Origin of the sequence: Pseudobutyrivibrio sp. C4 (assembly GCF_900111635.1) — a bacterium.
GTDB classification, from domain to species: domain Bacteria; phylum Bacillota; class Clostridia; order Lachnospirales; family Lachnospiraceae; genus Pseudobutyrivibrio; species Pseudobutyrivibrio ruminis.
In genome coordinates this window covers 1-57,671 of the sequence record NZ_FOHF01000011.1, presented here as the reverse complement: position 1 = coordinate 57,671, position 57,671 = coordinate 1, and the positions used below count along the sequence as shown (strand labels likewise).

Annotated in this window: 52 protein-coding genes (1 of these 52 running past the window's edge); 10 read left to right on the top strand and 42 right to left on the bottom strand. The window is 39.0% G+C overall.

Translation table 11 applies throughout. The features are described 5' to 3' along the window. Positions 1-404 carry the 3' portion of a CPBP family intramembrane glutamic endopeptidase gene (locus BMY66_RS13265; RefSeq protein ID WP_044936254.1) on the top strand. The gene continues 325 nt to the left of window position 1, outside the view, so the window shows 404 of its 729 coding nt (coding positions 326-729); the start codon falls outside the window, past its left edge; its stop codon occupies positions 402-404. A gap of 67 nt (positions 405-471) precedes the next feature. After that, positions 472-864 carry a pyridoxamine 5'-phosphate oxidase family protein gene (locus BMY66_RS13260; protein WP_074792252.1) on the top strand — a complete coding sequence of 131 codons (393 nt, stop codon included), beginning with the start codon at positions 472-474 and terminating at the stop codon, positions 862-864. A 31-nt stretch (positions 865-895) separates the two neighbouring features. Here the strand turns inward: BMY66_RS13260 and BMY66_RS13955 are convergent, their stop codons facing one another. The 3 genes from BMY66_RS13955 to BMY66_RS13250 form a co-directional block, all read right to left on the bottom strand. Then, the gene (locus BMY66_RS13955) at positions 896-1,021 is read right to left on the bottom strand and encodes a hypothetical protein (protein WP_256377526.1); all 126 of its coding nucleotides are present in this window, start codon (positions 1,019-1,021) and stop codon (positions 896-898) included. 107 nt (positions 1,022-1,128) lie between these two features. Next, positions 1,129-2,514 carry a 23S rRNA (uracil(1939)-C(5))-methyltransferase RlmD gene (gene rlmD / locus BMY66_RS13255; RefSeq protein ID WP_090395467.1) on the bottom strand — a complete coding sequence of 462 codons (1,386 nt, stop codon included), beginning with the start codon at positions 2,512-2,514 and terminating at the stop codon, positions 1,129-1,131. Then, a complete protein-coding gene (locus BMY66_RS13250) occupies positions 2,514-3,464 on the bottom strand; it encodes a 3'-5' exoribonuclease YhaM family protein (RefSeq protein ID WP_044936258.1) in 951 nt (316 codons plus the stop codon). Before BMY66_RS13250 ends, rlmD begins: the two co-directional genes overlap by 1 nt. 177 nt (positions 3,465-3,641) lie before the next feature. Here BMY66_RS13250 and BMY66_RS13245 point away from each other — a divergent pair, with 177 nt between their 5' ends. Next, positions 3,642-5,684: a beta-galactosidase gene (locus tag BMY66_RS13245; protein ID WP_090395466.1), complete on the top strand. Its 2,043-nt coding sequence runs from the start codon at positions 3,642-3,644 to the stop codon at positions 5,682-5,684. 34 nt (positions 5,685-5,718) lie between these two features. Here the strand turns inward: BMY66_RS13245 and BMY66_RS13240 are convergent, their stop codons facing one another. The 14 genes from BMY66_RS13240 to BMY66_RS13175 form a co-directional block, all read right to left on the bottom strand. After that, positions 5,719-6,132 carry a hypothetical protein gene (locus BMY66_RS13240; protein ID WP_090395465.1) on the bottom strand — a complete coding sequence of 138 codons (414 nt, stop codon included), beginning with the start codon at positions 6,130-6,132 and terminating at the stop codon, positions 5,719-5,721. 92 nt (positions 6,133-6,224) lie between these two features. Next, positions 6,225-8,699: an endonuclease MutS2 gene (locus BMY66_RS13235; RefSeq protein ID WP_090395464.1), complete on the bottom strand. Its 2,475-nt coding sequence runs from the start codon at positions 8,697-8,699 to the stop codon at positions 6,225-6,227. 19 nt (positions 8,700-8,718) lie between these two features. After that, positions 8,719-9,375, bottom strand: coding sequence for an HAD family hydrolase (locus BMY66_RS13230; RefSeq protein ID WP_090395463.1), 657 nt, complete (start codon positions 9,373-9,375; stop codon positions 8,719-8,721). Positions 9,376-9,512: 137 nt separating this feature from the next. Continuing rightward, a complete protein-coding gene (locus BMY66_RS13225) occupies positions 9,513-10,133 on the bottom strand; it encodes a cytidylate kinase-like family protein (protein ID WP_033152996.1) in 621 nt (206 codons plus the stop codon). Between the two features lie 12 nt (positions 10,134-10,145). Continuing rightward, a complete protein-coding gene (locus tag BMY66_RS13220) occupies positions 10,146-10,850 on the bottom strand; it encodes an ABC transporter ATP-binding protein (protein WP_033152994.1) in 705 nt (234 codons plus the stop codon). Between the two features lie 27 nt (positions 10,851-10,877). Then, positions 10,878-11,636 carry an ABC transporter ATP-binding protein gene (locus BMY66_RS13215; RefSeq protein WP_044936266.1) on the bottom strand — a complete coding sequence of 253 codons (759 nt, stop codon included), beginning with the start codon at positions 11,634-11,636 and terminating at the stop codon, positions 10,878-10,880. Beyond that, positions 11,636-12,709 carry a branched-chain amino acid ABC transporter permease gene (locus BMY66_RS13210; protein WP_074792268.1) on the bottom strand — a complete coding sequence of 358 codons (1,074 nt, stop codon included), beginning with the start codon at positions 12,707-12,709 and terminating at the stop codon, positions 11,636-11,638. Before BMY66_RS13210 ends, BMY66_RS13215 begins: the two co-directional genes overlap by 1 nt. Before the next feature lie 9 nt (positions 12,710-12,718). Next, positions 12,719-13,600: a branched-chain amino acid ABC transporter permease gene (locus BMY66_RS13205; protein ID WP_074792222.1), complete on the bottom strand. Its 882-nt coding sequence runs from the start codon at positions 13,598-13,600 to the stop codon at positions 12,719-12,721. A gap of 229 nt (positions 13,601-13,829) precedes the next feature. Then, entirely contained in the window at positions 13,830-15,017 is a 1,188-nt protein-coding gene (locus tag BMY66_RS13200; protein ID WP_044936271.1) for an ABC transporter substrate-binding protein, read from the bottom strand. 121 nt (positions 15,018-15,138) lie between these two features. Continuing rightward, entirely contained in the window at positions 15,139-15,834 is a 696-nt protein-coding gene (locus tag BMY66_RS13195; RefSeq protein WP_090395461.1) for a pseudouridine synthase, read from the bottom strand. Further along, positions 15,834-16,706, bottom strand: a complete 873-nt coding sequence (locus tag BMY66_RS13190) for a methionyl aminopeptidase (protein WP_090395460.1) — start codon at positions 16,704-16,706, stop codon at positions 15,834-15,836. Before BMY66_RS13190 ends, BMY66_RS13195 begins: the two co-directional genes overlap by 1 nt. A 19-nt stretch (positions 16,707-16,725) precedes the next feature. Further along, positions 16,726-17,361, bottom strand: a complete 636-nt coding sequence (locus BMY66_RS13185; RefSeq protein WP_177175674.1) for a hypothetical protein — start codon at positions 17,359-17,361, stop codon at positions 16,726-16,728. Between the two features lie 71 nt (positions 17,362-17,432). After that, on the bottom strand, positions 17,433-18,536 hold the full coding sequence (locus BMY66_RS13180) for a coiled-coil domain-containing protein (RefSeq protein WP_049960316.1): 1,104 nt from the start codon (positions 18,534-18,536) through the stop codon (positions 17,433-17,435). Between the two features lie 209 nt (positions 18,537-18,745). Continuing rightward, a complete protein-coding gene (locus tag BMY66_RS13175) occupies positions 18,746-18,985 on the bottom strand; it encodes a Veg family protein (RefSeq protein WP_033152984.1) in 240 nt (79 codons plus the stop codon). Between the two features lie 321 nt (positions 18,986-19,306). On the opposite strand from BMY66_RS13175, the gene BMY66_RS13170 reads away from it, so the two are divergent. Further along, a complete protein-coding gene (locus BMY66_RS13170; RefSeq protein ID WP_177175673.1) occupies positions 19,307-20,038 on the top strand; it encodes a lysophospholipid acyltransferase family protein in 732 nt (243 codons plus the stop codon). Between the two features lie 35 nt (positions 20,039-20,073). Here the strand turns inward: BMY66_RS13170 and BMY66_RS13165 are convergent, their stop codons facing one another. The 4 genes from BMY66_RS13165 to hpf all read right to left on the bottom strand — a co-directional run bounded on the left by BMY66_RS13165 (position 20,074) and on the right by hpf (position 24,112). Further along, positions 20,074-21,453, bottom strand: a complete 1,380-nt coding sequence (locus BMY66_RS13165) for a UDP-N-acetylmuramoyl-tripeptide--D-alanyl-D-alanine ligase (RefSeq protein ID WP_090395457.1) — start codon at positions 21,451-21,453, stop codon at positions 20,074-20,076. Positions 21,454-21,477: 24 nt separating this feature from the next. Further along, positions 21,478-22,518, bottom strand: a complete 1,041-nt coding sequence (locus tag BMY66_RS13160; RefSeq protein ID WP_090395456.1) for a D-alanine--D-alanine ligase family protein — start codon at positions 22,516-22,518, stop codon at positions 21,478-21,480. Positions 22,519-22,605: 87 nt separating this feature from the next. Further along, the gene (locus tag BMY66_RS13155; protein ID WP_090395455.1) at positions 22,606-23,484 is read right to left on the bottom strand and encodes a helix-turn-helix domain-containing protein; all 879 of its coding nucleotides are present in this window, start codon (positions 23,482-23,484) and stop codon (positions 22,606-22,608) included. 94 nt (positions 23,485-23,578) lie between these two features. Continuing rightward, positions 23,579-24,112: a ribosome hibernation-promoting factor, HPF/YfiA family gene (hpf, locus tag BMY66_RS13150; protein WP_044936281.1), complete on the bottom strand. Its 534-nt coding sequence runs from the start codon at positions 24,110-24,112 to the stop codon at positions 23,579-23,581. Positions 24,113-24,344: 232 nt separating this feature from the next. Between hpf and ymfI the strand changes: the two genes are divergently transcribed. Beyond that, positions 24,345-25,076, top strand: a complete 732-nt coding sequence (gene ymfI, locus BMY66_RS13145) for an elongation factor P 5-aminopentanone reductase (RefSeq protein WP_090395454.1) — start codon at positions 24,345-24,347, stop codon at positions 25,074-25,076. Here ymfI and BMY66_RS13140 read toward each other — a convergent pair whose 3' ends face one another. Continuing rightward, entirely contained in the window at positions 25,077-25,694 is a 618-nt protein-coding gene (locus BMY66_RS13140; RefSeq protein ID WP_090395453.1) for an Hpt domain-containing protein, read from the bottom strand. Positions 25,695-25,704: 10 nt separating this feature from the next. Then, complete coding sequence (locus tag BMY66_RS13135; RefSeq protein WP_044936285.1) at positions 25,705-26,670, bottom strand: helix-turn-helix transcriptional regulator; 966 nt, start codon at positions 26,668-26,670, stop codon at positions 25,705-25,707. An 89-nt stretch (positions 26,671-26,759) separates the two neighbouring features. Between BMY66_RS13135 and BMY66_RS13130 the strand changes: the two genes are divergently transcribed. From BMY66_RS13130 to BMY66_RS13120, 3 genes are read left to right on the top strand one after another with little or no spacing between them, the layout of a single operon-like run. Next, positions 26,760-28,154 (top strand): MurL-like N-terminal domain-containing, encoded by a 1,395-nt coding sequence (locus BMY66_RS13130; RefSeq protein ID WP_090395452.1) that lies wholly within the window; start codon positions 26,760-26,762, stop codon positions 28,152-28,154. Beyond that, the gene (gene murD / locus BMY66_RS13125) at positions 28,138-29,427 is read left to right on the top strand and encodes a UDP-N-acetylmuramoyl-L-alanine--D-glutamate ligase (protein WP_090395451.1); all 1,290 of its coding nucleotides are present in this window, start codon (positions 28,138-28,140) and stop codon (positions 29,425-29,427) included. The genes BMY66_RS13130 and murD overlap by 17 nt, the downstream gene beginning before the upstream one ends. A 9-nt stretch (positions 29,428-29,436) precedes the next feature. Next, on the top strand, positions 29,437-29,709 hold the full coding sequence (locus tag BMY66_RS13120; RefSeq protein WP_049960317.1) for a hypothetical protein: 273 nt from the start codon (positions 29,437-29,439) through the stop codon (positions 29,707-29,709). Between the two features lie 3 nt (positions 29,710-29,712). Here the strand turns inward: BMY66_RS13120 and BMY66_RS13115 are convergent, their stop codons facing one another. The 9 genes from BMY66_RS13115 to BMY66_RS13070 all read right to left on the bottom strand — a co-directional run bounded on the left by BMY66_RS13115 (position 29,713) and on the right by BMY66_RS13070 (position 41,115). After that, entirely contained in the window at positions 29,713-32,385 is a 2,673-nt protein-coding gene (locus BMY66_RS13115; protein ID WP_090395450.1) for an AAA family ATPase, read from the bottom strand. Beyond that, a complete protein-coding gene (locus BMY66_RS13110; RefSeq protein ID WP_090395449.1) occupies positions 32,382-33,467 on the bottom strand; it encodes a metallophosphoesterase family protein in 1,086 nt (361 codons plus the stop codon). The genes BMY66_RS13115 and BMY66_RS13110 overlap by 4 nt, the downstream gene beginning before the upstream one ends. A gap of 701 nt (positions 33,468-34,168) precedes the next feature. After that, the gene (locus BMY66_RS13100; RefSeq protein WP_090395447.1) at positions 34,169-35,635 is read right to left on the bottom strand and encodes a glycoside hydrolase family 1 protein; all 1,467 of its coding nucleotides are present in this window, start codon (positions 35,633-35,635) and stop codon (positions 34,169-34,171) included. An 18-nt stretch (positions 35,636-35,653) separates the two neighbouring features. Beyond that, the gene (gene ptsP / locus BMY66_RS13095) at positions 35,654-37,267 is read right to left on the bottom strand and encodes a phosphoenolpyruvate--protein phosphotransferase (RefSeq protein WP_090395446.1); all 1,614 of its coding nucleotides are present in this window, start codon (positions 37,265-37,267) and stop codon (positions 35,654-35,656) included. Positions 37,268-37,279: 12 nt separating this feature from the next. Then, positions 37,280-37,537, bottom strand: coding sequence for an HPr family phosphocarrier protein (locus tag BMY66_RS13090; protein ID WP_090395445.1), 258 nt, complete (start codon positions 37,535-37,537; stop codon positions 37,280-37,282). Between the two features lie 14 nt (positions 37,538-37,551). Continuing rightward, positions 37,552-39,036: a family 1 glycosylhydrolase gene (locus BMY66_RS13085; RefSeq protein WP_090395444.1), complete on the bottom strand. Its 1,485-nt coding sequence runs from the start codon at positions 39,034-39,036 to the stop codon at positions 37,552-37,554. Positions 39,037-39,093: 57 nt separating this feature from the next. Continuing rightward, the gene (locus tag BMY66_RS13080; RefSeq protein WP_090395443.1) at positions 39,094-40,413 is read right to left on the bottom strand and encodes a PTS sugar transporter subunit IIC; all 1,320 of its coding nucleotides are present in this window, start codon (positions 40,411-40,413) and stop codon (positions 39,094-39,096) included. Positions 40,414-40,451: 38 nt separating this feature from the next. Further along, the gene (locus BMY66_RS13075) at positions 40,452-40,748 is read right to left on the bottom strand and encodes a PTS sugar transporter subunit IIB (protein ID WP_090395442.1); all 297 of its coding nucleotides are present in this window, start codon (positions 40,746-40,748) and stop codon (positions 40,452-40,454) included. 34 nt (positions 40,749-40,782) lie between these two features. Further along, complete coding sequence (locus tag BMY66_RS13070; protein WP_090395441.1) at positions 40,783-41,115, bottom strand: PTS lactose/cellobiose transporter subunit IIA; 333 nt, start codon at positions 41,113-41,115, stop codon at positions 40,783-40,785. Positions 41,116-41,432: 317 nt separating this feature from the next. On the opposite strand from BMY66_RS13070, the gene BMY66_RS13065 reads away from it, so the two are divergent. Further along, positions 41,433-41,870, top strand: a complete 438-nt coding sequence (locus BMY66_RS13065) for a DUF3284 domain-containing protein (protein WP_090395440.1) — start codon at positions 41,433-41,435, stop codon at positions 41,868-41,870. 55 nt (positions 41,871-41,925) lie between these two features. Here BMY66_RS13065 and BMY66_RS13060 read toward each other — a convergent pair whose 3' ends face one another. From BMY66_RS13060 to ung, 6 genes are all read right to left on the bottom strand, one after another. Beyond that, the gene (locus BMY66_RS13060) at positions 41,926-44,541 is read right to left on the bottom strand and encodes a PRD domain-containing protein (protein WP_090395439.1); all 2,616 of its coding nucleotides are present in this window, start codon (positions 44,539-44,541) and stop codon (positions 41,926-41,928) included. 7 nt (positions 44,542-44,548) lie between these two features. Further along, a complete protein-coding gene (locus tag BMY66_RS13055; protein ID WP_090395438.1) occupies positions 44,549-45,385 on the bottom strand; it encodes an HAD family hydrolase in 837 nt (278 codons plus the stop codon). A gap of 151 nt (positions 45,386-45,536) precedes the next feature. Continuing rightward, positions 45,537-47,606 (bottom strand): methyl-accepting chemotaxis protein, encoded by a 2,070-nt coding sequence (locus BMY66_RS13050; protein WP_090395437.1) that lies wholly within the window; start codon positions 47,604-47,606, stop codon positions 45,537-45,539. Positions 47,607-47,732: 126 nt separating this feature from the next. After that, a complete protein-coding gene (locus tag BMY66_RS13045) occupies positions 47,733-48,503 on the bottom strand; it encodes a response regulator (RefSeq protein WP_074792295.1) in 771 nt (256 codons plus the stop codon). A 16-nt stretch (positions 48,504-48,519) separates the two neighbouring features. Continuing rightward, positions 48,520-50,964, bottom strand: coding sequence for an ATP-binding protein (locus BMY66_RS13040; RefSeq protein ID WP_090395436.1), 2,445 nt, complete (start codon positions 50,962-50,964; stop codon positions 48,520-48,522). Positions 50,965-51,106: 142 nt separating this feature from the next. Next, positions 51,107-51,781 (bottom strand): uracil-DNA glycosylase, encoded by a 675-nt coding sequence (gene ung / locus BMY66_RS13035; protein WP_044936293.1) that lies wholly within the window; start codon positions 51,779-51,781, stop codon positions 51,107-51,109. 169 nt (positions 51,782-51,950) lie between these two features. Here ung and BMY66_RS13030 point away from each other — a divergent pair, with 169 nt between their 5' ends. Further along, positions 51,951-53,720, top strand: a complete 1,770-nt coding sequence (locus BMY66_RS13030; protein ID WP_090395435.1) for a sensor domain-containing diguanylate cyclase — start codon at positions 51,951-51,953, stop codon at positions 53,718-53,720. 2 nt (positions 53,721-53,722) lie between these two features. Here the strand turns inward: BMY66_RS13030 and BMY66_RS13025 are convergent, their stop codons facing one another. From BMY66_RS13025 to nadA, 4 genes are read right to left on the bottom strand one after another with little or no spacing between them, the layout of a single operon-like run. Then, complete coding sequence (locus BMY66_RS13025) at positions 53,723-54,250, bottom strand: transcription repressor NadR (RefSeq protein WP_090395434.1); 528 nt, start codon at positions 54,248-54,250, stop codon at positions 53,723-53,725. 20 nt (positions 54,251-54,270) lie between these two features. Beyond that, positions 54,271-55,122: a carboxylating nicotinate-nucleotide diphosphorylase gene (gene nadC / locus BMY66_RS13020; RefSeq protein WP_074792302.1), complete on the bottom strand. Its 852-nt coding sequence runs from the start codon at positions 55,120-55,122 to the stop codon at positions 54,271-54,273. After that, positions 55,123-56,430, bottom strand: coding sequence for an L-aspartate oxidase (locus tag BMY66_RS13015; RefSeq protein WP_090395433.1), 1,308 nt, complete (start codon positions 56,428-56,430; stop codon positions 55,123-55,125). Positions 56,431-56,452: 22 nt separating this feature from the next. Beyond that, positions 56,453-57,361, bottom strand: coding sequence for a quinolinate synthase NadA (nadA, locus tag BMY66_RS13010; RefSeq protein WP_090395432.1), 909 nt, complete (start codon positions 57,359-57,361; stop codon positions 56,453-56,455). Between the last annotated feature and the right edge of the window lie 310 nt (positions 57,362-57,671).

The window sequence follows — 57,671 nt, the reverse complement described above, 5'->3', positions numbered from 1 at the left end:
AATTTGCAATACTGCAGCTGAATCCAATTATGCTTAAGCGCTGCCAGCCATTCTTTTATCTTGATAGATTGACTCCAGGAAAAATCACAACCAACACAATGTTATATCCATTCACTGCATTTTGGCAGGAATATTGTATGAATGTCATGGGTTATGACGGAATGCGTACACTGTTAGTCGGTAACCATCGAAAGCATAAATCTGTTTCCGTTGTCGCTCTATTCTTTGGAGCCATGCATTACACCTATGGTTTCCCGATGATAGCGCTCACAATTCTATTCGTTTTATTTATGAATTATATTTATCGTCGTACTAAAAACTTATGGGTTTGCATGCTGGTTCATATTATTCTTGGTCAGTTGTTATTTACTTTACAGCTGCAAAAAATAACCTTTTCTTTTTAATTGAAAATATACAAGCATTTATCTATAATAGATTGTGTACAATTCATTTCATAAGGAGGATATTTTCATGAAAGAAGTTTGTCAGTTTTTAAAAGATGCTGGTATTTACTACCTTGCAACAGTAGAAGGTGACCAGCCAAGAGTTCGCCCATTCGGCACAATTGAAATTTTCGAAGATAAGCTTTACATCCAGACAGGAAAGTCTAAGGATGTTTCAAAGCAGATTCAGGCTAATCCAAAGGTTGAAATCTGTGCATTCAAAGATGGACAGTGGATTCGTATTTGCGGAGAGCTTGTAAGAGATGATCGTGTAGAAGCAAAGGCTCACATGCTTGATAACTATCCTGACTTAAAGGCTCAGTACTCTGCTGAAGATGACAATACTGAGGTTCTTTACTTCAAGAACGCAGTAGCTACTATCTCATCATTCACAGCAGCTCCAAAGACAATCAATTTCTAATATACTAAAAGGGAGGTACAAACCTCCCTTTTTACATGCTTTTCTTACATTCTGGACAGATATGCTTTCTGCCATCAGCAATATATAATTTCACATCATTAAAATTCAAGTAAACCTTCTTTTTGCATTTCGAGCAAACATACATATATAAAGCCATTACGCTTCTCCCTTTAATATGGTAACTTCTAGCATTCACCATAAAATAAACATTACGAGAAGTATAATCCCTTTTGCGTTATGTATCAAGATGTTTTTGTGAAATATTTATCGTTTTATAACTAATTTTGCAACCGTCTCTGTGTGCATGGTGTGACCGAATTGATCAACCACTGTATATTTCTCTAAATGATAGCCATGCTCCTCTAGGTGCTTGAGGTCGCGTGCTAGGGTGGCGCTGTCACAGCTCACATAAACGATGCGAGATGGCTGCATTTTTATCATGGTATCAAGAGCCACTACGTCGCAGCCTTTGCGAGGTGGGTCTACCATGATGACATCTGGATGGGACATCTTTTCATAAATCTCTGGAAGGACCACTTCTGCCTCACCGCAGTAGAACTCTGCATTATCGAGGCCATTTAGCTTTGCATTGGCCTTGGCATTTTCGATGGCCTGAGGTACTACCTCGATACCGATTACACGGCCTGCTCGCTTTGCCATAGAAAGCGAAATGGTCCCGATACCACAGTAAAGGTCCCACACATCCTCAACACCAGTAAGTGAAGCGTATTCTAAGGCCTTACTATAAAGTCTTTCCATCTGGTCATGATTTACCTGATAGAAAGAATTGGCACTGATATCAAAGGCAATAGTATCGCCATTTGTAAGCGTAATGGTATCCCTGATGGCTTCCTTGCCATAAAGCACCTTGGTTTCGTAACCCATGATAACGTTATCGCGACGGGTATTAACATTTAGAACAAGCGATGCAAGCCCAGGCTCAACTGCCTTCACATGAGCGACCAAGGAATCCACTTTAGGAAGTGACTCTCCGTTTACTACTACACATACCATAGTCTCACCTGTGGCCTTACCCTCGCGGACCAGGACGTGACGAATAAGGCCCTTACCAGTGACCTCGTCATATGGCTTGATGCTACATTCATTCATATAATTGATTACCGCATATACGATATTCATGCTCTTCTTAGAGCAGATTTTACAATCATCTGATGGAACAATTCTATGGCTTCTGGCTCCGTAAAAGCCTGCAATAATATTGCCATCTTTATCAAGGCCGATTGGAACCTGGGCCTTATTGCGATAGCGAAGTGGCTCGGTCATGCCGATAATAGGCTCACGTATAGAGTCCACAAATTCTCTATCATATCCGCCGATTTTGACAAGGTTGTTTGCTACAATATTATCCTTAATCTCAAGCTGCTTATCATAGGATACCTGCATAATCTGGCACCCACCGCACTGCTTTGCATTTGGGCAGGCAGGCTGCACTCGATACGGGCTGGCCTCCACAACTTCCTTAAGAGCAGCAAAACAATAGGTCTTTTTAACCTTTGTGATGATGACGTCACATACATCCCCAACCACGGCGTCCTTCACAAAAATGGTCACACCATCAGTGTGACCAATTCCTGCTCCCTCCAAGGACATATCTTCAATTGTAAGTCTTACAATATCATTCTTATTCATTAATTCTTTCCTGTTCTACGGATGTTGGAATCCAATAAACGATTGAATCCCTGCCATGTAAGGTTGTTTTCCTCAACATTTTCGAGAGCTTCAAAGATTGTTTCCATCTTGGCATCGATATTGTCAGCAAATGAAAGGGCGATAGCCTCTGCAATAGCTGGCTTCTTTGGTGAGCCAAACTCCAGCTCGCCATGATGAGAAAGAATACAGTGAATAAGCTCTTTACGCTTTACCTCTGGGAAATTTGGGATATCGTCGATAGCTCTGTCTACCATGCTGGCACCAACAAAGATGTGGCCAAGGAGCTGGCCTTCGTCAGTGTAGTCATTTCTAGGGAATTCTGAAAGCTCACGGACCTTTCCGATATCATGGAAAATAGCTGCTGTGATGAGCAAATCTCTATCTAAAAATGGATACTGATTGCTGAAGTAATCACAGTTTGTAGCAACTGAAAGAGTGTGCTCTAAAAGGCCCCCTGTGAAACCGTGATGAACAGATTTAGCAGCTGAGTGCCCCTTGAATGTCTCGATGAATTCTTTATCTTCAACAAAGTATTTGTTAAGTAATGCTTTCATATATGGTGACTTTACTGAGTTGATAAGCTTTATTAAAGCGCTCCACATTTCACCAATATCCTTCTTGCTAGAAGGGATATAATCAGATATTTCGAACTCGCCAGGATTAGCTTTGCGAAGTCTTTTAATATTAAACTGTAAAGCACCATTCCAGCTAGTGATATCGCCGGTAACTGTAATGAAATCAAGCTCATCATAATCGCTGATGCCCTCAGAATCTACATCCCAAATCTTGGCATCGATAGTGCCTGTCTTATCACACAGAGTAAGTGATTCGAATGCCTTTCCAGTCTTAGATACACCAAGTGTTTTCTTCTTACATAAGTATGTCTCTGTACCTCTGTCTCCCTCTTTGAGGGTGTTAATATATTTCATTTATTACTCCATTCTAAGGCAAATAATTGCCACAAAAGATGTATTTAATTATAAGTGATAGCCCATCGATAATCAATGCGAATGGGATGGTCGAAAATATAAATTATTTCTCTTTTTTTTATTCATTTTTGCACTTTTCGTATGATATTATTCTTTTAAGTATAAGGAGAAGAAAATATGGAACGAAACAGGCTTTTTACAAAGATTTCTGGGATTTTACACGGGGGTGATTACAATCCAGAACAATGGCTTGATAGACCAGATATTTTGGATAAAGATATTGCCTACATGCGAGATGCCCATATTAATACTGTCACTTTAGGTGTTTTCTCTTGGGCTGTACACGAACCCACTGAAGGAAACATCAATTTAGACTGGCTTGCAGCTATCATTGAGAAGCTATACAACAACAATATCTATACAGTACTTGCCACTCCATCGGGGGCGCGTCCAGCATGGCTTGATGAAAAATATCCATCTGCTATGCGATGTGATGAAATGGGTGTAAGAAATCATCATGGGCTTCGTCATAATCATTGTATGCAGTCCCCAGAATATAGGGAGAAGGTTCGCATCATTGATACTGCTCTTGCAAAGCGTTTTGCTGGAAATCCTGCCATTCTAATGTGGCATATTTCAAATGAGTTGGGTGGATATTGCTACTGTGATACTTGCCGCAAGAAATTTCAGGAATGGTTGGCAGATAGATACGATAATGACATTGAAAAATTAAATAAGGCTTGGTGGACCACATTCTGGTCTCATAAATTCAATAGCTTTGATCAAATTGATCCACCATATGCAAATGGTGAGAACTGCGTGCTTGGCCTCAATCTAGACTGGAAAAGATTTAACACCTGGTCGGCTACAGATTTCATGAAGTTTGAAATAGACACTTTAAGAGAAAACGGTGCGACAGAACCTACTACCACAAACTTTATGGAAATGTTTATGGATTATGACTACCACTATATGAGTCAGTTCATAGATGTAATCAGTTGGGACAACTATCCTGAACTTCACAACAACTGGCAATCCGACGCAGATACTATGCTTGAGCGAAGCTTCAATCATGCTTTGTTTAGAAGCATGAAACCAGGTCAGCCTTTTATGATGATGGAGTCCGCTCCTGGTGTAGTTAACTGGAGACCATATAACAAATATCGTCGTCCCGGGGTACATAAGCTTATTTCAATGCAGGCTGTTGCTACTGGTTCGGATACAGTTCAATACTTCCAGATTCGAAAGGGCAGAGGTTCTTCCGAACAATATCACGGTGCTGTTATAGATCATATTGGTACCAATGACACAAGAATTTTTAAGGAAGTAGCTTCACTTGGTGATGATTTAAATCACATATCAGAGATAACAGGATCTGTTTCAGACAATAAAGTAGCTATTCTTTTTGATTGGGACAACAGATGGGCCATAGATGATGCTTGGGCTCTTGCAAAGGATACAAAGAACTACGACAAGACCTGTATGGAAATCTACAATGAATTTATGAGCTTTGGAATTGAGCCAGACATTATATCTTCTGATATGGATTGGTCAAATTATAAAATTATTTGTGCACCAATGCTTTATCTTCTTCACGATGGAATTGGGGATAAGATAGCTGATTTCATCGGTGAAGGTGGACAATTCATGGCAACCTACTTTACCGGCTATGTGGATAAAAGTTGTTTGAACTGGCTTGGAGGATTTCCAGGTGATGGGCTTCACAATATTTTTGGCCTTCGCTCTGAGGAAATCGATACACTTTATCCAGAAGATGTTGTAAATATTAGAATAAGACATAAAACAGGATTTACATATCACTCTGCTGCAGTTCGTGATTACCAGGAATTACTTAGAGATGTAACTGCAGATGTTTTGGCAAGATATGACAACGACTATATGGCTGGAACTCCTGCCATTACAAGAAATCAATTTGAAAAGGGATATGCTTACTATGTAGCATGCCGTACTAATCAAGATGACATCGAATTCCTATATCGTGAAATGCTTGATAGAGCTGAAATTCCTTATAGCAAGCTTCCAGCAGGAATCGAAAAACACACTAGATTCGCTAATGATATTAGATATGACTTCTATCTTAACTGCACTGATAAACCAGTATGTATATCAAAGATAAATGGATTTGAACTGATTTCTTGTACATCAATTGATGGAAAACTACACCTAGACAAATATGGCGTAGCTGTAATAAAGAATTAAAAAATGGACTGGCCCATGTAGCCAGTCCTAATTTTTACATATTTCGATTAAATGACACTACTAACACATCATCAGTTTCTTTATCCTCTACAAAGAAATCTGTAATTTCAACTCTACGAAGCTGTCCATCGTCGCCTTCCTGAATAACTCTGATTTCTACCTTATCGGCGCCCTTTTCATGCTCCTTCAAAAGATTCTCTCTAGAAAATGTTTTCTTAAATAAATCTTTATCCATATCATGAATAGTAGAACAACCTGATTCGATTAGTTCATCGAAGGTGCCAGCAACGCTGCACTTAGTGGATGTGAAATTCTCACTAGTAAGCATGTAGTATGTGTTTTGTGTCAGATTACCCAATATTAAAAGTGGGTATTTCTTAAATACAGCCTGATTTAAAAGGCTATTTAAATGATCATCTGTTAATAATTCTTTTCTATTAGTCTCCATAATGCTCCCCTTTATTTCTCGACAACTTTATATAATATACTTCTATTGTTGAAAAATTGCAAGGATTAACATTATATAGTAAATCTTTTGAACTACTTAAACGTTACAATTGTGACACCTGCATCACCTTCGCCAAACTCTCCAAGATGGAATTCTGCTACGTTTTTACACTTGCGAAGATACTGCTGCACACCTGCTCTAAGCGCGCCTGTTCCTTTACCGTGAACAACACGTACGGATGTAAGATGACTGATATATGCATCATCAAGATATTTTTCAAGCTTCGCTATACCTTCATCTACTGTACAACCAAGAAGATTGATTTCCGGTGAAATAGATGCTGCTTTGTTGAAACCACCGTAAGTCATATTCTTGACTCTGGTTCCCTTCTTTGGAACGAATTTATCTTCCTCTTCGATAAGTACCAAATCTTTGATATTTACTGTAGATTTCATAATACCCATCTGAACAGTAACATCTCCCTTGGCATTAGGTGCGGTGCATACGTTACCTGTTAGATTCATAGACAATACCTTTACCTTATCTCCCACATGAAGATTTGTTGGTACATTATGATTCTCCTGAACCTCAACCTTTTCTTTTGCTTTGCTCTTTGATTTATTAATACCTTTACCAAGGGCTGCACGTTTTGCTTCCATTGCGGAAATGTTGCCGCCGCCCTTACCAAATTTATTAAAGTCACGAATAGTTTCGTCCGCAATATCCTTTGCTTCCTGAAGGATTGCTGCTGCATCCTCGTGAGCCTGACGAATAAGCTCTTCGCGCTGTGATTTAATTTTTTCTTCTTTTGCTGTGGCATTAGCAAGCTTTGCTTCTGCTTCCTTTAAGTCTGCAGCTGCCTTTGCCGCATCTTCCTCCACCTGGTGACGCTTCTGCTCTAAGTCAACCATCAAATCTTCGAATGATCTATCATCCTCTGAAAGACGGCCCTGGGCGTCATCTATTAAATCCTGAGGAATTCCAAGCTTTGATGAAATTGCAAAAGCGTTGGATTTTCCCGGCACACCAATTATCAAATGATATGTAGGGCTAAGTGTTTCAAGTGAGAATTCGCATGAAGCGTTCTCTACTCCTTCTGTCGAAAGAGCATAAACCTTAAGCTCACTGTAGTGAGTAGTTGCCATTGTGCGTACATCCAAGGTGTGTAATCTATCAAGAATAGACTGAGCTAATGCTGCACCTTCCTTTGGATCTGTACCAGCGCAAAGCTCATCAATAAGAATCAAGAACTGTGGAACCTTAGCTTCCTGATTAGTTCCATATATTACCTTTGAGTGATGCAAATCCTTTTGAGTCTTTGCAAGCATTTCCTCTGTCTCATGGGAATAGCTTCCACTGTTTATTGCCTCAAGAATGTGGACAATGTTTACCATATGAGATGAGAATGTTGATAAGGACTGTTCAATTGACTGCTCATCTCCAATGTCTGCGTATACATCATCAAAAACAGCAATCTGGCTTCTATCCTTTGCTGGAATGTGAAGACCAGCCTGTGCCATCAAAGTAAGAAGACCACATGTCTTTAGCAAAACTGTCTTACCACCTGTGTTTGGACCTGTAACAAGCAAGAGATTGTAATCTTCACCAAGCTTGATATCTGTAGCTACAACCTTTTTAGGGTCCAATAGTGGATGTCTTGCACCTCTAAGATTAATGATTCCATCCTCGTTAAATTCTGGATTGCTGGCGTTAAGCTCGATTGCATAACGACCCTTAGCAAGAATAAAATCGATTTCTGTAAGAAGCTCAAAGTTTCTGATAATACCTTCTGATGATTCCGCAATTCTGTTTGAGATATTTGCAAGAATGCGGGCAATTTCATCCTGTTCACGAACCTGCAACTCTCTCAACTCATTATTTAAATCAACAGCCTGCATTGGCTCAATAAAGAATGTAGAGCCTGTAGATGACTGGTCGTGTACCATTCCAGGAACTCTTGATTTAAAATCTGAGCGCACTGGTAAGCAGAATCTGCCGCCACGTACTGTAACAACTGGCTCCTGTAAATAGCCACGAGTAGTTGTATTGTTGAGAAGTGAATTCATAACTGACTTAATCTTGTCGTTTGTTCTTTTCATTCCCATACGAATGTCATACAAAGCTGTGCTGGCATCGTCGGCAATTGTCTCTTCATCAATAATACATCTTCTAATTTCATTTAAGATGGCCACCTCTGGTGAAAGGCCATTAAAATAAAATGTTAATGCATCTTCCTCTTCCATCTGCTTGCCATAGGTTGCAACTCTTTTTGTAACCTCAAGAACTGAAGCCACTGCAAGAATCTCTTCTATGGTAAGGCTTGAGCCAAGCTCCAATCTGGCAAGGGATGGACGCAAGTCTGTGGTGCCGCTAGCGCTAACATCTGAAAACTTTACAAGACGATTAAACGCGCACGCTGTCTCCTGTTGCATTATTTTGATTTCTTCTATATCATTTATTGGCAATAGCTCAAGGCATCGTTTCTTTCCCGCCTCACATGTTGCCAATTCTGCAAGTCTATTTATTATTTTGTCATATTCAAGTGTCTTTAATACTTTTAAATTCATTTAATCACTCCTGATTGGGTTAGGCTTCAAATAAGCTTTTCATATCCATTAAACTATCTAGTCGTGCATATAAAATCTTTTGCAGTTCTTCGTCTGGCTCAGATAAATCCGGAATCATTATTACATTACATCCCGCTCTATAGGCACTCATGCAACCGTTTGGAGAATCCTCAACTGCAAAAGTTTCTGCTGGATTCACCTGCAACTCTTTACATGCATAGGCGTATATATCTGGCGCAGGCTTCCCCTGCTCTACCATATCTGCGCATATAATAGCGTTGAAATAGTCAAAGAGACCGATTTTTTTAAGATATCTATGGGCACGCTCTTTATCATTTGCTGTCACAAGAGAAATAAAGATGTTATGCTCCTTAAGCCATGAAAGTGTTTCATGAACACCTGGCTTTAAAGGGATTCCTTCTTCTTTTAAAATATCCTCTACCAAAGCTTTGCGATAATCACGAATAGCCCAATAGTCTACATCTTCGCCATACCATTCCTTGAATTTTTCCAATACAAATGGTCTGCCTAAAGAACGAAGCTCAAGTGGCTTCTCAGGTGACATCTCATATCCAAAATGCTTAAGTGCCTCTGGCCATGCTGACTGATAGTATTTTTCTGTATCTGTAAGGGTTCCATCTAAATCAAATAGAACTGCCTTTATTTTTTTCTCCATACAAGAATCCTTCATCCTATAATCTTAACAAAAAGACTTTAACACTGCCTACCTGCAAAAGCAAGAATTACCGGGTTTAAAGCACATTAAAAGAGAGTTGCTTTGATTGCCAAAGTAACTCTCTTTTATAGTTAATCTTATCTGTTTTTAATATCGATGTATGACTTTACTACTTCGATTAATTTGTCATAATCCATAACTCCTGTATCCAAACAGAAATCGTAGTTTCTAGCATCATTCCAATCATGACCTGTGTAGTAACGATAGTAATCTGCGCGATGTTTATCGATGTCATGCATGCGCTTTATAAGCTCTTCGTCTGTTCCACTAACCTGTTTGTGGAGTCGCTCCAAGCAATCATCCTCTGATGCATAGAAGAAAAGCGATAATACATATGGTCGATCCTTTAAAATATAATCTGCGCATCTACCAACGAAAATACAACTGCTTGTGTTAGCTATTCGTTTGATAACATCCGCCGTCAGTTCGAAAAGATTGTCGTCGGAAGTAAATGCTGCATACTCAGGTGTCAATGGCATGCCTTTGTATTTGCCCTTTGCGGACATGAATATCTTTCTAACATGCTCATCAACCTGTCCGAACATCTCCTCGTTGATACCACTTTGATCTGAAGCCATACGAAGAATTTCTCTGTCGTATACAGGAATCCCCAATTCCTTTCCCAGCTTCTTTGCCAGAGTCAAGCCTCCTGAGCCATAGCTTCTGGCGATTGTGATAACTAGTTTTTTGTCATCCATGTGATGTACCCCCTACTCACCTAAATAAGCTTTCTTTATGGAGTTGTCATTTAGAAGAGTTGTTGCATCACCAGAAAGTACTATATTGCCTGTTTCAAGGACATAAGCCCTATCCGCAATAGCAAGAGCTTTTTTAGCATTCTGCTCTACTAAAAGTACTGTGGTGCCTGCCTTTGAGATAGATTCTATGATATTGAATATTTCTTCTACATAGATTGGTGAAAGTCCCATTGAAGGCTCATCCATCAAAACTATACGTGGCTGGCTCATCAAGGCGCGTCCCATAGCAAGCATCTGCTGCTCTCCGCCTGATAATGTTCCTGCCAGCTGATTTTGACGTTCCTTAAGCCTTGGGAAGCTCTCGTAAACTCGCTCAAATGCATCTGCAATCTCACTCTTGTTACTTCTAGTATATGCTCCCATTTTCAAGTTTTCAAGTACTGTTAATCCCGCAAAAACTCTACGTCCTTCAGGTACGTGAGCCATTCCCATGGACACGATTTTATGGCCTGGAACCTTAGTAATATCTGTGCCTTCCAACAGTACTTTTCCTGAGGTAGGAGTAAGCATTCCTGAAATTGTTTGTAGTGTTGTTGTCTTACCAGCGCCATTAGCTCCGATAAGGGCGATTACTTCTCCTTCATTTACTTCAAAACTAATGCCCTTGAGTGCTTGAATAACACCGTAATTAACAACTAAATCTTCAACCTTTAACATATGTAAACCTCTAGATTTTATTCTTAATTATTCTCCTAAATATGCCTTAATTACTTCTGGGTCGTTTAATACATCAGTTGTCTGCCCCTGTGAAAGCACACGACCAAAGTTTAAAACTGTAAGCTTCTCACAAATACCTGAAACAAGCTTCATATCATGCTCAATCAGGAGAATTGTTACGCCAAATTCTTTTCTAATCAGCGCGATTGTGTTCATCAAGTCCTTTGTCTCGTTTGGATTCATACCAGCTGCTGGCTCATCCAATAAAAGAAGCTTTGGATTTGTAGCAAGTGCTCTGGCTATTTCAAGCTCTCTTTGCTTTCCATAAGGAAGATTTGATGCTAGTACATCTGCTTCCTTATCAAGTCCAAACACCGACAAAATTTCAAGCGCCTTTTCATCCATTGCCTTTTCCACATTGAAATATTTAGGCAATCTGAAGATTCCAGTGGCCGTTCCATAGTCAAAGGAATTGTGTAATCCGATTTTTACATTATCAAGTACTGATTGATCTCCAAAAAGACGGATGTTTTGGAATGTTCTAGCTATACCAGCTTTATTGATTTCTGCCGTTTTCTTTCCTGTAATATCTTTTCCATCAAGGAAGATTTTGCCATCTGTTGGCTGGTAAATACCTGTAAGCATATTGAAAACTGTAGTCTTACCAGCACCATTAGGGCCAATCAATCCATAGAGCTCTCCCTGCTCAATTTTCAAATTGAATTCATCTACAGCTCTAAGTCCACCAAAGGAAATGCCAAGATTAGTAACTTCTAGTAAGCTCATTAGCGCACCTCCTTTGTCTTTTTAAACTTGCCAACAATTGCCGCTGTAGTAATACCGTGTTCCTCACGCCACTTAAGAATTGCTGGAGCCCAGTTAAATAACATAAGTACAATCAAGACAATTGAGTAAATAAGCATTCTGTATGTCGAAAGTCCTCTAAGCATTTCTGGCAACATTGTAAGTACAACTGCTGCAATTACAGAACCAGAGAAATTTCCGATTCCACCAAGGACTACGTATACAAGAATCATGATAGACATGTTGTAGCCGAAGTTGTTTGTTGTAGCTGTAAGGGAGTTGATATTGTGAGCATATAAAACTCCACCAACGCCTGCTATTGCTGCAGAAATAGTAAATGCAACAAGCTTATATTTTGTAACTGGAAGACCTACAGTCTCTGCTGCAATCTGATTGTCTCTGATTGCCTTTACTGCTCTACCAGTTCTTGAGTTTACAAAATTGTGTGTTACGATAAGCGCAATTATCAAAAGAAGTACTGCTATAGTAAATGTTGATTGTCTAGGTGTTCCTGTGATTCCCTGGGCACCATTTACAAGCATCTTTCCGGTAGGCTCCATACCAAGTGACATCTGATCCTTGATTGAAAAATGAAGTCCATTTGAATCAACACCTACATACAAAACATTGATTACGTTTTTGATAATCTCGCCAAATGCAAGTGTTACGATTGCAAGATAATCACCGCTTAATCGAAGTACTGGAATCGCAATCAAAAATCCAAATAACGCAGCCATCAGTGTTCCAATGACAAGAGCAAGGATGAAACGTGGTACATCTGGGATGGAATCCTGGAATAACTTTGAGAAAAACGCAGATGTGAATGCGCCGACGCACATAAATCCTGCATGTCCAAGTGAAAGCTCTCCCAAATATCCAACACAAAGGTTAAGTCCAACAGCCACCAAAGAATATGCACATACTGGAACTAATAAACCGCTCATTAAAGAGCTTAGATTTCCTGTTCCATCCATTATTGACATTACAATATAAAGAACAACTATTACTGCTAAGGTTGTTATTAATTTCTGTGTAGATTTGTTTAGTTTCTTCATTTCTGTCACCTACACTTTCTCTTTAATCTGCTTGCCTAAAATACCAGTTGGCTTAACAAGCAATACGATGATTAATACTGCAAATACGATAGCATCTGCAAGCTGACTTGAAATATAAGCTCTAGCTAAGATTTCGATTATACCAAGTAATAATCCACCAACAAGTGCTCCTGGAATAGAACCAATACCACCAAATACAGCAGCTGTAAATGCCTTGATACCTGGCATTGAGCCTGTGTATGGAGTAAGTGATGGATATGATGAGCAAAGCAATGCACCTGCTATTGCTGCAAGTCCAGAGCCGATTGCAAATGTAAGAGAAATAGTTGCATTTACGTTAATTCCCATCAGCACTGCAGCTTCCTTATCCTCTGATACAGCTCTCATTGCCTGACCTGGCTTAGTGTTCTTTACAAACCACATCAATACAATCATGATAACAACGCAAGTGATGATTGTAACAATGGCATTTCCTGTAATCTTTAATGCACCATCTGCAAATGAAAGGCCTTCCCAATTAATAACAGATGTAAAAGATACTGGATTTGAGCCAAATATCATAAGTGCCATATTCTGCAAGAAGTAGCTGACACCGATAGCTGTAATCAAGACCGCTAGGTTTGTTGCCTTTCTAAGTGGTTTGTATGCTATCTTTTCTATTATCATTCCTAAGGCTGTGCAGCATACTATTGAAATAACAATAGAAACAACAGCAGGCATGCCGGAATTAGACATGCACATAAATACCACGTATGCACCAATCATGATTACATCTCCGTGGGCAAAATTAAGCATCTTTGCAATACCATATACCATGGTATAACCAAGTGCTATAAGGGCATAAACGCTACCAAGGCTTAACCCATTAACTAAATAAGTTAAAAAACCCATAATTACTACTCTCTTTCCCGTATAATTTAAACACGATGCGGCCTCCCCGCGGTAATGGGGAGGTTATCGCATCGTCATTGATGTACATTATTTAGATGAGGATGTAGCACACATTCGATGTGTACATCATTTAGATGAGGATGTAGCTAACAAGCTCTGATAATTCTTAAGCGAGAAATCTTCGAGCGAAGAATTCATCAGGCTTGTGAGCGTAACATCCGGATGTGGATTACTGTACAGATACGTATCCACCATCCTGGATGATGACAGCCTTTGGTGATTTAGAAACTTCACCAGCTGCATTCCATGTCATGCCTTCTCCTGTAAGTCCATCATAGTTTACTTCCTGGATTGCTGCGATAAGTGCTTCGCAGATTTCCTCATTTGAAGCCTCTGGAGTAAGATTTGCTGACTCAAGTGCTTCCTTAAGGATGTAGATTCCATCGTAAGCATCAGCTGCGAACTGGTTTGGTGTTCCACCGTACTGCTCTTCATACTTAGAAACGAATGACTGTGTTGCCTCATCCTCAGCATCAGCTGCGAATGGTGTAAGAAGATATACACCTTCTGCAAGGCTTACATCGAAATTTTCAACACCAAGTAATCCGTCGAATCCATCTACACCGAACATTGTTGGCTCATAGCCCATCTTGTTAGCCTGTGTAAGTACGATTGAGCCTTCTGTGTAATAGAATGGAAGGAAAAGAAGATCTGCTTCTGCATCCTTACATTTCTGAAGCTGTGTTGTAAAATCTGTCTTTGAATCAGATGTAAAAGCTTCTGTTGCTACGATTTCAAGTCCTACATTTGCTGCCTCTGTAGCGAAGTTCTGATATACACCTGTTGAATATGGATCTGAGCTATCATAGATAATACCAATTTTGCTTCCAAGACCATTTTCTGCAATGTAATCAGCTGAAACTGTACCCTGGTTAGGATCTGAGAAACAAATCTGGAATGTATTATCATGTCCCTCAGTAACACTTGTTGATGATGCAGATGGTGTAATCTGGAAGATTCTATCATTGTAAGTCTCTGCAGATACTGCTGCGCATGCGCCTGATGTTACAGTACCTTCAAGAATCTGCATTCCCCAATCCTTTAATGTGTTGTAAGCATTAACTGCCTTCTGAGGATCTGCCTCATCATCCTGGAAATTAAATGCTACCTGATATCCATTGATACCGCCTTCTGCATTAACTTCATCTACAGCAATCTGTATCGCATTCATAACACCCTGTCCGTACTGAGCAGCTCCTCCTGTAGTTGGTCCAATACCACCAATCTTCCAAGTAAGCTCTCCTGATGTGTCAACATTCTCAGACGAACCTGTTGATGCACTATTGTCCCCACATCCTGCAAACATTGTTGCTACCATTGCACCGCAAAGAGCAAGGCTTAACATTCTTTTCTTCATACTAATCCCTCCTATGACATGAAATAGGCTTTCCCCAAAAGCATATTCCACTTTCTTACTTCATCACTTTAAAGGCTAAAACCCCTCGTTGAAATTATATTAAACTTTGTAAATTAAATCGTCAATAAAAACTTTCACGCTTTAGTTCGGTGATGTGACTTTCAGGTAGTAATTCCTCGTCCAACAAAAGTGGTCCAAACGCCGTTCTTTTCAGCTCTAGCACCTGTTTTCCAACTGCAAAAAACATCCTTTTTACTTGATGAAATTTTCCTTCATGAATTGTTATATAACATGTATTTCCACCTTCATATTTGATGGTAGAAGGTGCTGTTAAGTCTCCTTCACCAATATGAACGCCATTTTCAAGTGCATTTATATCCTCAGATGTAAGAGGGCCATCCAAAGTAACAAAATACGTTTTATCTACATGTTTTTTTGGGGATAGTAATTCATGAGCCAAGGCTCCATCATTTGTGATAAGGAGCAAACCAGTAGTATCTTTATCTAATCTACCAACAGGAGCTAAGCCTTTTGGTGCATCAGGACACTTTCGGTAAAACAAATCCATTACTGTGGCTTCTTTTTTGTCCTCAGTGGCTGTAATCACTCCTTTTGGTTTATTCATCATATAGTAGTGGAACTGGGCATAAGCATAGTCTTTGCCACCATAAGAAATAGTTACACTATTTTCATCTACCTTTGTTTCAGGTTTATTTATTTTTTCTCCGTCAACTAAAATAAGGCCCTTCTTTAGAAGAGCCTTTACTTCAGACCTGGTTCCGATATTTAATTCAACCAGTAATTTATCTAATCGCATCAATATGAAATTACCTCATAGCCTGTTTCTGTTACAAGTACCTGATATTCCCACTGAGCAGAAGGCTTACCGTCTAAAGTAGAAACCTCCCAACCGTTGTTAGGATCAGTTTTAATCTTTTGTGTGCCCATGTTAATCATTGGCTCAATTGTAAACATGAATCCTGGAACTAATAGTAGTTCTGTGCCAGGAAGTGTATTGTATCCTACCCATGGATCCTCATGGAACTCAAGGCCTACACCGTGGCCACCGATTTCACGTACAACCTGGTATCCATTTGCATGAGCATGCTCGCAAATAGCAGCACCTACATCGCCAAGGAATCCCCATGGCTTAACCTGTGCCAAGCCTAAATCGCAGCATTCCTTTGTTACTTCAACCAGCTTTTTTGTCTCTGAATCTACATCGCCAATCATAAACATTCTTGATGAATCAGAGAAATAACCATCAAGAATTGTAGAACAGTCTACATTTACGATATCTCCACTTTTAAGAATAACATCCTTAGATGGATATCCATGACATACCTGATCATTTACAGATGTACATACACTATAAGGGAAGCCCTCGTAGTTAAGTGGTGCTGGAATACCTCCCATTTTAATTGTTGTATCGTGTACGATTCTATCGATTTCAGATGTTGGCATACCTTCGCAAATAGCCTCTGCAACAGCATCAAGACATGCCATATTAATAACTGCAGATTCTTTAATCTTTGCAACCTGCTCAGGTGTTTTGAGCATATCGTGTCTTGGTACCTTGTGGCCCTTAACTGCAAAGCTTTCGATTTTTCTATCCATTGCCTCATGGCACTGTTTGTACTTACGGCCACTGCCACACCAGCAAGGGTCGTTTCTGTTTAATTTAACCATTTCTATTGCCTTTCTTCGTTTATTCCTTTTTCTTGTCCTCATCAGTTAATCCATTAATATAATTAAGCTTACTGTGGGATAATGTAATATCACCAAGCACAAGTCTATCCCAAAGTTTGTCATTTGTTTTGACCTGGTGTTGCTCCATTATCTGCTGATAATAGTATCCATCATACTTGTAGGCAGCCTGACTAGGGCCAAGCTCCTCTGCCAAATAGTTCTGATATTTTTCAGCTATGGCTGCAAGTCTGATTTGTTCGTTGATAGTTTCTTCTGAACATGGAAGCTTTTCCCATTGAATATCAAGCAAGTCCTCCCAAAAATCTGTAATTCGATATTCCAGTTCCTGCTCTTCCTCGTCTGTAAGGGTATCCATGCCTTCTGCCACTGCCATCTGATAAAAAAGATGGTCATGCACAGCCATCCCCAGCACAACCTCCTTCGCTTCCAATTGGATAAAGGTATCGTTTGTGTGAAGATTCCAATAATCCTTGGTGTAATCAGGATTATAGATTCTAGCCTGCTCTTCTATCTTACCTTCTTCATAGAGGATGTAAAAAGCTAAATCTTGAAATGTGATTTCCTCTGAATCAACGGTAACCGCTGTATCCTCAAGGTGTTCCTGATAGTCAAGCTTTGCTCTGTTGTTTCCCATAGTAAGAAGTGCGTAGACCATTACAGCTACGCACAGAATTAACACTATAGGTTTTACGAGTTTATTGATTCTCATAGTACCCTTCGTATAGTAATTATTGAATGGCAATTAACTGATCGGTAATTAGTAATACCTGTAGCAGTACTTTGTGCTTCCACAATTGTACCTCCACCTTGGTATATTGCTACGTGTCCTGGGTAGCAAACTATATCACCGGGTTGCATATAATTATAACTAACTTCTTGACCCACACTCCTAAATGAACCAGAAGTCATTCGAGAACCATAAGTAACGCCAAAGTTGGCTAATACCTGCTGAACAAAACCTGAACAGTCACATCCATTTGTAAGGGAATTACCTCCCCATACATAGGCATTTCCAACGAATTGGTTTGCATATGAGACAACACTGGAACCGCTAATGCCGGTAGCGTAACCAGGATTCAAATCTCCATTAACATTGTAACTTGAACTAGCTGAAGTGTTGGCACCACCGGATGTGTTGCCATTTGCTGCCGCTGCAGCTGCTGCTCTTGCTGCTGCAAGTGCCGCTTCTCTTGCTGCTATTTCCTTTGCTTCCTTCAGCTCTTCATCCAAATCATCCATCTCACCCTGCTTTTCACTAATCATAGTTTCAAGGGCTGATTCCTGAGTTGCTAATTCTGATTTGGAAGCCTCCAAACCTGCCTTTTCCTCATCAAGGGCAGTTGCCAATTCCTCGATTTCGGCTTGTGTAGCTTCGAACTGCTCAAGCTTTTCTCTATCATAGTCGTAAACGCTGCTTGCGTATTCTAGTCTATTTAAAAACTGGCTTATGGAACCAGACTCAAGTAACATTTCAAAAACGCTAGGATCCTCAGTCTCATACATGTATTTGATTCTGAGCTTCATAGCTTCGTACTGCTCATCCCTTGCATCCTGCGCTTCCTGCAAGGCTGCTGCTGTTTCTTCTATTTCTGCTTCTGTATCTGAAATGGCTGTTTCTATTTCTGTAATCTGACTAACTAATTCGTATAAATCAGAATCCAATGTGTCGATTTCATCCTGTAAAGCATCCTGCTCCGCCTCGATTTCCGAAACAGAACGTACCGCTTTAGAAATAATTGAATCTGATGCAAGAAGACAGCCTATAAGGGCTACTCCCAAAACAGACTTAAATATTTTTTTGTATTTCATAAACACTATCTCCAAAAACCTGAGCCTTAGGCCCAATATCTAGTGCAAATTCTCATAATCTCTCTACATTATGATACAAGTTACAAGCCCAGTTTTCAATAATTTTACACAACTATTCAGATATCCTTCACAAAAAAACAAAAAAGAACCGCCGGAATAATCCGACGGTCCTACCAAATCCATATTTAGTTGTAACTAGCAAGCCAAGCTTAGCAAAGTTTCATGCGAATCTCTTTAGTAATAATATCTGTATAACTGAAAGAAAGTAACTGTGATGGGCTTGTTTCTGTGTCGTCAACTAAGATAGTGAATACACTAGGATAAGCCTCCTGTATAACACCCTGCTGGATGTCTACCTTATTACGTCCTCTGTCTAACTGAATTACAACTCTACTACCGCACTGCGATCTAACCGATTCACGTACTTTGTCAAAGTCCTCGCGTTCCATGATGTCCTCCCCCTTTTCTAGCATTTGAGTATTTAATGATATACTCTTATGTCGTTGGGGCCATTCTATCACTTTTTGTGAATTTTGTCAAAAAGTACGGCCGTTTTTTTGAATAATTATTATAAAAAACTCCTGAACCACTTACTATCATCACCATTTTATGCCAAATTAAATTTAGATATAACTGATAGTTTATTAATACCATTCACTTTTTGTGAGTAATTATTCATTTCCTCTACATTGATAATTAATATTAGCTATTCTATAATATAAATATTCGGAGAAAATATCTGAATAATACATCAAAATATGGAGGACTCTATGATTAGAACCATAATAACTGTAGCTTTCGTTGTTATATTCCTAATTTGCAGTATTCCAATCTGGCTAATTCTTCTTATCTTAAGTTTGTTCAATAAACCAGCCAAGGATAAAATTGCTTACAACATCGTAGCTTGGGCATTTGGCGTAGTTGCATTCTTAGCCGGAGTAAAATACGAAGTAAAAGGACTTGAGAATATACCAAAGGACAAAGCAGTACTTTTCATTGGTAACCATCAAAGCTTTTTCGATGTAGTACTTGGTTATCACCTTTGCCCAGCAGTCACTGGTTTCCTTTCAAAGAAAACTTTTGAAAAGGTACCACTTTTAAATGTTTGGATGTACATGAATTATTGCCTATTCCTTACAAGAACAGATCCTAGACAGGATTTAAAGCTTATTATAAAAGCTCAGGAATACATTAAATCTGGCATTTCAATGTTTGTTTTCCCTGAAGGTACTCGTTCAAAGACTGGCGAGATGGCTGAATTCCACGAAGCAAGCTTTAAGATTGCTACAAAAACTGGTTGTCCTATCGTACCAGTAGCTTTCACAAACACAAGAGAAGTTTTCGAGACACATCTTCCTCGTTTAAAGAAAACTCACGTTATCGTTACTTTCTGCCCTGCAATTGACACTACAGCACTTGAGGGCGACAACAAAAAGAAACCTGGCGCATACGTAAGAGGAATTCTTGAGGAACAATTAAAAAAGGACGCAACATTAATCTAAAACAAAAGGCACCTCATATGAGGTGCCTTTAATATTTATGCTAATCTTTCTTTTAACGCTTCAACTACTTTTGTAAAGTTCATAAAGTGTGATGCCTTTACTAAAATGGTATCTCCACCGCGGATGATAGGAAGTAAATCCTCAAGCATAACATCCACATCAGTATAATGATGAGCCATGCAAGAGCTATTCTTCTGAGATAATGATTTATTAATCTCTTCTGATAAATCTCCTACAGTGAATACATATCCAATGTGATTATCCTCAAGAGCCTGTCCAATTTCATAATGAAGCTCACGCTCATCCTGTCCAAGCTCTCCCATATCACCAAGGACTGCAATTGTTCTGCCTGTAGCCTTTCCAAGGACCTCGATAGAAGCCTTCATTGATACAGGGTTTGCATTGTAGCAATCATCGATGATATTGATATCACGAATAGTGATAATGTTATTTCTACCGGCAATTGTTTCAGCCTTTGATAAGCCTTTTGCAATCTCCTGAATTGTAAGACCAAGCTCTTTTCCAACAGCTGCTGCTGCAAGACCATTCATAACGTTATGGCTGCCTGGCAATGGAATTGTAACATCGATATGTTCATCATCCACATTGAGAGTAGCATCTGTTCCAGTAAAACCATTTGGCTTTACGTCAGTGGCATTGATTTGCTGACCGTTTAGACCATAGAAAATCTTTCTAAGCCCAAGTGTGTCGGCATTAATTAGCTTGTCATCATCACCATTAAGGATAACAAGACCATTCTTTGGCATGTGTTCAAATACCTCTGTCTTTGCCTGAAGAATACCGTCTCTAGACTTTAAAAACTCCAAATGACACTGGCCAATATTTGTCATAACAACAATGTCTGGCTTTGCAATATCGCCAAGACGATGCATTTCTCCAAAATCAGATATTCCCATTTCAACAACTGCGACCTGATGATTGTCTCTTATTCTGCAGATTGTAAGTGGAAGACCGATTTCGTTGTTGAAGTTACCCTCAGTCTTTAAAACAGAAAACTTTGTTTCAAGAACTGATGTAATCATTTCTTTTGTACTAGTCTTTCCTACACTACCAATAACACCAACTACTGGAATAGAAAGCTCCATTCTGTACGCTGTTGCAATTTGCTTAAGTGCAAGCTTTGTATCCTGAACCTGAATATATGGTCCGCTAGGATTATCAAGCTCTTTTTCTGACAATGAAGCTAACGCACCCTTTGAAAATGCATCCTCTATAAAATCATGTCCATCTACACGAGCACCAACCATAGGAATGAAAAGGAAATCCTTTTCAACCTTACGATTATCATTTACAGCTCCTGCTATTTCTTGATTTTTTGCTGCTTCACAACCTGGTACTAAAACCAATTTTCCATTTGTAACTTCGGCAATCCTTGCCAATGTCATGTTCTTCATAAATATCACTCTTACTTCTATATCTTAGTATTTCTTTAAAGACACCTTAATCAAATGCTCGCATAAATCTTCGAAATCCATTCCAATAACCTTTGCTTCCTGTGGAAGTAAGCTTGTTGGTGTCATTCCTGGAAGTGTGTTTGCCTCAAGACAGTATATGTTTTCGTTTTCATCCATCATAAAGTCCATACGTGCATATGTTGTAAGTCCAAGTGCCTTGAATGCCATCTCGGCGTATTTCTTCATGGCCTGAGTAGCTTTCTCGCTAATATCTGCTGGGCATGTCTCTACTGCAGAACCAGCTGCATATTTATTTTTGTAATCGTAGAATCCCTGCTTTGGTGCGATTTCGATAACAGGAAGTGCCTTGCCTTCCATAACACCATCAGAGAACTCACGTCCCTTAATGAACTGCTCAATTACAACTTCATCTTCCCATTCAAATGCTGCATCTAAAGCTGCATCTAAATCCTCTGACTTTTCTACGATTGTAACTCCTATGGAAGAACCACCGCAGTTTGGCTTAACGATGCAAGGGAATTTATCAAACTTGAATCCCTTTCTGTTTGCCTTTTTAAGAGATGTACCAACTGGTGTAGGAACTCCTGCTCTGTTGAAGAATTCCTTTGTCATCTGCTTATCCATAGCTATGGCACTTGAAATGTAATCATTTCCTGTGTATTTGATTCCATATAAATCGAAGGCAGCCTGAACCTTACCGCTTTCGCCATCTCCGCCATGAAGCGCCATAAATACAATATCAGCCTTCTGACAAATCTTTATAACGTTTGGTCCGAAAAAGCTTGGGCTCTGATCGGCTCTACTTTTGATAATAGCATCAATATCTGGTGCCTCTGATGGGATAGTTTCAACCTTAACTGAATTGTTGATGCTGTCCTCGAAAATATCTGTGATATCACACTCTGCATCAGAATATCCCATGAAAACATCAAGTACTAATGCTCTATGTCCTCTGGCTCTAAGTGCTTCTGCTACCATTGAACCAGATTTAAAAGATACGTCACGCTCAGAGCTAAGTCCGCCTGCTAAAACTACTATATCCATAATATATCCTCTTTAAAAATGTTTTTTCCGAACCACATTATACGTTTTTTCTTTCAATATATAAAGCCACTTTTTTATTTATCTACTTTATTGGTCTGTTATGGTGTAATACTTATTAAAATAATTTATCATAGCAGCCGCCGCTTCAAAGAAGTCATTTATAATTTTCTCGCCCTCAGTATTTCCCATTTCTTTAAACAATTCTTGTTGCAGACACATAACCTGGAAGAACACTCTTCCATCTATGTTTTTTATAGCTTTTGAAAAAATATATCCAATACACTTTTCAGCTTTCATATAGTCATGCTTCGCTATAAGCAGTTTAGCTAAACCAGCTGAAACAGAATTACATCTTTTTCTATAGTAATCAGTGTTGTCGTTAAAACCATTATTTAACAATAACTCATACAGTTCCTGTGCCTTTTCCAGATAACCTGTTTCAAGCAATGCATTAGCTTTCAGATAAATACCAAAATGTTCTAGTTTCGTAAAATGCTGGCCTGTCAGCATATCGGATTTCTCCGTCTCATGATTTGTAGGAAACAGTTCCTCTATTCGTTCAATAAACTCCTCCTTATCCATTCCACTTTTCAGCATATAAACCAAATCGCTAAGCAGCACATATTTCTGATGTTCCTCATTTTCATGATCCATATATTTCTTGAACTTCTCCAGCTTCTTCTCTATTGTCTTTTTCCCCTTAGAATTTAAGGCCAAAATCAGTTCCTCCTTAACTTTTTGGAATTCCAGGTTCTCATTCATTGTCAGTTCATGATAATCAACACCATTTACCTCGAACTCAACGCAAATTTTGTCAAAGGTCTTTACACTAGGACAAGTCTTTCCTGTTTCGATTCCAGAAAGGGTTGAAGGTGCACATTTCAGCTTCCACGCCATAGTCTCCTGGCTCCAACCATTAGACTTTCTGTAGCTGTGCATATTTCTTCCTAAATTCTTCAATACCATAAAAATAACCTCCTGATATATCTTTCTCACAAAGCGGAGATTATATAATCAGGAGGTTAAAATTCCTTGAAAATTTTATTATAAAATTGCGAATTTAGAACTCTGGTTCAATTAAACCGTAAGCTCCATTTTTTCTCTTATATACAACGTTGATTTCATCAGTATCTGCATTGCGGAACATGAAGAAGTCATGTCCTAGCATTTCCATTTCAAGGCATGCATCCTCAGCATACATTGGTTTCATATCAAATGTTTTCTTACGGATAATCTGGATTGTCTCTTCGTCTGAATCCTTCTCCTCGATGAAATCCTGTGCAAATATTGTTCTAGAATCTGATTGTTTCCTATCTATAATTTTATTTCTGTGTTTCTTTAACTGAGCTTCTAATGTGTTTGTAACTGCTTCGATTGAAGCGTACATATCTGAAGTAACTTCCTCTGCTCTAAGATAAGAGCCTTTCATTGGAATAGTAACTTCTATTTTCTGACGTCCTTTCTCTACGTCTAAAGTAACGATAGCTTCTGTGTCCTTATTGAAGTATTTGTCTAATTTCTTAAAACGCTCCTCCACTGCGTCCTTTAATCCCTGTGTTAACTCAATGTTCTTTCCAGTAATTGTTGTTTTCATGATGTCTACCACCTTTGCGACGTATTTGAAAAACTATAAAACAGATTAGTGACATTCACTAATTTTATATTTGCTAGGAAGTTTTTCATGTAAAAATTATACCAATAGTATTTCATTTTCTCAAGGCTTTTATCTGAAATCTTTCTTAAATAATTATTAATTGTGTATACAACAGTCTCTGGCGTATTGTGTTATACTAAGCACAGATATTACATTGGAAAGGCGTATATTTATGAAGAAAACTGCAATTATCACAGGTGCAAGCCGAGGAATCGGGAAAGCCATTGCTGTAGCCCTTGCTGCAGAAGGATATCATCTGGCATTGTTTTGTCATAACAATATAGAAATGCTGAATCAATTAGCTTCAGATTTAAAAAATGAATATAAAGTCGAGGTATACACTTATCAAGGTGATATTTCTGATAGTAGCTTTGTAATAGATTCTTGCAAGGATGCGCTCGCCAAACTAGGTCAGGTAGATGTGCTTGTTAACAATGCAGGTATCGCTCACATAGGTTTATTAACAGATATGTCTGTGGGCCAGTGGAACACAATGGTTAACACAAATCTTTCACCATTGTTTTACACAGCAAAAGCTGTGGTTCCTTCAATGGTTAATAAAAAGTCAGGAAATATTATCAACATCAGCTCAATGTGGGGCACCGTTGGAGCCAGCTGCGAAGTTGCTTATTCTGCTACAAAAGGTGGAGTCAATTCCTTTACAAAAGCTTTAGCAAAGGAGCTTGCTCCAAACAATATTTCCGTCAATGCCATCACCTGTGGTGTGGTGGATACAGATATGAACGGAATGCTATCAGCCGATGAAAAAGCTGAACTTGCTGAAGAAATTCCTATCGGCCGTTTCTGCCAGCCCGAAGAAATTGCTGAGACAGTTCTTAGCATAATAAAAGCCCCATCATACATGACAGGGCAAATTATTGGTGTGGACGGTGGCTATATTTAATTATTCCGCCAACAATATTTCGATTTTATCCCAATCCATTCTTCGAAGTTGCTTGTTTATTTCTGCAACCCGCTTTTGAGCCTGGATTGGGAGTTTATATTTATCCAATTCCTCTAAGATCATCTCAACAGCATCGTAATCCATCATTGGACTCACTTCTTTTAATGCTGCAAAAGCTTCCTTTAATTCCTCATCAGATATAGGCTTCTTGTTTGCTTTTTGCTGCTGTTTCCAGGACATGTATGGAAACAAACGTGTTTTATAGCTAACGTAAAGCTTTATAAAATCATCTAGATTGGCCTTTATATATCCTTTGTCATTGGCCTTTCCAGCCATTTCCAATCCAAGCGCCATCTCTGATAATTGCTTAGCTCCAATCATTCTGGCAGATGTTTTTAATGCATGTGCCTTGATTGTAAAATACTCGATATCACCATTTTGAAATGCATCAAGAAGCTCCGCCTGCTTCCCGTCTATATCGTAATAGAATGCCTCCAAAAACTTATCAAATTCTCTAACACTACCGCAGAACTTCAATCCACTTTCGATTGATAGTCCTTCTACTTCTGACAGCCCCTTTAATTCTGTCGGAAGACTCCCTTCTGTAATACTTCCCATTATTCTACCCCTATTTATCTATTATTGCTTTTATATAATCCTTAAACTTCCTTTCTTCCTCCTCCGGAAAACATATCGTTGCCCCTATTCCTGTAAGCCAACCGTACAATTGAGGTGAAACCGCAACTGATATACGAGCTCTAACCAAATCTTCTCCTTCTGCTCGAATATCAATATCCGCACCAAATTTATCCAGCACAACGCCAATCAATCTTTTATCAAATCTGATGGTTACCACTCTTTCATCACCTGCAAACATACTGATGTGTTGCTTTGCGTATTCGTGAGGATTAAGAGCACCGCGCTGTTTATCACCGCTTCTTTCCTCTTCAAGCATCTCGGCAGATATTATTTTATCTACGCGATAGTGCCTTATCTGCTGGCTATCATCATCGTATGCTACAAGATAGTAGTTTTCATCATTTCTAAGAAGAAATGCCGGGCTTACAACATAAATTTTGCCACCGTGCCTAGGCTTCATCTCCTTTGTGAGAGTCCAGTCCTGATATTTAAAAGACATTTTTTTATTATTATCAAGGCACTGGTAAATCACATCAATAGAATAGAAAATCTTTTCATTTCCTGTGGACCTTTTCTCTGGCACAACAACCTGACGAGTCAACTGAGTAGCTTCATCCATACTGGCCAGCGTGGTTATCTTTTCCACAAGTTCCTTTGTTTTCTTTTGCGATATGAACTTTGATGCACCTACCGCATCCACAAGTAGTTTGAGTTCCGCAAGCTCAAATACTCGTGAGCCTATGTAATAGCCTTTGTCCCCTTTTACCACATCAACACCGGCTTCCATAAGCGTAGCCATGTCTTTATAGACCGTTTTTCGCTCTGCCGAAATTCCTCTCGCCTCAAGACGTCTTGTCATTTCGATAGCGTTAATCTGGTGTTGCTCATCACTTTCATTCATGAGGATTTGGTATTCGTTTAGAATTTTATACTTCTGTCCTCCAACGTGTGGCATAACGTCTCCTTAACTATTTTTTATTAAAGTATTATGATATATTATATATTTGATTATAAAAGATTTATAGAATGTTTCAAAGGAATTATATGAGTAGAACAGATTTTTATAAAAAATGCAGATTAGATTATCCTACCTTTACTTATCAGGGATATTCGTACGATTTAAATGACGAAGGCATTAGCATGACCTTTGATTTTTCAATTGATGGATTATCAGAGTTTCATCCAACCTGGTTCATACCTCGCATCAACGCTGTAGATTCTATTGACGAATCACTTATTGATGATATGGTATTCTCCCTTGGTATGGTAGAGCTTATTAGCTATTGGAAAATAGCTTGCCCTCCTACCGTTATTATCAAAGATAGAAAGCTTACAGACCAGCAGATTAGCTGGTGGAAGAAGCTATATTTTAATGGGCTTGGTGAATTCTACTACACAAACGGAATTGATGAAGATTTTGACGCCTTCATGACAGTTAAATGTGAAAGCGACAAGACAACTCGACAGTTTGCCCCAGTAGATATACCTACAGCTTCTGCTAATAAAAAGCCAAAGGTTCTTATACCTGTAGGCGGCGGCAAGGACAGTGTTGTTTCTATTGAATTACTCAAAGAACATGCCGATATCAATTGCTATGTTATTAATTCACGAGGCGCCACTGACGCCACTGTTGAGGTTGCAAATCTCACAGACAAAACAATCTACGCAAAGCGTACTTTAGATAAAAACATGCTTGATTTAAACAAGCAGGGATTCTTAAACGGTCACACACCATTTTCTGCCTTAGTTGCTTTTTCTAGCATCATCGCAGGATACCTTAACGGATTAAGCTTTGTTGCTCTTTCAAATGAGGGAAGTGCCAATGAGTCCACAGTATTGAACAGCTATGTAAACCATCAGTATTCTAAGAGCTTCGAGTTTGAAGCTGATTTTAGAAGCTACGAAAAAAATTATATCGGTTCTGGTGTATTTTATTTCAGCTTCCTTCGTCCACTTTCAGAGCTTCAGATTGCCATGCTGTTTTCTCGTTTCAAAAAATACCATGGCATTTTCAAGAGCTGTAATGTAGGAAGTAAGCAGGATATCTGGTGCGGACATTGCCCTAAATGCTTATTTGTTTATATCATCCTTTCTCCTTATCTTTCAGTTGAGGAATTGGATGCAATATTTGGAAAGCGCTTATTTGAGGATGAAACCTTAATGGAAGATTTTGATAAGCTTTGCGGCATTCTTCCAGAAAAGCCATTTGAATGTGTCGGAAGTCGTGACGAGGTAAATGCATCTGTTACTGAAGCAATCAGCAAATACGCGGCTCGTCAAATGCCTCTTCCTGTACTACTTAAGCACTATCAGGATGAAGCTGTTGTTCCAGCTATTCCATTTGCAAAATATATAAAGCAATATTCAACAGAACATGCTTTAAATGAATACTTTGAAAAAATAATCAAGGACGCTCTTAATAATGAAAGAAACAATTAGAAATTTAATCAAAGACAAAAAAGTTTTAATTCTCGGATATGGACGAGAAGGACAATCAAGCTTTCGTATGATTAGCTCTGTAGGCGGATACCAGGTGCTTGATATTGCCGATGCAAACGCTGTTAGTTCCGATTTAACAGCAAGCCACAAGGTTATTACAGGTGCTAATTACCTTGACTGCCTTGATGAATATGATGTTGTTTTCAAAAGTCCAGGAATTGTTCTTCCTAAGGATATTAAGGAATACAACTGCCATATTACCTGCCAGGCCGACCTGTTCTTACAGGTTTATGGTGCTCAGACAATAGGAATTACAGGAACTAAGGGAAAATCCACAACATCTTCACTTTTATATCATATACTTAAGGAGTGCGGTAAGGATGTTCTCTTCGGAGGAAATATCGGATTACCAATTTTCGATATCACTGATCAGATTCATCCTCGTACCATTATCGTATTTGAGCTTTCTTGCCACCAGCTTGAATATGCTCACTATTCACCATCAAAGGCAATCCTTTTAAATCTTTATGAGGACCACCTGGATCATTACGGAACAGTCGAAAAATACTGGAATGCAAAGAAAAACATTTATAGAAATCAAGGTTATTGCGATTTCCTTTTCTGCAATCCAGAGTTTTTACCAGCTCCTGGTGAATGCAAAGCTACTGTTATCAAGGTTAAATCTGCCGATTTACCATTCAACTCATTTGACGAGATTGAAGGCGTAACACTCCGCGGTACACACAATCTTTTCAATACCGCCTTTGTTTACGATATCTGCAGAAGATATGACATTACCGATGATGAGTTCAAGAAGGCATTAGCTTCTTTCAAGACTTTGGCTCATCGTTTACAGTTCCTCGGTTCTTTAGATGGCGTTGATTACTACGATGATTCAATCTCTACAACAGTAGAATCTGCTATTAGTGCAATTAAAGCCATTCCAAATGCTGGCACAATTCTTCTCGGAGGAATGGACAGAGGTATCGACTACGATCCTTTGGTTGATTTCTTACAGACACGCAGCTTAGAGCATATTATTTTAATGTATGATAGCGGAAAAGTTATTTTAGAAAAGCTTAAAGCAGCTACAAACGATGAGTTCATGACTCATGTACACTACATAGAAGAACTTGCAGATGCTTGCACCTATGTTAAAGAAAACGCATCTAAGGGTACTGCTGTTATTCTTTCTCCAGCTTCGGCAAGCTATGGTCACTTCAAGAATTTTGAGCAGAGAGGCGATTTCTTTAAAGAACATATTGGACTATGAGGATAAAGTATGAGTAATACACGATATTCTTTTTTGAATGATGAAGGTCCTGCAGTAAAACACTGTTCTAAATGTGGTAGACGTATACCACTTAGCTCGCCTTATGACCAGTGCAAAGAATGCATGAAAAAAGAACTCTTTCCAAAGGTGAAAGAGTTCATTAATGAAAACTATGATGTCAACGAAATGATTGTTGCTCAAGAGTTTGGTATCGACCGAAGTATCATCCATGAGTGGGTCCGTGATGGTCACTTGGAATATAAAACACGTCCACAACTGTAGAATTTATATTCTACTGTCGTGGCATGTGAAATATACTGTTTGTCGTTCGTCGGCAATTTTATGAAGGAGTTTTAACGACTCCTTTATTTTTTTGTCATCAAGATTTGTAAATGGATCATCCAAAATAAGAATTGGCTTCTCATCTGGATAAAGCACGTCAACAAGAGCAAGTCTGGAACAAAGCGCTACCAAATCCTGGTATCCTTGAGATAGGTATTCCGCGCTTTTGGTGCTTCCCGAGTATGCCAGCTTTATATTTAAATCCATATCAAGCTCGAAGTCTTCAATGGCATAGCCTGACTTTGTAGCCTCTGGACCATTAATCAAGCTAAGATATTTATGAAGTCCATTTTGAAGTGGTTGCATATACTTTGACTGGAAGCTCTCCCTGGCTCTTTGAAGGAAATCCTCTGTCTTTGTAAGTAACTCTGCGTTCTTTTTGAACTCCTTTTCCTTTACCTCAAGACGTTCTATTTGCTCAGAAATATCGCTTAATCTTTCAACATCCTCAAGTGCCTGCGCAAGATTATCTTTCTCCTGCATAATCTGTCTATTGAGCTCCATAATCTGCTCATCCAAAATATTCTGCTTTTGTTGAAGATCATCCACTGACTGAACCTGCTCATTCACATCGTACATTTCCTCAAATTTGGCTATTTCTTCCTTGAGGTTGTCTACACGCTCTTTTATTGCAGTGTATGCACGTTTTTTAATGCTGATGCTTTGAATCTGTTCAAGGCGCTCAAGTGATTTATCAATCGGATATCTTGAAAGAATATTGTTGATATCCTCAGTCATGGTTTTGATAGAGCTTTCATGACTGTCTATCTCTTCTTGCTCCTCAAGATATTTTGCATACTTTTCAGCATCCTTTTTGAGCTGAGCAAGGAATTCGTACTCTCCACCCATTTCGTAGAGATTGATTCCATACCATGTGGCAAAAGGCTGAATCTTTGTGTATAGCTCCAGCTGCAAATCTGCAAGCTCATCAAGTGTACCTTCTGCTTCCTGATGTCTTGATTTTTCTTCTTCAAGAAGATGTCGGTACTGATCCAGCTTTCTACGAATTTCGTATACATTTTCCTGCATGGTATCAGCTCTGGTAAGAAGGAAGTGAGACAGAAATTCTGAGCACTCTTCCTGTAATTCTCTAAGCTCTAATGTGCTGAGTTCAAGAGCATCCTCTTCTTCCGATACACGCTCCTCGTATTCTGCAGCCTGTTTCATTTTATTCTTGTGGGTACGTCTTCCGCTGATTGAAAGAATAACCACATCCACAATGATGGCCACAAAGCTGACTATTTCTACAATTCTTCCAACTACATCTGTCAGATAGTTGCTAAACACAACACCTGTCATAATAAAGATAGCTAAGAAGATTGTACCGATAATATGCCAAACACTAACTGTATTTTTCTTGTTGAGCTTTTCATTTGCTTCCTGCTCTGCTCTAATGGTGATAAGTCTCTCGTTGCTTTGACTCACCCTTGCCTCAAGACCAGTAATCAAAGTAGTCTGGCGTTCTATATGAGAAAGCTGTTCGTCGGTAGGCTCCATTTTATCGAAGAAGAACTTAAGCTCTGTAAGCTGCTTGTTGGATTCCTCTGATAGTTTTGAGTGCTCTGCCTTAGCACGAAGCTCAGAAAGATTCGATGCCATTTTGTTCCACATAGCAAATTCAGTATCATCTGGAATTCGCTCTGTAAATGGCTTATCAAAAACTGGAGTCTCTCGGCTTCTATCCTCTGACAATCCTCTAAGGGCACGCTCGTGAACAGCCAAATCTCGCTCGGTCTGCTCAAGCATGATAATTTCATCATCGCTAGGAAGCCCTGATTTAAAGAATTCTTCCAGCTCAGATAGCTTTCCAAGCTCGCTATCAAGGTTTTCTTTATGAATCTTGTATGCGCCAAGCTCCTGCTCTTTTTTACTTTGAAGCTGGATTGTCTCAGCTAGCTTTACTTTCTCTGCATTGAGCTGATTAAGGTTGCCCTGCTTTTCTTCTACCAAGCAGCTCATAGCCTCAACGCTTTCCTCTATAGCTGGAAGTTTTTCGTATTCTTCCTTACATTTGTTTATTTCGTTTTTTACACCGTAAAGCTTGCCCGGGTTGATTTTACTATTTCTAGTGTATTCAACTCTTGCATCCTTTACGCTCTTTAAGGCTACATCAAAGTTGCTGATATCGTCTCTGGCAGCAGTGAGATTTCCCATTTTTGCATTGAGAGAATCTGTCATCCCTGTTCCTAAAGAAAGCTGTGGAATATACACGCTCTTCTCGAATGAATCTCTATCTACTCGAAACAGTTCTTCACCAATATCCTCAGTGTAGTCGTTTGATAAAAGCCCTGTCACATCATCGTAAAGAGCAAATGTGTCATCCTTATCTGTCTTGCCAAAGGTTCGCTCAATTCGGTATCTACGGTCCTTTGCAGTAAAGACGATATTTCCTCCACAAAGGCTACCATCCCATGGAAGATAATGGTTTCTTTCCAGAAGCTTTTTCTTGGTATTTGGAGAATATTCCAATCCATAAAACATGGCCTTGATGAACACTGAAAATGTGGTCTTTCCCCATCCATTTTCCTGAAGTATTGGATTGAAACCTTCATCAAAATCGTATTTAAATTCTGTAATCTTGCCAAAGTGGGCAATATAGCATGATACTAATTTCATTCAATATCCTCCCCCATAATGGCTCTAATTCCTAGTTCGATAATCTTGGCTTTCTCCTCTTCATCCATATCCTGTGCCTGAACAAGTCGAACGAATTCGCCCTTCAAGCTCTTGTCATATTTGAAGCTGTCGTAATCAACTAATGTCTTTGTTCTGTCATAGCATTTTACGAAGAAGTATTTATTCTCAAAGAGGCGAACGAAGCGCACAATATCAAGCTCATCATCCAGCTCACGCTCACCAGTAATAACAAACTTGATAAGGTCCTGATCATCCACATCGACCAACAGCTCTTTTGCCTTTGCCACAGTATCCTGCAATGACATATCAGCTGTAACCTCAACCTGAATCTCATGAAGTCTTCTAAGAGCAAAAGGAATAAACTCTGATGTGATTTGACCATCGTTTATCTCCATCAAAACAAAGCCCTTATCTCCGGTCTCATCGAAGCCACGGCCCTCCAGACATCCTGGATAACAATACACTCCTCTGTCATCCAACTGCTCATAAATGTATTTATGCACATGGCCAAGAGCAAGATAATCAATAAACTTGCCCTTCAAAGCAGTGGTATTGATAATCTCAGCACCATCCCTGCCATCATAATCAGACTGCTGCCCGTGCAACATAACGATATTAGTATTAGCAGAATCAAGCACCAAACGCTGAGCCATAGTTACAACGTTTGTAGAGTTAATCTCCATACCAGTAATCACAACATCATCAAGCTCATAACTGGTCCATCCATCATCTGTAAACATATGGAAATTAGAAGGTATCTCATCTATACCCTCTTCCATAAAGTCGCATCTATCATGGTTGCCCTTCAGATAATAAAACTCAATCTGAGGATTATTTACTATCTGCTCAACAACTCTTCTTTTAACTTCTTTTCTAATGTGGATTTTATCGAATAAATCTCCGGCAATAAGAATAGCACGCACCTGATTATCAAGAGCGTACTCTACCATACGTTCAAATGTCTCAATCAACTCTGAACGTCTAAGAAGCGCCTGGTCTTTATCAAGATTGCTTTCCATCTTGGAGTCTAAGTGCAGGTCTGCACAATGAATAATTCGCATACAATCTCCCTAACAATTTCTCCCTTATTCTTGCCTATAATTCTAGCACATCTCCCGCCCCCGTAACATCTTCTTTTTTCACCAAAAAGTAACGGCACCCACTATTCACTTTTTCATAGGGCCGGGCTCCCCCACCGTGGTACGGGCGCTGGCACTGCCCTGTGGAGACGATTTCGCGAATATTATAGTTTTTCTTAGCACAAAAGGAGCCCACACTGCTGGTGTCTTATTGCGGGATGAACTTTTTCTGAATCTGTATAAGCTAGGACGGACACTTTTAAACTATAAATATGGATTTTCAAAGCTATGGTACCTTGGGCTCATATTACATTCGTTAAGTAGAACTAAAAAAGAGATATTTGTATGTATGAGCACCGTGGCACATTCAACGTCCTGTTTCAAGTGACCACTGCTGCCGCCGTCCTAGCGGCAGCTGCTCATCCATATCAAATATCTCTTTTTGTTCTACTAAACTTATTCCAAAATCGCCCAAAGGTTACCATAGTTTTGAAAACCCATATATACGCCATGAACAGTGTGTCCGTCCACAGATATACAGATTCAGAAAATGTACAGACCTGCAAAAGACGACAGCTAACAAGTGCGGGCTCCTTGTGCTTTAGAAAAACATAATATTCATGCGATGTCTCCACAGGGCAGTGCCAGCGCCCGTACCACAGTGGGGGAGCCCGGCCATTTTACTAGTCTAAGTGGGTGCCGTTACTTTCGATGACTTTCTTGTACCAGAAGAAGGAGTCTTTGCGGCTGCGGGCCATGGTTCCGTTGCCTTCGTCGTCCATGTCTACGTAGATGAATCCATAGCGCTTGCGCATTTCACCTGTGCCGGCAGATACTACGTCGATGCAGCCCCAGGTTGTGTAGCCAATCAGGTCTACGCCGTTGTCGATGGCGTTTGACATTGCCTGGATGTGTGGACGATAGTAGTCAATTCGGTAGTCATCGTGGATGCTTCCGTCGGCTTCTACTGTATCGTAGGCACCAAGTCCGTTTTCTACAACCATGAGTGGGATCTGATATCTGTCGTAGATTGTTTCAAGGTAGTACTGTAAGCCTGTAGCGTCGGTAGCCCAGCCCCAGTCGCTGTACTGAAGGTACTCATTTTTTGCACCAGCTGAGAAGTTGCCGCCTACCTTTTCCTTTACCTCATGTGTAGTTACAAGCTGTGACATGTAGTAAGAGAATGTGTACATATCAACAGTGCCTCTCTTGAGGTCAGCCAAGTCTTCTTCTGTGATATCGAGATTTACATTGTGCTCTTTCCAAAGACGTTTTGCATATGTGCCGTATTCGCCTTTGCATTGAACATCTCCACAGTAGAATATATTTCTCTCCCATGCATGACGATTTGCAAGTATGTCGTTTGGGTCGCATGTTGCAGGATACCATGTGATACCACAAATCATGCAGCCGATTCTGTTTGTTGGATCGATGGCGTGTCCTATCTGAACTGCCTTTGCAGATGCAACAAACTGATAGTGTAAATGCTGATATGAATCCTGGAAGTCCTTGTCCGATGGGTTGCCCATCATATCAAGGAACTGGATTGTATTGTTGATTTCGTTGAATGTAAGCCAGTTGTGAACTAAGCCTTTGAATTCTGTGAAGCAGGTTGTTACATAGCGAACAAAAAGCTCGATTGTATCACGATTCTTCCAGTCACCTAAGTTTTGCTCTATATATAAAGGTGTATCAAAATGCCATAGTGTAACAAGTGGTTCAATTCCGTGTGTCTTTAACTCTGTAAAAAGATTTCTGTAGAATTCAACTCCTTCTTTGTTTGGCTCTTTCTCCAATCCGGTAGGATAAAGTCTTGACCATGAAATGGAAGTTCTAAACTGCTTAAATCCCATTTCTGCCATAAGTGCAACATCCTCTTTGTAGTGATGGTAGCCATCAACTGCGTTATGATTTGGATAGTGGTAATCCTCTAAAACTGCAAATTTTGCACCTTCTGGAATTTTACCAAATTGCATTACCTTTCCAGGATTGCCATCCTTGTCTATGTATGTGATATATCTAGGTGTGTTTACTGTACCGCCTGTTGTAACGTCTGTCTTTGCAGGGCCTCTTCCATCTACATCCCAGGCGCCTTCCCACTGGTTTGCTGCTACAGCACCGCCCCATAAAAAGTCCTTTGGAAATGACATATTTAAATCCTCCAAGTATTAATCCATATTTCTAATTGCTTCCCTAACTGGAAGTACCATTGCAGGGCTGACTGATAATTCGTCAAATCCCATTTCAACAAAAGTTTTTGTAAGTTCCAGGTCAGCACCTAGTTCTCCACAAATGCCAACCCAACAATCACTCTTATGCCCATTATCCACAATCATTTTCAACATCTTCAAAATTGCTGGATGATGTGGATTATAGAAGTTTTCCAAGCGCTGATTCTGTCTGTCAATGGCAAGTGTATACTGAGTTAAGTCATTGGTTCCTATAGAGAAGAAATCAACCTCTTTTCCAATTTCCTCACTCATCATTACAGCTGCTGGTGTTTCAATCATTACCCCCAGCTCTACATCCTTATACTGAATTCCATCTTCATCCAGTTCACGCTTTACCTCTGCTACTATTTCCTTTATTCGCTTAACTTCATCAACAGAGATAATCATTGGAAACATAATTGATATATTTCCATAGTAGCTTGCTCTGTACAAAGCTCTCAGCTGAGTTTTGAAAACATCTGGGCGTTCCAGACAAATTCTAATAGCTCTAAATCCAAGAGCAGGATTATCCTCATGTCCTAAATCAAAATAATCTACCTGCTTGTCCGCACCAATGTCTAGTGTTCGGATTATAACCTTTTTACCGGCCATTGTTTCTGCTACCTGACGATAGATTTTAAACTGCTCCTCCTCTGTAGGATAACTATCTGATTTCAAATAAATAAACTCACTTCTGAAAAGACCAATGCCTTCTGCGCCATTTACAAGAACAGAATTTAAATCACCGATACTACCAATGTTTGCATACAGATTTACTTTTCTGCCACTCTTAGTAACAGTGTCTTTATTCCTCAGCTCTTTAAGCAATTCCTTCTGACGTCTGTTCTGCTCGCGAACCTTTTCGTAGTTTTCTAATGTCTCCTTATCAGGTTCAACAATCATTAAGCCTTCAGTACCATCAACTATTGCTTCTTTTCCATATAAATCCTCAGATACTTCTGCTGCACCAACAAGAGCAGGTATTCCCATTGTTCTTGCAAGAATAGCTGTATGAGAATTTTCAGATCCAAGCTTTGTTACAAAAGCTAGAATTTTGTCCTTATCCATCTGAACAGTTTCACTTGGAGATAAATCCTCTGCAACAACAATTACAGGCTCATCAAAGTTTGTCTCACCTGATTGATTTCCAAGCAGAATTGAGATTACTCGCTCTGCAATATCTTTTACATCTGCAGCTCTTGCCTTGAAATAATCATCATCCATATTTGCAAACATATCCGCAAAGTTATCACCAGTCTGAGCTGTTGCATACTCCGCATTTACGTTTTGAGTTTTTATCATGTTCTCAATTGAATCGCTAAACTCGTCCTCAAGCATCATGATATGAACATTGAAAATTTCAGCTTCTTCCTCTGATGCAATCTTTTTTGTTTTCTCGTACAAAGCAGTAAGCTGGGAAATTGCCTCTTCCCTTGCATCCAAATATCTTTGCCACTCTGCATCTGTATCTGTGATTTTTGTTCTTGTTACTATATTTTCTTTTTTTGCGTAAAAATATATCTTTCCAATGGCAACACCATTGAAGACTTTCTTTCCAGTGAGTTTTTTCATAATCATTACTTCCTACAAATTGTTTTTGAAATATTCTTCAAGCTTAACCAAGGTGTCAGCCTCTGTCTCTCCCTCAACCTGTACAGTAACTTCCTCCCCTTGCTTTGCACCAAGTGACAATAATCCCATTAGCTTCTTTGCATCGGCGCTCTTTTCGCCTTTAACTATTGTGATTTTATCTGCATGGCTCTTTGCCTCTGTAACCAAAAGGCTAGCTGGTCTTGCATGAATTCCTACTTCATCTGTGATTGTATAATTGAAACTTACCATTTTCTCTTTCCCCTTTAATCTAAATCTTCGCCATCTGAGGCAATTACTTTTTTGTACCACTCAAAGCTGTCCTTCTTAGAACGCTCTAGTGTACCATTTCCTTCATCATCCATATCTACATACACGAAGCCATAGCGTTTTTTCATCTCGCCTGTACCTGCAGATACTAAATCAATGCATCCCCACATTGTGTAGCCCATCAAATCTACACCATCTAAATTGATTGCATCTGACATAGATTTAATGTTCTTTCTCAAGTAATCAATACGATAATCATCGTGAACACTTCCATCGGCTTCCTTAACATCACTCCAGCCTATACCATTTTCTACAATCCAAATTGGTTTGCGATAGCGATAATAAAGTGTATTGCATGCAAGTCTTAAACAAGCTGGATCAGTTGCCCATCCCCATGCATTTGTCTCCATGTATGGATTTTTAACTCCCATAAAGAAGTTGCCGCCTGAGCCTTCCACATCTTTATGAGTTGTGAGTGTGTGCCCACCATAGCATGAGAAGCTAAGGAAATCTGATGAATAGTTTTTGATTAACTCATAATCCTCTGGAGTATCATCTAATACTATTCCTTTTCTTTCATATTCCTTCAGTCTATACTCTGGATAAAATCCTCCAGTCTGTACATCAGAATAGAATAATGTGTGCTGTGACATTTCAAGCTGAAGAATCTGATCAGCTGGATCACATGTGTATGGATAAAGTGGTGCATATGCAAGCATCTGTCCCACCTTAATTTCTGGATCAATTTCATGAGCTGCTTTTACTGCAAGAGCACTGGCAACAAATTGATTGTGTGCACCCTGGGCTTTTGCCTGGTCAGAATTATCCATCATTCCGCCGCCCATGTATGGAGCCATGTCCATAATATTAATTTCATTAAATGTAAGGTAATATTTAACCTTTCCTTTATATCTTTCAAATACTGTTCTTGCGTATTTTTCAAAAAAGCCTATAAGCTTTCTATTTTTCCAGCCCCCGTAGTTGATAAGAAGCTGAAGTGGGGTTTCGTAATGTGAAAGTGTAACTAGTGGCTCGATACCATATTTTTTACACTCGTCGAAAACCTCATCATAAAACTTGAGACCTTCTTCATTTGCCTGGTCATCATCTCCATTTGGAAAGATTCGAGCCCAGTTCATAGAAAGACGAAATGTTTTAAACCCCATCTCCCCCATATATGCAATATCTTCCTTAAAATGATGGTAGAAATCTGTCGCAACGTGACTCGGATAATATGTGTTTTCTAGTACTGCTGGAACAGCTCCCTCTGGAAATGTCATATCACTTCCAAAACCCATTCCTGTGTAACCTGTCTCACCTGTCTTTTCATTTTTCCATGTAATTCTACGTGGAACAGTGTGACTTCCGGCTGTCATAACATCAGATGTATTAAGGCCCTTGCCCCCCTCAAGGTAGCCTCCTTCATACTGATTGGCTGCTGTAGCGCCTCCCCATAAAAAACCTTTTGGAAATTTACTCATGTCTCCTCCTAAAAAGAGAACTGCCATTGATATTTATTCAACGGCAGTTCAATAGCTTTACTGATTTTCTGCTGCCTTAGCTTCTGCTTCCTTAGCTGCAAGCTGGTTGTCATATACCTTGAAGAATGGATACCAAACAAGGCCAGCTGGGATAATCATAAGATAATCCCAAAGAGCATTCTGCCAACGGAATGTTCCAAGGAACTGTGCAAAGCCCATAGGCATCAATGCACCGATGTATACATGTGCTGGTCTTAAGAATCCAAACTTGTATGCAAAGTATGTAAGTACCATGATTACTAAGCAGTTTAAGATGTATGGAATGCAAAGGATTGGATTGTACATTACTGGCATACCGAATGTTACAGGCTCGTTGATACCGAACCATCCAGGAACAACACCAACCTTTGATACGGCACGAATCTGCTCTGACTTTGCTTTAAGTCCGAACAAGCAAAGTGGAAGAGTGTTACCAGTACCACCACAAATTGCGATGCAAGCAAAGAGTGCAACTGGATAGAATGTAAGAGCTGCTTGTGCCTCTGCTACTGTTCCGCCTGCTGCAATTACTGCCTCATAAGCAGCTGCATTCTCAGATGTTGCCATAATGATTGGAGCCATAAGAACTGAAATCATAAGCATTGTTCCGTGAATACCGAAGCACCACATAAAGCAAGCAAATGCGCAAAGTACAAAGATACCAGCTGTTGATGTAAGTGCTGCAAGAGGAGCTGAAAGAACAGCCATAAATCCTGATGCAAGGTTGTATGCTCCGCCTGTTGCAGAGATAACAATTGCTGAAATGCCAAGCCAAATTGTTGCGTTGAAGAATGATGGGATGATTGCTGCCATAGCGTTTACAAGTGATGGTGGGCAAACATCTGGCATCTTGATCTGTACGTGATTCTTCTGGCAGAAGTAATCAACATTTACACAGCAGAATGCAACTACAAATCCAAGGAACATTCCCTGTGAACCAAGATATGTAACTGAAAGATTTGCAATTGAAGAGCCCTGTGTAAGATCAAAGCAAGCTACCATTGCAAATACTGCTGATGCTTCAATTGTTGAAAGAAGTGGAGATTTAACACCTCTTGTTTTTGCATAATTGAATGCGATCATACCTGTAATCCAAAGAGCTACCAAACCCATTGTAAAATTATATGGCTGATAGAGTATTGTGTAGATTGTTGAATCCGATGATACCCCAAGCATCGACAATACTGCACATATAATCTGAAATACCGAACCAGTCATGATGAGTGACATTGAACCCATCATTGCTGCCTGTAAAGAGCTGAGGAATCTGTTCTGTCCCAATTTCTGCCCAAATTCCTGCAAGGCAATCATGCCCTTTGAGTTAAAAATACCTTCCATAAAATTTTTCTCCTTCTAGATATGTAAATAGTTTTATATTAAGAAGCCAGCATACCCTTTACTTGCTTCATAATATTTGGACAGTTAGCAACTGCATAATCAAGTGAGTTTACAACGTCTGCTGGAAGACCTGTATCTTTCTTGATATCCTCTAACTTATATCTAACCTGTGGTCCTACAAGAACGCATTCATAATCCTGGAATACATCCTTATATTCAGCCAAACCAACAGCGTCGATTGTAAGTTCCTCGCCCTGCTGCTCCCAATACTCTTTCATCTTCTTCATAAGAAGACCTGTTGACATTCCACCTGCACATACTAATAAGATTTTCATAGTTTTACCTCTCCTTTTCTTAAACCCTTAAGTTTTATTTTTCGTCCAGTCTTTTATAGAGCTGGATTATTTCCCTGATTAACTCTTCTGCTAACATGCTTGTCATGAAATGATCCTGAGCATGTACTAAAAGCACATCCATTTCAGGAGCATTGCCATTTGCCTGAGCTGTAAGTAAATCCATCTGACTCTGGTGTGCCCCAACACCAGCTTCCTTACATTTCTCTAACAGCTTATCAGCTTCCTCGTAATTCCCCTTCTTTGCTTCCTCAAGTGCTGCGAAAGCATACGAACGAGCATCACCTGCACTGGCAATTATTCCCATAGCAATCATCTCGCCATCGATAGGCTCTTGAACCTCTGCCATAGCTAATACCTCCTTGCTAGTTGTTATGTGACTACTTTACATTCTTTGTGCAATAGTGTCAATACGTCAATATTTTCGTTATATATTTTTAGTACATACTGCACAATCTTTCTTTTCTTAGTGTATAAATTCACATTTTAGACACAGTTTAATTTTCATACACTAGCCTCATCATACAGTTTGTGTATAGTTTTTTTGCCTTATTTTATTTGTGTATAAATTCTTCTGTACTTATTCCGTTTTTGTATAAATTCTGTCTAAAAAATCCGGATTTTAGTGACCTTGTTTGTATAAAATTACTGTGCTAATATGCCCCTATGAAGATATCAAGAACACTTACTATTACAACAGATGAGTTCTTTGACTACCTGGAAAACCAGCTACTGAAAATCGCTAACGATAATTTGGATGAGGAGCAGGAGGCCTATACCAATTCAGATATTCAGGAAGGTTTTTGCATTATTCAAAATCGTGATACCGATATCAATAAGGTCGAATTACTTATCAACAAGTACAAAAAAGGGGAATTTTACGAAGCGACTGCTTCTTCATTGACTGATTCATATAGGATGAGTTATCTGATTACTCCGAAAGACGATAATATCCTTGTAGATTACGAGCAAGTTAATTTAAACAATTTCCAAGCCGAAAGCAAAGGGTTCTTTGCCAAGCTCGGTGAAGCCTTATATCTCTCTCGCATGTCTAACTCTCTTTACGACGTTGAAAGAGCCGTATTGAAAGCTAGAGCAAACTAATTTTTCGCACTGAAAAAGAGTGGAAACCAATTACCGGTTCCACTCTTTTTTAGGTTTATCTTTCTTTTTTGAGAATGCGCATTAAGGTCGCCACCTCTTCATCGCTAATTATCACATGGAAGTTCTTTTCCAGCGCTTTTAGATAATTAGATATTACCTTATAGTCCGTAGGGTTATCTGCAAAATACTTTGAATTGTTTATTCCCTTGATTTTATAGTTTGGTGAGCTAAGAACATCCAGCATATAGACAATGTGAGCACACAATCCTACTCGCTCATCAGCATCCAAATCATAAGCCACAGCCAGCTTTTCAACTGTATCCGGTACGTATTTACGAAGCTTTTCAGCAGTAAGATATTTTGCTTCTCTGCCATAATTATCGATTACTTTTTCATAGCCCATATATTTTCTTTGAACTGTTTCAAACATCAACACATGGTCCAAATCTTCCTTGCTGCACTCAAACACATCTGCAATAGAAATAAATGGAATACCAAAAATCTCAGGATCAAATGTACCTACAAAGGCATGTATTCTGTAGCTTTTCTTGATTTCGATAACCTCTTTTATAAGCTTATCTTTATTTCCCATTGAAAGGGCAAATATCGGCATTTCAAGCTTTGAATATCTGCTGATGTAATTCTTTAGCTGCTCAGCCCCACCTTCAGATGTATGACATAAGGTTACAATTGCCATTGGACGTTTATATTCGTAGTACATATGATTCATGGATTTTCTGATTCCATGATATGCCTTATCAATATCATTTTCTTTTTTGCAATTTCGTGAGGCCACCACTCCGATGGTTGTAATCGGTATATTCATACCACGTATTTTTATATTACAACGCTCTGCTATGCTATCTAACATTACCTCCATGGAAGACGAGTCGTATATTACAACCACTCCACCACCTTGATTCACTTCTTTAATCCTCTGTTCCAAAGCTAGGTTAGTTGCAGAGGAATCTTCATTGACATCAAGTTCCAAGGCATATGCATTGTTTTCCTTTGTGGTTGTGTTGGCAACCTCCGCCAAACCAGAAGCCACCCCTTTTCCGTGCATAGCATAAAGCAATACCGGACTATCATCAGATTCCTTGGTATCTATCAGATACATTGTAAGGATAGCCACTTCCTCTATTGAAAACTTTAAGAAGAATCGCTCATACAAAACATGAGTAAAATCCAACATAGTGGCATATTCTTTAGGATAATGAGTGATAATTGCTCTAACCTGATCATCATCAATTCTCTTTGGACTGATTTTATCCTTTTTCAGAATGCTATTAATATGCAAGCAAAGACCGCAAAACATGCTATCAGACAGCTCTTTTCCATAGTCATGCTTGTATCTTTCAGCAAATAGACTGACATAGTTTATTACATTTGTATCAACAATCTGAGCCAGCTGGCCTATATTTATGTTTGAGCCTGAAATCAGATTTTTAGGCATATCAAAGCAAATATTATCCAGATATGAGCCAATAACCTTTTTGATTGCATCAGCTGATATTCCCTTGTCTATCATTCCCTGATACTGATTCTTTAACTGACCGTAAACTTCGGTGGCCTCTATTTCACCTTCATCGCTAGACTTATCTCCAAAAGAAAAATAGTTTGCAGTACCAATAATACTGTCTATCTGTGCACCAATAGCTCCAATTGGTCTGAAATTGGCCTGGACTTCTTCTGGTAAATCCTGTCCTGTTACATACATAGTCTTTCCTTCTTCATCCAAAAGCTTTATGTATGCATTAGCACAGGCACCTTTTATTCCATTTACCATCGTTTTTATTCCATGAGGGTATTCCACATTCATCAATATCCTCACGGCATCCACGTCTACCTTAATCTGGCATCCTGAGTTTTCAGCTTCCTTTTCAAAAAAGTTTTTAATAAGCTTAAAAATCTCCTTCATTGGTCTGTCATTAAGCCGTGGTAATGGTATAGAAACAGTATTTCTCCAGTCAACCTGCTCATCATCCCAGGATGTCATGGTGAATACAAATACAAGATTCTTTATATATTCCGTTCTTTTATCAACCGCACTGTCGATTCTTCCTGTTTCAAGGAAGCCTGATATTCGGCTATATTGTTCCGGTTCTAAAAGCTCAATATGGTCAATAAACAGCACTCCACCCATTGCTTGATAGAATGCTGATTTTTCTATTCCACTTTCATCTCCAAAAATCACATCATTTAATGCACTACGATTCTTTTTGAAATGTCTACAATTAACATAAATAAATGGACTGTTCTTGCCAAACTTTCCCATCATCAAACCGTAGTAATAAATATCATTGCAGAATGCAGTTGAGCCACTGCCTGCATCAGTAACCACCTGAATATTCAATGAGTCGGCTGGATACATCAAAGCTTTTTTTACATCGTCAACTGCCTTTTTCAAGCTGCCATCAAATCCAACCAATTCCTCGAAAGGCTTTTTCTCAATGGATTCTTGTGTGCGTGATGCCACCTTGTATAAAACTGGCCTTGTTTTTGACTTTATTAGCAATCCTTCTGATGTAAGCTCATTTAAAAGTGTGCTTACATTTGTTCTTTGCATATTTAAAGCTTCTGCAACCTCATCAGTTTTCCAATTATTCTTCCCTGTAGCTATGGTTTCTTTCCAAAGATATTCATAGACAATGTCGCGATTTTTCTTCATACCCCACCTAGATTAATTTTAATTCCTTCATCCCATTATATATTCCGTCTTCAGTGATATTAGTTGTGACGAAATCCGCTATCGCCTTTAAATCATCTGAAGCATTTCCCATGGCAACCCCAATGCCAGCATATTCAATCATTTCAAAATCGTTTGGTCCATCGCCAAAAGCAACTGTGTCTTCTCTTGTGATACCTAAGTATTCAACAAGCTTTTCCATTCCCACAGCCTTTGTGATTCCACCAACTGCTATTTCACCAGAGGACTCGTTTTCATTTTTAAAGCTCATGGCAGTAATGTAGTAATCTTCCCCAAGCATCTCTTTTATCTGCCCAAGCGACAATCCAGCTTTGTAATAGCATATTTTCTCAGCATTTTCATACTTTCCTGCGTTATTTATTAAATTGTCATCAACATATTCATGCTCAAAAATTTTGGAAATATTCTCTGGAACTCTGTCCTTGAGACGTTCCTTGAAATTCTCATGCATCGCCTCAAAGCACTCAGATGTACCAACCACCTTGTCGGTGCATTGAAGCATGTAAATCATTTCTTGAGATTTCATAAAATCAAGAAGTTTAGATAGCTGTGCCTCCGTCATATGGTTTGCAAAAATTTCTTTTCCACCGTATGTAACATTCGCTCCAGCTGCAGATACGAATCCGTCGAATCCGAATTCTAATAGTCTTTCTTCAATTTGGCAGATGCTTCTGCCAGTACATAAAATAATCTTGTGGCCATTTGCCTTAGCCAATCTTAAAGCTTCTTTGGCGGATTCTGGAAATTCCCCGCCAAAATTGATGAGTGTACCATCAATATCAAAAAATATAACTTTCTTACTCATAATATCTAGACCTCGTCGTAATTAATTCGATTATTCCATAATTAAAATTATCTGTCTAGACTATTATTTTCTAAAATATGCATAAAAAAGTGAGGTCACCTATGATTACATAAATGGCCCCACCCCTTATCAAAATTTTGTATTATTCGGATTATTCCGCAGTCTCTGTATCTAATCTGAACTGGCTTACAACTCTTGTTAAATCCTGCGCAATGCCATTTTGCTTATCTGACATTCCGTTAATCTCAGTTACTGTCTCAGATAGTTCAGAAACAGAATCCATTACTTCGCCACTGTTTGCAGCTGTATTCTGAGTAGCCTCTGCAATATTTTGAATTGCAGATTTTACTTCGTTCATAATCTCCTGAATTGACTCTGTCATGTTCGACAGCTTCTCAGATGTTTCTTTAATTGATTCTGCATCCTGTCCATATCTTTCAGCAACACCTACAAAGTTTTTATAATCTGGTGTTACTGTATTTGAAACATAGTCAAGAAGGGATTTAGCGTTAGTAGCAAGGCCTTCAAAGGCATCCTGTATACCAGAAATAGTTTCCTGAATCTTTTCTACAGAATCTGTTGTCTGACCTGCAAGCTTTCCAATTTCAGTTGCAACAACTGCGAAGCCTTTTCCTTGCTCGCCTGCACGTGCTGCCTCGATTGATGCATTAAGAGAAAGCAATGTAATCTGATCTGCAATGTCTGCAATTACACTTGCCATCTCACCAATGTTTTCAACAACCTTAGACTGTGCAATACTGTCCTCCAGCTTAGTCTCGAAGCTAGACTGCAAGGTTTGAGATTTATCGAAGGCCTCCTGGCTGTTCTTACCGATTTCTGTAGCTCTCTTCTGAATATCAATAGCAAGATCCAAGCTACCTTTAGTCTCATCATTTAAGCTGTCTGTAGACATTGCAACCTGCTCAACAGATGCTGAAAGCTGCTGTGTTGCAGCTGAGGAATTCATCATATCCTCGTTTACAGCTGTCATAATATCTACTATCTTATCGAACTCAATCTTCAGCTCATTTGCAGAAGATTTAAGATTATTACTTGCCTCGTTAATATCCACTGAATAGTCTGAAATGCTTTGAATAACACCCTTGTTATTTCCGTACATATCATTCAATGACGTTGACATTACAGCAAGCTCATCCTTACCTTTTACAGAAAGCTTCTCAATTGTAAAATCGCCTTCCGCAAGCTCTGTAGCAAAGTTTTGAACCTTTCTGATTGTCTTTGCTACACCGCCGATACCGATAACAATAATTACTATTGCTACTACCAATGCCACAACGCATACGATTACTAAACGATTGATTAACAGGTATATTGGCTGTTTTAATTCATATGAATCAATGGAAACCATAAGCTTCCATCCTGTCAAATCAATAGTATCAAAGTATACTTTGTAATCAGTCTTTCCTGAAGTATATCCAGATGTTCCTTCATCTTCAGCAAGCACTGTACTCATCATGGAAACAACAGATGCATTTTCATCTTCTGTTAAATATGCTCCTGTTTGAACTTTTTCGTCGTCATATCCTGCAATAAGAAGACCATCTGCAGCTGTAAGGATACCTACACCTGTTTTTCCTACAGTTACATTACTGATAATTTCAGTGATTGCAGATAGTTCAATATCTACTGTAACGCAACCAATCTTTGTTCCATTTACAACAATTGGGGTAGAACATGAGGACATTACTGTTCCAGATGTTGGATCATAATATGGATCTGTTATTACAGGGCCATCGCTTGCCATTGCATTTGTATAGTATTCCTGAGCGAAATAATCATATGCGGAATTGCTATATTCCCATGTAGTAACCGATTTGTCACCATCCTTATATACATATGGACCATAGTATTGCTGTTCTGGGTCGTAGGCATATGGTTCGAACCACAATCCGGATCCTAACACGATATCGTTTGTTGCAATCATATCCTGAAGCATCTTCTCATATGCATCCCATGTTGTGAATGTATATGATGAAGCAACACTGATAGCGATTGAATCTGCCAGAGTTTCAACATCCTGTAAATATCCACTTACCTCAGAAATATTTGCACGTAGCTCTGCACTCATAGACTCTTGTGTTTTTGTATCTACAAGAGCATCACTTGATGTTGCCGACATAATAGTCAATACTATCTGAGCAATAACAAGTATTGGTAGAATCATTACCAGCATCTTGGTTCCGATTTTCTTAAAACTCATATTATCCCCTCCGTATTATCTGATAATTGTCTATATTTTAGTCCATAATTGTGTATAAATGTTGAAAATTCAACGTCATCAGGTGAACATTTTGTGCATAAAAAAGCGCCCCAAAGGGCGCTTGCTTTAAGATTCTGCTTGCTTTAAGAAAATATTCTCTATAGCATTTATAATCTTTGTTTGCATTGGAGGCTTCACAAAGTAGCCTGCTGGTTTCAAATCCAGTACTGCATCTACATGCTCCTTATCTGCAATTCCTGTAAGGAAAATTACTGGAACATTTTTGTAATCATCCTCTGCTCTAATCATTTCAAGAGTCTGCTTACCATCTACAACTGGCATTTCATAGTCAAGAATGATTAAGTCCGGTCTATCCTGTCCCATAGCTTTCATACACTGAGCCGCAGATGTTGCAAGAGTAACTCGATACTTATCCTGAAGCATATTTCTCATATTTCTAAGAAGTACTGGGTTGTCATCTACAACAATGATGTGACGCTTCTCAGTTTCTACTACAGCATTCAAAATAGCATCTGCATTCATGCTAAAAGCCTTGCAGATTTCTTTTATAATCTCTTCACGGCCTGGCTGCGGAATATGCTTGCACTGTCCTGAATAATAGTATGAAATAAACATTTGTTTCTTAAGCTCTCGCCCAAATGTTATGACAGGAAGCTGTTCATTGTATTCTCGAATCGCTTCAAAAATATCTTCCTGATGCATCTCGAAGTCATCAATGTCCATCAAAACTAAATCAGGAGCGTACAACTTCAACATGCTCTTAACTATTTTTGCACTACTAGTACATAACTGTGTATGAAAATGTTGTGCAAGGAATGAATTTACATCTGATGGAGATTCGTTACTGAAATCTCCCACTATAAGTATTTTACGCATTTTGTATTCTCCTTAACTAGCTTTGTAGCTCTTCAATATCTGCAAGTGCCTCATCTTCTTCTAGATTCATAATACGAAGATTTAATTGCTCTAGTTTAACTTGTTTATCATCGTCATAAGAATATGACATAATCTGTTTCATAATATTGTCGGCCTGCTCTGAGTCATGTGTCATAATTGACATCTTCAACATTTCAAGCAAAGCAAACAGTTCATCAATATCCTCCAGCTTAGGCTTTTCAACATCCGATGAAAGCACCTTCAGCCTTTCATGCATTATTTCCAACTCTTCAATAAGAATTGGTGTAATAGCTTTAATTCTATCGATATTATTGTCCTTAGCTGCAAACTCACAAGTCTTTGCAAGTCCGCCTAAGGCTGTAGCGCCAATTGTATTGGCCATGCTTTTAACTGCGTGAACTTTTATACGATAATCTTCAAGAGTGTTTCCACTGTCTATATCTTTATAATACCGAAGTATCTCATCCCTTTCAAACATTATCGAATCATAAAAATCCACCGCCGTCTGAAATACCATGTTTGTATCAGGGAAATGCAACAATGCATAATCCCAATCAATTCCTTCAATATCAGGAAGCTCAATTTTCTTAACACGATTCCTTCTTGCTTCATCTTTTGCATCAGGCTCATGATACTCCAGCAACGACTCTGGAAGAAAATCACGGATTGTTTTTTCAAGCTGTGCAGGCACCACCGGCTTTGAAAGGAAGCCATGGAAACCAAGTGTTAAATATCTTTCTTTTGCTCCTGCAATAGCATTTGCAGTAAGTGCTATTACTGGTGTGCCTAAGCACTTGTTGCCTTCAAGTTTCGCCATAGATTTGAAGGTTTCGACGCCATCCATACCAGGCATCATATGATCCAGGAAAATCATATCAAAATGCTGATTCTTGATAAGCTGCAAACAATCATATCCATTTTCAGCTTCAACAACTTTTACCTTGGAATCTCTAAGCAATGCAACGAACACCTTACGGTTCATAGCATTATCATCTACAACTAGGAAAGTAGCATTTGGTGCTTCAAAACTTGTGCTGTACTCATAATTTGAAGTAAGCTGCTTTAACTTCTGCTCAAAATCACCAATTGGCTCAGGATTTACTACCTCTTGGCTAATGGTAAATGAGAAAGTAGAGCCCTCGCCGTAGGTACTATCTACATTTAATGTGCTGCCCATCATCTTAAGAAGATTTTGAGTAATGGTCATTCCAAGGCCAGCACCTTCGATATTTCTATTTCTATTTACTTCCAATCGCTCAAAGGATTCAAACATCCTTTTGATATCCTCTGGCTTTATTCCTATACCTGTATCTTTTACAGAAAAGGTAAGCTCAACATATTCGCCAAAGCTCTTTTTACAGGTGGTGGTTATTTCAATGTAGCCTTCCTGGGTATACTTTACTGCATTTGTGATGATGTTTGTAAGAACCTGTTTGATTCGAATGTCATCACCTAACATATTGCAAGGAATATTGCTTGCAATGTTAAGCTTTAATTCCAGATTCTTTTCCTTTGCCCTTAGCACGATATTATTTAAAACATCATGCATAAGGCTCATGAAATCATATTCACCTTTAACGATGCCCATCTTACCTGACTCGATTTTGGTGATATCCAAAATATCATTTATTAATGAAAGCAGGTTTTGTGAAGCCGTCTTGATATCCAAAGCATATTCTTCAACAACCTTTTCTGAGGTTTCTCTCAAAATCATCTCGTCCATACCCATGATGGTATTGATTGGAGTTCTGATTTCATGAGACATATTTGCAAGGAAATTACTCTTTGCTTCTGTTGCTGTCTGAGCCTGTTTTTCAGCCTTCTTAGCCTGCAAGGTTTTTTCTAGCAAATCATCGTTATTGATAGCAGCTTGTCTATATAATTTTTCATAAATAGATCTCTGGAATTTAATAATTGAGCCGATTGCGAAGGCACTAATCATCATGGATTGTACCACGTCAAAAAATACGCTTCGCTTTGTCTGTAAGCTCACTACATATTCTGGATGATAATAAGAAATGACGTAGCAACCAATAATGATTGCCACATCAGTTAATAACATAAATAAGAAATCCATGCCGTCTAAAAGCATGAATATAAAAATAAGTCCCATGGAGAACCAGCAAACCATACCGCTGTTGATTCCTCCGGTAACAAAGAACATAACTGGAAACAGAGCTATTCCCACCACAAAACATACTGCGATAGTGCTGTTTTTCAGCCTATTCATATAGTTGGCCATATATATGCAGACTACATCTATTATCACAGAAACGAAAATAACTGCAGTCAAAATTCCTGACATACCGTTAATAATGTTGAATGGAATAGTGATAATTCCACCAATCAATCCAACAATAGTAATGATATTGAATAACACCAAATCTATAGGTAGGTCTGGACTAAAATACTTTTTCTGAAATGCCCTTAGTTTGTTCAAAACAACGTCCCCATTATCCCTTACAAAGTGTGTATTTTCACCGAAAATACCCTAAGATAAATATAAAGGAATAAATAAAATTGTACAATACCGGGGCCAAGAATAATTCGTGAAAAAACTGTGAAAACATCACATCTATCAACTATATATTCTCAATTTGCCAATCAATGGTGCTTAATCCCTTAGATTTCAAAAATTCATTAGTTTGTGAAAAGTGCTTGCATCCAAAGAATCCTCTGTATGCAGAAAGAGGTGATGGGTGTGGCGCTTTAAGTATTAAATGGTTTGGATTATTAAGCTTTGCACACTTTTTTGCAGCTGGTGAGCCCCATAGTAAAAATACTATTGGACGGTCCTGCTGATTTAAAATGTCGATAACCGCATCGGTGAATTTTTCCCAACCGATACCTGCATGGCTTGCAGCCTGATGTGCACGAACTGTAAGTACATTGTTAAGCATAAGAACACCCTGACGTGCCCATTTTTCCAAATATCCATTGTTTGGAATATAACATCCCAAATCATCGTTCAACTCTTTATATATATTCACAAGTGAAGGTGGAGTTTTTACTCCAGGCTTTACCGAAAAGCAAAGGCCATGGGCTTGACCAGGCTCGTGATATGGATCCTGACCAATAATAACTACCTTTACTTCTGATAATGGTGTGAAATCGAAAGCGTTAAAAATATCATCTGCCGGTGGATACACAGGATGCTCGTGATATTCCTTCTTCACTGTTTCATATAAGTCTTTATAATATGGCTTTTTAAACTCTGGTGTGAGAGGCTCAAGCCAATCATTAGTAATTGCTGACATTATTCTTCCCTTCTATAAGTCATATATTTCTTGCCTTTTATTATATCTTATCCTTGTTTTCATTAAAACCGTTCTGACTATCAAATTAATAGGTTAGTCTTAAAATAATCACAACATCATGTTAATATGCTTACAAAATATAATTTTAAACTATTAATTTGGAGGTCATATGTTTCAAAAAACCTATTATTTTCAAAGCATAGATGAACTCGATGATATATTAGGTACAATCTCAAATTCGGAAGCATACAACTCTGCTTCTGGTATTTTGATGCAATTATATAACTCAAAGACTGACGTGGATGAACAGGCTATGATTAATAAAATTACAAACCAATGTCCTAAGGCATGTCTTACTGGTATGACTGCTGCAAATATTGCTACGGAAGAATACGATATAAGCAGCTTTCCGCTACAGCTATCTGTTACATATTTTAAAGAAACACAGCTTGTTCAATTTGAATTCGATATGGAAAACACAACAGCTTTCGTGGCTGGCCGCGTTATGAGCAAAGCATTAGAAGATTTAGAGAATGTAAAATGTCTTCAAATACTTTATTACGCAAACAGTATTTCAATAAACAACTTTGTCCATGAGTTTAACCATCACCATATACCTACATTCGGAGCGAAGGCCGGAAGAAACATTCGAGTGTTAAATCCTGCTCATATATATGGCAAAGGTGTATACTCTACCGGATTTATTGTTGTTGCCTTTGTAAGTACTTCATTAAAAATATATATGGACAACAATCTCGGTTGGCAACCTATCGGTTTGGAAATGGCTATCACCAAAACATCCGGTAATAGCACTGTCGTTGAAGTGGATAAAAAACCTGCGGTTGATATATTTTCTAAATATTTGAAAGTTTCGCCCAATAACCACTTTGTTCAGAATGTTTGCGAATTTCCTCTGATAATCGAGCGAAATAATTTCAAAATTGCAAGAGTTCCTTCTGGATATTTGCAAGATGGCAGCATTTCCTTCACGTCAGATGTGCAAAAAGGAGACCATTTTAGATTATCTTATGCAAATCCTGATAATCTCTTTGCTCTCACTGCTCAATCCGTAAATGATGTACACAATTTTGAACCAGAAGCGCTTTTCATCTTTGAATGTGGCAATCGAGTTAAGTTTTTGAAGGATAAATATTTAGAAGAAATCAAACAGTACTCCCACTATTATCCTGAATTATCAGTAACTACCGGCTATGCCGAGCTATTCTATACTGATGATGGATTTGGTGGAGACTTAAATAGTGCTTTAGTAGCAGTAGGCTTAAAAGAATCTGACAATTCTACAGACTGTATAATTCCATGTAGAGAGTATATTGTGGAAGAATCTGACTCTCAGGATACAAATGTTGATCAAGAAATTCCATTTTTAGAACGTATCTTAACTTTCCTAGAAAGCACTTCAAAGGAATTGGATGTTCTAAATCGAGAGTTAGGTAAAGTAGCTTATACTGATCAGTTAACAAAAATTTATAATCGTTGGGAATTGGAAAGAAAAATAGATGAAGCTCTCGAGCTCACCAATCAAGGCTCATCTTATGGTCTTTTCTTCATTGACATCGACCACTTTAAGCATGTTAACGATACTTACGGACACGATGTTGGTGATGCAGTGCTCCTATCAGTTGTAAATATTATTAAGGAAAGCCTAAAGGAAGGCCATATATTTGGCAGATGGGGTGGTGAAGAATTTGTTTATATTATCCCAGATGTAGATGAAAAGACTGCAGTAGAATTTGCCGAATCTATACGAAAGAAAATCGATGAAATATGCTTTGTGACTGTAAAACATATAACAATTAGCTTAGGTGTCACTTTGGCAAAACCAAATGACACCCTTGCATCATTTGTAAAAAGAGCGGATGACGCAGTATATGAAGCCAAGGAAAATGGCCGAAACCAGGTCAAAATCCATTTGGATTAATATTATTGCAATATCCAATCATCAAGAGGTAACCAGAAGCCCAAATCCTTAAGCTCCTGCTCAATAATATCAAGTGTCTCCTCATTATCTGCACTAATGATGTGATAATGATATCCACTTGTAGCAGAGCTTAGGGATTTTGATTTTCCTGAAGCTATCGCCTCCATAAATTCCTTTGCCTGACGTCTTGAGCTAACATTAAGCGGTGCTTCTAAACGATTGTAAAAACGGTGGTTAATAATGATATTTTCTGCACAACCACCATTATCAACTATTGCAAAAAGCTCATCTAATATCTGATCATCATTGTGATGACTCTTTATAATTCTTTTGCATTTATTTTCAGATGCTAATACATATCCTCTGTTTGTTGAAGTAATTTCTATGCCATTAGCTCTAATTAATGCAATATCTGTGACCACAACCTGACGACTAACATCAAGTTCATTTGCCAGTGCTGTGCCCGATACAGGCTTATCCGATTTTCGAATTATCTCTATAAGTCTTTTTCTTCTTGCCTGTCCGTCCATAGTTCCTCCCTTTATGCAGATTAAACTGCATGTAAGTTTTTCATCGAAATATCAAGAATTGGAGCTGAATGAGTTAATGCTCCACTTGAAACATAATCAACTCCGCTGTCTATTATATTTTTTATGTTCTCTTTTGTCACGTTTCCAGAGCATTCTGTTTTAGCGCGGCCATTAATTATCGCAACTGCCTCTTTCATAGTTGCCACGTCCATATTATCAAGCATGATAATATCAGCACCTGCTTCCACTGCTTCCTTAACCTGCTCAAGAGTTTCTGTTTCGATTTCAATCTTTCTAACGAATGGTGCATATTCCTTAGCCATCTGAACAGCCTTTGTAATAGACCCTGCTGCTCCTATGTGATTGTCCTTTAAAAGAATGCCATCAGAAAGATTGTATCTGTGGTTTTGTCCACCGCCACACTTTACTGCATACTTCTCAAAAATACGCATGTTAGGTGTAGTCTTTCTTGTATCAAGAAGAACGGTCTTGCTGCCCTCTAAAAGCTTAACAACTTGATTCGTGTATGTTGCAATTCCACTCATACGCTGAAGGTAGTTAAGTGCCACACGCTCTCCCGAAAGAAGAACACGAATGTCTCCCTTTACCTTTGCCATAAGCTGCCCCTTTGTGACCTTATCGCCGTCCTTAACATACTTTTCCACAATTGTATCTTCATCAAGTATCTTGAATACACGCTCGTATACGTCCATTCCACAAATTACACCATCCTGCTTGCAGATAAGCTCCACCTCACCTGCCTGTGGACCTGGCATAACAGAGTTTGTAGTAACATCCTCGCTTGAAATATCCTCGCGCAATGCCATTTTGATAAGCTCGTCTGCATTGAGCTTCATTGTAATATTGTTCATTTATATAGCCTCCTTTTCGGCTCTCATGTCTGCTTCTTTTTTGATTTCACCAACCACCATTGCATGATAGTTTTCCATAATGCTTGGAAGATCCTCATAACCATCCATGTTTACAAGGTTATCAAAATCCTCCGCTGATTTATAGTCATTTCTTGCTGCAATATCCAGTGCGGCACGCTTTGCAAATACAAGGCTTTCAAGCAATGAATTGCTAGCAAGACGATTTCTTCCATGTACTCCATTACAGCTGGTTTCGCCAACTGCGTACAGCTGCTCCATTGTGGTTTTGCTGTCTTTATCTACATAAATGCCGCCCATGAAATAGTGCTGTGCAGGCACCACTGGAACCCAATCAGTAAGCGGATTATATCCAGCCTCCTTGCACTTGTTGTAGATATTTGGAAAATGATTCAATATTTCGTCCTTTGGAATTGGTGAAAAATCGAGCCATACATGCTCAGTTCCCTGCTCCTTCATCTTGTCAAAGATTGCATGACTAACCACATCTCTTGGCTGTAATTCATCTGTAAATCTTTCACCGTTCTTATCTCTGAGGACTGCTCCCTCTCCACGAACAGACTCAGAAATCAAGAAGCTTCGTCCACCCTGCTTTGTAAACAGAGTTGTAGGATGAATCTGTACATAATCACAGTTCTCCAGCTTAACATTGTGATACATAGCAAGTGCCAGAGCATCGCCAGAGATATGCCTGAAGTTTGTTGAATGAGGATAAACACCGCCTAAGCCTCCGCAGGCTAGTACTGTTACGTCCGCTTCAACTGCAGTTGTTTTACCATCCATATCTGCAACAACAATTCCATAGCATACATTCTCATGACAAACCCAATCAACCATAGTTGTATGAGCCATCAAAGTGATATTATCTCGCTCCTGCACTCTCGCCAAAAGCTTACTGGTAATCTCGCGTCCTGTTATATCTGCGTGAAACAGAATACGATTGTTGGAGTGAGCCCCCTCTTTTGTGAAGAGGAACTCACCATCCTTTTTATCAAATTCTACCCCATAGTTAACCAAATCATTGATTATACTCTGAGAGCTCTTTATCATGATTTCTACCGACTCACGGCGATTTTCATAATGCCCTGCTCTCATAGTATCCTCAAAATATGCCTCATAGTCTGCTTCATCTCTAAGCATACAAATGCCACCCTGTGCCAAAAAGCTATCACATCCATCCAAGGCATCCTTTGAGATACATAATATTTTTTTATCCTGTGGTAGGCTCAGTGCACAAAACAAACCTGCAACACCTGTACCTACGATTACTACATCATATTTCTTTTCCATGATTCATACTCTTTCCCGCAAACTACTTTGCCAACTCCAGCATTCGCTTAAGTGGAATAAGTGATTTTTCCCTCTTTTCATCACTTACTTCAACAACCCCAGTTCTATCTCTCAAACAATCCCTTACCTTCTCCAAAGTAACCTTCTTCATGTTTGGACAAATCTGAACAGAGCCTGCTGAATAAAATGTCTTCTCCGGATTATTCTTCTTGAGCTGATAAAGCACTCCAAGCTCCGTAGATATGATGAATTCTTTTTTATCAGATGCAGTAGCATAATCAATTATTCCTGAAGTGCTTCCAATATAGTCCGCATACTCCAAAACATCCAATGTACACTCAGGATGAATCAGAACCTCCGCATCCGGATGAGCCTCCTTCGCCCTCTTTACTGAATCCACAGTAACAGCCTTATGCACATGGCAATAACCATCGTTAAAGATGAAATTCTTCTCCGGAACCTTACTAGCAATATACCTTCCCAGATTCTCATCAGGAATAAAATAAATATTCTTATTAGGCAATGACTTTACGATCTTCATAGCATTTGAAGAAGTAACGCACACATCTGAATGCATCTTCAATTCCGCTGTAGAATTGATATAGCAAACAACTGCCACATCATCATACTCAGCCCTTACCTGATTAATCCTTTCCACCTCTGCCATATGCGCCATAGGGCAATCCGCTTTCTCATCAGGCATCAACACCGTCTTCTCAGGATTCAGAATCTTAGCCGATTCCCCCATAAACTTAACACCTGCAAAAACAATGGTGCTCTCCTTCAAATCCACAGCTACCTTTGCCAAATAGTAACTGTCCCCCACATAATCCGCTATCTCCTGCACATCATCATTAACATAATAATGGGCCAAAATAACAGCGTTCTTTTCCTTCTTTAACTCCTTAATCTCTTCTGCCAGAGTAGACATAACAATTCTCCTTTTACATGCCAATCTCAGTTGACAGCAAGTATACCACATGTATAGTCTACTGACAAGACACTTGTCAAAACACCGTCACGCCCTCCAGCCCTCTAACCTATCAAGGCCGCCATGCCCTCCCAGCCTCTAACGTATAAGGGCCACCCTACCCCGGCCCCCGGCACACCCGCCTGCTACCACCTGCAAGTATCATTGGAGCAGATTTTCGGATTACCTTAATGTGTAAAGTCGCCCATATGTAGGTGTACTTACGAAGCTTTTACTATTCGAAGGTAATGTATGGGTGGGACGGACAATG

Bases quoted from the DNA above. Each gene is read 5' to 3' on its own strand.
- BMY66_RS13060 (WP_090395439.1), bottom strand. From the start codon at position 44,541: ATGAAGAAAAATCGCGACATTGTCTATGAATATCTTTGGAAAGAAACC.
- BMY66_RS13110 (WP_090395449.1), bottom strand. From the start codon at position 33,467: ATGCGAATTATTCATTGTGCAGACCTGCACTTAGACTCCAAGATGGAA.
- BMY66_RS13165 (WP_090395457.1), bottom strand. From the start codon at position 21,453: ATGAAGAACATGACATTGGCAAGGATTGCCGAAGTTACAAATGGAAAA.
- rlmD (WP_090395467.1), bottom strand. From the start codon at position 2,514: ATGAATAAGAATGATATTGTAAGACTTACAATTGAAGATATGTCCTTG.
- BMY66_RS13195 (WP_090395461.1), bottom strand. From the start codon at position 15,834: ATGCGATTAGATAAATTACTGGTTGAATTAAATATCGGAACCAGGTCT.
- BMY66_RS13180 (WP_049960316.1), bottom strand. From the start codon at position 18,536: ATGAAATACAAAAAAATATTTAAGTCTGTTTTGGGAGTAGCCCTTATA.
- hpf (WP_044936281.1), bottom strand. From the start codon at position 24,112: ATGAAAACAACAATTACTGGAAAGAACATTGAGTTAACACAGGGATTA.
- ptsP (WP_090395446.1), bottom strand. From the start codon at position 37,267: ATGAAAAAACTCACTGGAAAGAAAGTCTTCAATGGTGTTGCCATTGGA.
- BMY66_RS13070 (WP_090395441.1), bottom strand. From the start codon at position 41,115: ATGGCAGAGGTTCAAGAGCCTATCGATGGCGAGATGATTGCTATGGGA.
- BMY66_RS13135 (WP_044936285.1), bottom strand. From the start codon at position 26,670: ATGCCACACGTTGGAGGACAGAAGTATAAAATTCTAAACGAATACCAA.
- BMY66_RS13050 (WP_090395437.1), bottom strand. From the start codon at position 47,606: ATGAGTTTTAAGAAAATCGGAACCAAGATGCTGGTAATGATTCTACCA.
- ymfI (WP_090395454.1), top strand. From the start codon at position 24,345: ATGAAGAAAACTGCAATTATCACAGGTGCAAGCCGAGGAATCGGGAAA.
- BMY66_RS13155 (WP_090395455.1), bottom strand. From the start codon at position 23,484: ATGGTATTGAAGAATTTAGGAAGAAATATGCACAGCTACAGAAAGTCT.
- BMY66_RS13185 (WP_177175674.1), bottom strand. From the start codon at position 17,361: ATGGGAAACAACAGAGCAAAGCTTGACTATCAGGAACACCTTGAGGAT.
- BMY66_RS13160 (WP_090395456.1), bottom strand. From the start codon at position 22,518: ATGGATATAGTAGTTTTAGCAGGCGGACTTAGCTCTGAGCGTGACGTA.
- BMY66_RS13200 (WP_044936271.1), bottom strand. From the start codon at position 15,017: ATGAAGAAAAGAATGTTAAGCCTTGCTCTTTGCGGTGCAATGGTAGCA.
- nadC (WP_074792302.1), bottom strand. From the start codon at position 55,122: ATGAACAATATTACAATGAAGCTCAATGCAGACGAGCTTATCAAAATG.
- BMY66_RS13100 (WP_090395447.1), bottom strand. From the start codon at position 35,635: ATGTCATTTCCAAAGGACTTTTTATGGGGCGGTGCTGTAGCAGCAAAC.
- murD (WP_090395451.1), top strand. From the start codon at position 28,138: ATGAAAGAAACAATTAGAAATTTAATCAAAGACAAAAAAGTTTTAATT.
- BMY66_RS13170 (WP_177175673.1), top strand. From the start codon at position 19,307: ATGATTAGAACCATAATAACTGTAGCTTTCGTTGTTATATTCCTAATT.
- BMY66_RS13130 (WP_090395452.1), top strand. From the start codon at position 26,760: ATGAGTAGAACAGATTTTTATAAAAAATGCAGATTAGATTATCCTACC.
- BMY66_RS13205 (WP_074792222.1), bottom strand. From the start codon at position 13,600: ATGGGTTTTTTAACTTATTTAGTTAATGGGTTAAGCCTTGGTAGCGTT.
- ung (WP_044936293.1), bottom strand. From the start codon at position 51,781: ATGTCAGCAATTACTAATGATTGGCTTGAGCCTCTCACACCAGAGTTT.
- BMY66_RS13245 (WP_090395466.1), top strand. From the start codon at position 3,642: ATGGAACGAAACAGGCTTTTTACAAAGATTTCTGGGATTTTACACGGG.
- BMY66_RS13250 (WP_044936258.1), bottom strand. From the start codon at position 3,464: ATGAAATATATTAACACCCTCAAAGAGGGAGACAGAGGTACAGAGACA.
- BMY66_RS13080 (WP_090395443.1), bottom strand. From the start codon at position 40,413: ATGGAAGGTATTTTTAACTCAAAGGGCATGATTGCCTTGCAGGAATTT.
- BMY66_RS13220 (WP_033152994.1), bottom strand. From the start codon at position 10,850: ATGTTAAAGGTTGAAGATTTAGTTGTTAATTACGGTGTTATTCAAGCA.
- BMY66_RS13140 (WP_090395453.1), bottom strand. From the start codon at position 25,694: ATGGGAAGTATTACAGAAGGGAGTCTTCCGACAGAATTAAAGGGGCTG.
- BMY66_RS13175 (WP_033152984.1), bottom strand. From the start codon at position 18,985: ATGGAACGCGAGGACTTTGACAAAGTACGTGAATCGGTTAGATCGCAG.
- BMY66_RS13260 (WP_074792252.1), top strand. From the start codon at position 472: ATGAAAGAAGTTTGTCAGTTTTTAAAAGATGCTGGTATTTACTACCTT.
- BMY66_RS13955 (WP_256377526.1), bottom strand. From the start codon at position 1,021: ATGGCTTTATATATGTATGTTTGCTCGAAATGCAAAAAGAAGGTTTAC.
- BMY66_RS13025 (WP_090395434.1), bottom strand. From the start codon at position 54,250: ATGGACGGACAGGCAAGAAGAAAAAGACTTATAGAGATAATTCGAAAA.
- BMY66_RS13215 (WP_044936266.1), bottom strand. From the start codon at position 11,636: ATGAGCTTACTAGAAGTTACTAATCTTGGCATTTCCTTTGGTGGACTT.
- BMY66_RS13115 (WP_090395450.1), bottom strand. From the start codon at position 32,385: ATGAAATTAGTATCATGCTATATTGCCCACTTTGGCAAGATTACAGAA.
- BMY66_RS13090 (WP_090395445.1), bottom strand. From the start codon at position 37,537: ATGGTAAGTTTCAATTATACAATCACAGATGAAGTAGGAATTCATGCA.
- BMY66_RS13075 (WP_090395442.1), bottom strand. From the start codon at position 40,748: ATGAAAATCTTATTAGTATGTGCAGGTGGAATGTCAACAGGTCTTCTT.
- BMY66_RS13190 (WP_090395460.1), bottom strand. From the start codon at position 16,706: ATGGTTAAATTAAACAGAAACGACCCTTGCTGGTGTGGCAGTGGCCGT.
- BMY66_RS13230 (WP_090395463.1), bottom strand. From the start codon at position 9,375: ATGGAGAAAAAAATAAAGGCAGTTCTATTTGATTTAGATGGAACCCTT.
- BMY66_RS13045 (WP_074792295.1), bottom strand. From the start codon at position 48,503: ATGCGTAAAATACTTATAGTGGGAGATTTCAGTAACGAATCTCCATCA.
- BMY66_RS13030 (WP_090395435.1), top strand. From the start codon at position 51,951: ATGTTTCAAAAAACCTATTATTTTCAAAGCATAGATGAACTCGATGAT.
- BMY66_RS13235 (WP_090395464.1), bottom strand. From the start codon at position 8,699: ATGAATTTAAAAGTATTAAAGACACTTGAATATGACAAAATAATAAAT.
- BMY66_RS13085 (WP_090395444.1), bottom strand. From the start codon at position 39,036: ATGAGTAAATTTCCAAAAGGTTTTTTATGGGGAGGCGCTACAGCAGCC.
- BMY66_RS13210 (WP_074792268.1), bottom strand. From the start codon at position 12,709: ATGAAGAAACTAAACAAATCTACACAGAAATTAATAACAACCTTAGCA.
- BMY66_RS13240 (WP_090395465.1), bottom strand. From the start codon at position 6,132: ATGGAGACTAATAGAAAAGAATTATTAACAGATGATCATTTAAATAGC.
- BMY66_RS13055 (WP_090395438.1), bottom strand. From the start codon at position 45,385: ATGAGTAAGAAAGTTATATTTTTTGATATTGATGGTACACTCATCAAT.
- BMY66_RS13225 (WP_033152996.1), bottom strand. From the start codon at position 10,133: ATGGATGACAAAAAACTAGTTATCACAATCGCCAGAAGCTATGGCTCA.
- nadA (WP_090395432.1), bottom strand. From the start codon at position 57,361: ATGTCTACTCTGGCAGAAGAGATTAAGGAGTTAAAGAAGGAAAAGAAC.
- BMY66_RS13015 (WP_090395433.1), bottom strand. From the start codon at position 56,430: ATGGAAAAGAAATATGATGTAGTAATCGTAGGTACAGGTGTTGCAGGT.
- BMY66_RS13120 (WP_049960317.1), top strand. From the start codon at position 29,437: ATGAGTAATACACGATATTCTTTTTTGAATGATGAAGGTCCTGCAGTA.
- BMY66_RS13065 (WP_090395440.1), top strand. From the start codon at position 41,433: ATGAAGATATCAAGAACACTTACTATTACAACAGATGAGTTCTTTGAC.